We start from the raw sequence: 57671 nt of genomic DNA, 5'->3' as shown, positions 1-57671 counted from the left end.
ACATTCAATGAATTCTTCGTACGTGAATTGAAAGAGGGCATGCGCCCTATCGCTGAAGGTGACTCTGTTATCGTTCACCCAGCCGACGCTCGCGTAAGCCAATTTGGCCCAATCACTGACGGTCAACTGATTCAAGCGAAAGGCCACGACTACTCTGCACGTGAACTGCTAGGTGGTGATGCTGGTCTTGCTGAAGAGTTTAAAGACGGTGAATTCGCAACGCTTTACCTATCTCCAAGCGATTACCACCGCGTACACATGCCATGTGACGGTACACTGCGTCAGATGATCTACGTTCCAGGTGATCTTTTCTCTGTAAACCCGCTAACGGCAGAGAACGTTCCAAACCTGTTCGCACGTAACGAGCGCGTAGTGTGTATCTTCGATACGGAATTTGGCCCAATGGCACAAGTGCTGGTTGGCGCAACTATCGTAGGTAGCATCGAGCAAGTATGGGCTGGCACGATTACTCCACCTCGTGGCAACTCGGTTTACAAGTGGGATTACCCAGCACAAGGTGATAAAGCAATCATCTTGAAGAAAGGCGAAGAAATGGGTCGCTTTAAACTTGGCTCTACCGTGATCAACCTATTTGCGAAAGATGCGATCAAGTTCGACGACACGATGCAAAATGGCGAAAAAACAGTTCTTGGTACGCCTTACGCGCACATCGCTGGTAAACAAGTTGAGACTGAAGCTGTTGATTCAGTCGAGAACACAGACCAAGCGTAATAATTTGAGCGAACTCATGTAGCTTCCAAGGCGCGTTATTTGAATGAATAACGCGCCTTTTTATTAACCAGCTCTCTAACCTTCCAATCCCCCTAAGCCCTGACCTAAAAGAGCAATGCATAAATCAGCGCTATAAAAGATTGACCAAAAACAAAACAGTTGCCGAAACCTTAAACAACTTTTTGATTTTCCAACCCGTCTCCAAGTACCAAGAATCCAGATAACTTACTCTATTTGAAGATATTTTATTCATAGGGTCTTTGTACATGCCTAAACTCAATGTTGGCGTTCTGGTCAAGCTGTTGATTTGTTTTGCGATTCCCTTGGGCGTGTTATTCATGCCAATAGATTCAATACCTATCGATGACCTGACGCTGATTCAACACCGCCTGCTAGCGATATTTCTACTTGCTGCCCTGCTTTGGGTACTTGAACCCGTTCCAGTTTTCGCCACCTCGATATTGATCATTGCACTTGAACTGGTGATGATTTCCGACAAAGGTCTGCACTTATTTAAAAACCCACCAGCGGGACACGATCTCGGTGAGTTGATTAAATATACCGACATATTCGGTGCATTTTCATCACCAATCATCATTCTATTCATGGGTGGCTTTGCGCTCGCAATCTCGGCATCTAAGTACGAACTCGATAACAACCTAGCTCGAGTGCTACTGAAGCCATTCGGTACAGAACCGCGCTTCATCATGCTTGGCTTAATGCTGATCACCGCCGTGTTCTCAATGTTTATGTCAAATACCGCAACCACGGTCATGATGTTAGCTCTGCTCGGTCCTATTGTAGCTTCGGCACCCAAAGGCGATATGGGGATCAAAGCACTCGTATTGTGTATTCCGATTGCCGCTAATACTGGTGGTATCGCAACACCAATCGGTACGCCTCCCAATGCCATCGCACTGCAATACCTAACTGGTGAAAACACCATAGATTTTCTCAGTTGGATGATGATGGGCTTACCCTTTGTGATCATCCAGCTCACCATTGCTTGGTTCCTTCTTCAGAAAATCTTCCCTTCCACGCAGAAAAATATGGTGCTTAAACTCGAGGGACAATTCAGAAAGAGCTGGCGAGCGATTGTGGTTTACGTCACCTTTGCCGCCACCATCTTGTTGTGGATGACCACCAAGCTGCATGGCATGAACACCTATGTAGTCTCTATCATTCCACTGGCGGTCTTCACCTTGACGGGCATCATGGGCAAAGAAGAGCTGAAACTGATCAACTGGGATGTGTTGTGGCTAGTCGCCGGTGGTATTGCGATTGGTATCGGCTTAGATAAAACAGGCTTAGCGTCTGCATTGGCACATGCGATTGACTATGAGTCGCTGTCCCCTGCAGCTGTAGTCATCACGCTATCTATCGTGTGTTGGTTAATGGCGAACTTCATGTCGAACACCGCGACGGCCAACTTGCTGATGCCAATAGCCGCGGCAATTGGCGCTTCTATGGAGAGCTTAGCAACAATTGGTGGCTTACAAGGCTTGCTGGTTGTGGTCGCCTTCTCTGCATCACTCGGCATGATTCTTCCCGTATCAACGCCACCTAATTCACTGGCTTACTCAACCGGGCTTATCGAAAGCAAAGACATGGCGAAAATGGGGATCATCCTGGGTATTGTCGGCTTGCTCTTGGTCTACCTCGCCCTGTTTATCATCACCTAGTAAACGTTCAACGATCACTTCTATTACGGACTAAGGCGCTAAATGTAAATTTAGCGCCTATTCGCTCTGTATCATGAAAACAAGCAGTTGATTTTTAAATCAATAAGTAACTGTGACTTTACTTCACTGTTTTGCAAAAAGCAGAGTAAATATATTTATAATTTATGATTTTAAACACATTCATTCTGCCTAAGACAACGGCACTATACGCTTATTAAAGACACATCAATTCATTATTAAGTACGTCAACGTCATTAGGGCGTATTGACCTTTCGAGCTGATTTTTGCAGCGAATTGCTGGGTGTTTCTACAAGGCAGAGGCTTTGATGTGTAGCTAGCCTACATGAGAAGCCGATAACACAGTAGAAATGACCAGCAAACGCTGCCCGGAGGGTTCGGCTAAAAGCGTTTTACTCGTTGTTGAGGGAGATTTGCTTAGGGTGCTAGGCTACTTCTCCCTCGCCGCGATTAAAACGCTTTTATCTCGAACAAAATTTAATCACGCAAGGTCAACACGCCCTAGTTTTGTCTGATCAGAGAGGAATGGACCTTGAGACATACTATTAAATTTAAAATTCAGGTCGCCATTGCGATCATTATCGCTGTCGTGAGTGGCACCCAAGCCTGGATATCGGTTACCCAGCTCACCCAAGAGACTGAAGTCGCGATCAACCAAGAAATGAAGAATGTAAGTGTAGGAACAACCAACTACATTGCCGATTGGCTTTCGACTCGCAGTGACATGATGCTGGCCAATGAGCCAACCATTTCAAGCAACAGTAATTCAGACCGTGAGTTATTGATCACCAAACAAGCCGGACAATTCCTATCGGTTTATGCGGGTTTTAGTGACGGTACGATCGCTTATGGTGATAAAACGGAAAGTTGGCCAGCAGACTACGACCCTCGTACCCGCCCTTGGTACAAGGATGCCAACGCCGCATCCGATCTGATCATTACTGAACCGTATCAAGATTTCGATGGCAGTATCGTCATCAGCTTTGCGAAAGCCTTTAGCGGCCAAAAGCAGGGCGTACTGGCTGCGGACTTAACCGTGACGAGCATTATCGATACGGTTCTTAACGTAAAACTGGATAACGATGGCTTCGCCCTCTTAGTAGATGGTAACAACAATATCGTTGCGTACAGCGATGAAGCATTAAGTCAAAAACCACTCACAAGCTTAAACCCAGAGTTGACCGCAAACCGAGTGTCACAACTGATTCAGAACCAAACCATCACCACATTAGCTTGGCCTGGTCAGAGAGATAAGTTGGTTTACATTGCTAACGTGCCGAATACCGATTGGTCTCTGGGTATTATTATCGATAAAGAGCTAGCGTTCTCGGCAGTCACTGATGCGATTCAATTCATCGCACTAACCTCACTTGTTCTGTACATCGTGATTTCAATCGCTAGCACCATGGTCATCAACCGACTGCTTTACCCACTACAAACCTTGTCAGAAGCACTAACCCAACTTGCTCAAGGTCGAGGTGATCTTACTCAACGAATCGATATCACCCGCATGGATGAGATAGGTAAGCTTGCTGAGCTAGTGAACCAATTCTTAAGTCAAATGCAGAGCATGCTGAAAGGCGTCGTTGAGCATAGCCACGATTTAAACAACCACGCTGAAAAAGCCAATCAACTGGCAACGCAATCCTCAATTCGAGTAGAGAATCAACAAAACGATATCAACCAGATTGCGACTGCAATTCATGAGATGTCAGCAACTGCCGCCGAAGTGGCAAGCCATGCAGAATTGACCGCATCCGCTTCTCAAGCCTCTGCAACCGCTTGTAATGACGGCCAAGAAGTAATTCAACAAAACCGCGATGCCATCACTCGCCTTGCGATCCAAGTGGAAGACGCGGCCAATGTAATCCGAGAGCTGGAAAACAACGCGCAAAGCATCAACCAGATCTTATCCACCATTCAAGGCATTGCAGAGCAAACCAACCTCTTGGCATTGAATGCTGCCATTGAAGCGGCACGTGCTGGAGAGCAAGGCCGTGGGTTTGCGGTTGTCGCCGATGAAGTTCGAGTGCTAAGTCAAAGAACACATGGCTCAACGGAAGAAATCCGTGTAATGATTGATACCCTACAAAAGAACACTGAACATGCGGTTGATAGCATGACCACCAGCACTCAACTGGCAGAAAACAGTGTTGGCTTTGCAGAACAAGCGCACGACAGCTTGTCTAAAATCACGCAAGCCATCAGTGAAATCAACGATATGGCACTACAGATAGCCAGCGCAGCCGAAGAGCAACGAGCAGTAAGCGAAGACATCAGCCGCAATACACAAGGGATCAAAGATGCCTCTGACGATCTAGCTCAACAAGCTGAAAGCAGCCGAAATAGCTCAAATGAGATGAGTAGCGCAGCAGAGTCGATGCGTCGAGATGTGGAGCGCTTTAAGGTATAAAGCCTCGCGACTCAAGCAAGCGAAATGGATAACTGGAGCAAACCTATCACTGAAGGGCAAAGCGGTGCATTTATTAAGAATCGCTTTGTTCTCAGTTCGGTTTGATGCATATTGATGAGCTAATTTATCCCAGACACAAGGACTGTTAATCGATGGGGTTCGAATGGTTGGCTCTCGCCGCTGCTTTTCTTTGGGCTATCGCAAGCCTAATGTCCGTAAAGCCTGCTCAACACTTAGGTTCTTTTGCCTATAGCCGCTGGCGCATGGGTTGTACTGCGGTCATCTTATCAAGCATGGCTTGGTTTACTGGTGGCTGGTCAACTGTCGAAACAGACCTAGTCACGCCGATGATGCTGTCTGGTCTAATTGGTATCTTCATTGGTGATACCGCCTTATTTGCTTGTTTAAACCGAATGGGCCCACGTCAAGCTGGCTTGCTGTTCTCTTGTCACGCCGTATTCTCTGCTATTCTCGGTTACTTCCTGTTTAGCGAAAGCATGACCTCTAGCGAGCTTATTGGCTCGGCATTGGTGTTTAGTGGTGTATTAACTGCGATCTTCTTTGGGCGTCGAGGCCAAGCAAACAACCAGCTTGAAGCCATCAAGGGCACCGTTTGGATTGGTGTCGCTCTCGGAATCACAGCGGCCATCTGCCAAGCATTAGGTGGAATCATCGCTAAACCTGTGATGCAAACTAGCATCGACCCAGTAGCCGCTTCTGCTATTCGAATGATCACCGCCTTTGTCGCCCATTCCGCATTTCGTTTAACGGGCGCCAAGCTTTCACGCGCACTGAATCCGATGAATGGTCAAATATTCGCGATTACCGCAGTGAATGGCTTTTTAGCGATGGCCGTAGGAATGACGCTGATCTTGTATGCACTACAGGAAGGGAATGTCGGTATGATTGCTCTACTCTCTTCAACCACACCTATCATGTTGCTGCCCATTCTATGGTTCTACACCAAGCAGAGACCAAACGCCTATGCTTGGATCGGTGCCATTGTTGCTGTAGTCGGCACTGGTATTCTGGTCAGCTAGTCGATCTGCTCGCTAACTTCTACTAGCTAACTAACATTAAGAACGTGGGAATGGAAAAGCGGTCACGTCGTCGATATGGTCGTAACCTAAAGCCAGCATGATTAGCCTATCGATACCCAATGCAACACCCGCACAGTCTGGTAGGCCCGCTTTTAGCGCCTCAATCAAATGATGGTCAATCGGCTGAGGCGACAAGCCCATCTCGATACGCTTGGCATTATCATCTTCAAAGCGTTTAAGCTGTTCTTGTGGCTTATCTAACTCATGGAAACCGTTGGCTAGCTCAATGCCTTTGAAGTACACCTCAAAACGGTCAGCCACTCGCGGATCGTTCGGGTTAATCTTGGCTAGTGCCGCCTGTGAAGCTGGGAAATCATAAACAAATGCGGGCACTGTCTGGCCAATCTTTTCTTCGACACCCACGCTGAATAGCAATTGCAGTAAAGTATCGCGGTCCTCTTCCGGATCGGCAATATCACTTAATCCAAGCTTGGCTGCCGCTTGTTTTAGGGTATCCATCGAATCCTCAAGCGGGCACACGCCCAGCACGTCGATGAAGGCTTGTTGATAAGTCATGCGCTCAGCTTCGCCTGATTTTAGGATTTGCTGTAATAGCAGGTCCATTTCATCCATCAGGTTATGATGATCAAAACCGACACGGTACCACTCCAGCATGGTGAATTCAGGGTTGTGGTAACGGCCGTTCTCTTCATTACGAAACGACTTACAAATTTGGTAAATACAGCCACTTCCAGCTGCCAGCAAACGTTTCATATGAAATTCAGGGCTTGTCATAAAGAACAGAGGCTGGCCTTGCGCGTAACCTGGGCCAACGAATTCGGTTTTGAAGGTATGTAAATGCACATCAGTCGCCGTAGCGTGACTCATAGCTGGCGTATCGACCTCCATCACGTCTCGCTCTGCAAAAAACTGGCGGATTTGACTAAGGATATCAGCACGTTGCTTTAACTGCTTAATGGTTGCGGCAGGTTGCCATGAAGAGTGCATTACTAAGTTCCATATCACTGTATTCTAGGCGACGAAAATTATCACTTTTCGCTGCTTTTGTAAGCTTCTATCTTTGCTTTAATTAAACCGTCGTGTTGTTTAGATGAAGCCATAAAATCACGTTCTACAATACAATTATTAATATTCAACCCCACCCAACATTGATAACAAAAATCATACTCAACAAGCCGTTAACACAAGCCCTGTGGACGAATCGTTATCAATAATTGATTGCCGTGATTGCAGTCACATAACCTATAATTTTTATGCCTCCATATGCATTACCGGAGCAAAAACCTAAATACATCAATTTTTCAAACACCCTCCTCTCTTACACTGAACCTACCACTTAAGGCTTAGAGGTGATAATCGGTTGATGCCGTTTACTGCGCTCTAAATAGGCTTTTTATAATAACAAGCGGAATACTCCGCATCACATTGGAGAATAACTGTGAAGACAATTACCACAGATATCGCAGTCATCGGCGCAGGCGGCGCTGGTCTTCGTACAGCTATTGCAGCAGCTGAAGCTAATCCTGATTTGGAAGTAGCACTGATTTCTAAAGTTTACCCAATGCGTTCGCACACGGTAGCAGCAGAAGGCGGTTCAGCAGCGGTAATTAAAGACGAAGATAGCCTAGACAACCACTTCAACGATACTGTTGGCGGTGGCGACTGGCTATGTGAACAGGATGTTGTTGAATACTTTGTTGAAAACGCGACTCGCGAAATGATCCAAATGGAACAATGGGGCTGCCCATGGAGTCGCAAAGAAAACGGTGAAGTAAACGTACGCCGATTCGGCGGTATGAAGGTAGAAAGAACGTGGTTCGCAGCCGATAAAACTGGCTTCCACATGCTTCATACTCTGTTCCAGACTTCGATGAAGTACGACCAAATCAAACGATTTGATGAGTACTTTGTGGTGGATTTGATCGTTGAAGAAGGTGAAGTACAAGGCCTTATCGCGATTCATATGTCTGAAGGTGAGCTTGTTACCATCAAAGCAAAATCGGTTGTTCTAGCAACAGGTGGCGCAGGTCGTGTTTACCACTGTAATACTAACGGCGGCATCGTAACTGGCGACGGCATGGCAATGGCTTATCGCCACGGTGTGCCACTGCGTGACATGGAGTTCGTTCAATACCACCCAACCGGCCTACCGGGCACGGGCATCTTGATGACCGAAGGTTGTCGTGGTGAAGGCGGTATCATCGTCAACAAAAACGGCTACCGTTACCTACAAGATTACGGCATGGGCCCTGAAACACCAGTGGGCGAGCCGAAAAACAAATACATGGAACTGGGTCCTCGTGACAAAGTTTCTCAAGCATTCTGGCACGAGCAGCAGAAAGGCAACACCATCAAGCACCCTCTTGGCGATGTAGTACACCTTGACCTTCGCCACCTTGGTGAAGAGTATCTGCAAGAGCGTCTACCGTTCATCTGTGAGCTAGCAAAAGCGTACGTGAACGTTGACCCAGCAAAAGAGCCAATCCCAATTCGTCCTACCGTTCACTACACCATGGGTGGTATCGAAACTAACGGTACTTGTGAAACTCGCATCAAAGGCCTATTCGCGGTGGGCGAATGTGCGTCGGTTGGCCTACACGGTGCAAACCGCCTAGGTTCTAACTCTCTGGCTGAGTTCGTAGTATTTGGCCGCGTTGCCGGTGAACACGCTGTGAAACGCGCAGCAGAGTTCAAAGGCTGGAATGAAGAGTCGATCGCTAAGCAAGTAAAAGCGGTTGAAGATCGCATCGCAACGCTGATGAACCAAGAAGGTGACGAAAACTGGGCTGATATCCGTACCGAAATGGGTCACACCATGGAAGCGGGTTGTGGTATCTACCGTCAAGAAGACTTGATGCAAGAGACCATCAACAAGATCACTGAACTGAAAGCGCGCTACAAGAAGATCAGCATCAAAGACAAAGGCAAGGTGTTCAACACTGACCTACTTTACGCTATCGAAGTGGGCTACGGCCTAGAAGTCGCAGAAGCGATGGTTCACTCAGCAATCCTGCGTAAAGAGTCTCGCGGTGCACACCAACGTCTAGACGACAACTGCACAGAGCGTGATGACGTGAACTTCCTAAAACACTCTCTATCTTTCTTCAATGAAGATGCAGCACCAACCATCGATTACAGCGACGTTAAGATCACCAAGTCCCAGCCAAAAGCACGTCTGTACGGTGAAGCAGCAGAGAAAGCCGCGGCCGCTGAAAAAGCTGCAGCAGCGAATGTCGCTCAAGATGAGAACCGTGAAGAGGAGAAAGCGTAATGTCAGCGAATCGTATCCAAAAAGTAGACATTCTGCGCTACGACCCAGAGAAAGATGCAGAACCTTACATGCAGACTTTCGAAGTCCCATTCGATGAAACCATGTCGGTACTCGACGCGATTGGCTACATCAAAGACCACCAAGACAAAGACCTTTCATACCGTTGGTCTTGTCGTATGGCGATCTGTGGTTCTTGCGGCATCATGGTTGATGGCGTGCCTAAGCTAGCGTGTAAGAGCTTCTTACGTGACTACCCGAACGGCCTGACTATCGAGCCATTAGCTAACTTCCCAATCGAAAAAGATTTGATTGTCGACATGACGCCGTTCATCGAGCGCCTTGAAGCTATCAAGCCTTACATCATTGGTAACGACCGTAAGCCGGAAGACGGTACTAACCTACAAACACCAGAGCAAATGGCGAAATACAAACAGTTCGCTGGTTGTATCAACTGTGGGCTTTGCTATGCAGCGTGTCCTCAATTCGGTCTAAACCCAGAGTTCATTGGCCCTGCGGCACTGACTCTTGCTCACCGTTACAACCTAGATAGCCGTGACAACGGTAAAGATGAGCGCATGAAGCTTATCAACGGTGAAAACGGCGCTTGGGGCTGTACGTTTGTTGGTTACTGTTCAGAAGTATGTCCAAAGAAAGTAGACCCAGCAGCGGCGGTTAACCAAGGTAAAGTTGAGTCTTCAATGGACTTCGTTATCTCGATGTTCAAACCTGACGGCTCTCAACTCAAAACTGCAGAGGAGGCATAAGATGAGCAATCGTAAGCCTTATGTTCGTGAGATGAAGAGAACGTGGTGGAGCAACCATCCGTTCTACCGCTTCTACATGCTACGTGAAGCAACCGTACTGCCTTTGATTCTGTTCACTGTATTCCTAACCTTTGGTTTGGGTGCACTAGTGAAAGGCCCTGAGGCATGGGCTAGTTGGTTGAGCTTTATGGCTAACCCTATCATTGTCGGTATTAATATCGTGGCTCTGTTAGGCAGCTTAATGCACGCTCAAACCTTCTTCAGCATGATGCCTCAAGTGATGCCAATCCGCCTGAAAGGTAAATTGGTTGATAAAAGAATCATCGTACTGACTCAGTGGGCAGCGGTAGCTTTTATTTCTTTAATCGTTCTTGTTGTGGTGTAAGGAGCTTTCGTTATGAACACAAACTACAAAGTTAAGCCTGTGAACCACAACCCTCAACGCTCTGATGAGCCAATCTGGTGGGGTCTATTCGGCGCTGGCGGTACTTGGTTTGCGATGATCACGCCAATCACGATTCTAGTGTTAGGTATCTTAGTGCCAATGGGCATCATCGATGCAGAAGCAATGAGCTACGAGCGTGTCTCTGAATTTGCCACCAGCATTATCGGGGCACTATTCATCATCGGTACGCTAGCACTACCAATGTGGCACGCTATGCACCGTCTTCACCACGGCATGCACGACCTGAAATTCCACGTCGGCGTTGCTGGCAAAGTGGGCTGCTACTTCTTTGCAGGCCTCATCAGCGCGCTATCTGTTATCTTCATCTTTATGATTTAAGAGTTAAGAGCAGATTCGGGATTCGAGTAATCGAGATGCGAAAAGCTTAAGAGCAGAAAAGCGAAAGCAGAGCTAGGTTATCCAGCTCTGCTTTTTTTGTTTTTCGTATCTCGCACCTCGTTTACGCGCACCTGCCCTTTCCGCTCTTCGTATCTCGCATCTCGTATACGCGCATCTACCCTTACAATTTCACCGATAGCGATGAATAGAAGTGCGCGAACCCACTCCTTACATAGGCTTACTCTGACTTACATTTCTTCATTTCACTAAATGATACCGTTGCGACAAATAATAAAAACAAATCACTTAACACCCATTTGATTAAATTAGTGAATATTATGAAACCTATCTTTTTAGCATTACTTACCCTGGCCGTGGCGGGTTGTAATGGCTCATCTAGCGGCAACTCTTCGACTTCTACATCATCAGCGAAACCGAAGTCACTAGTCACCGTTTATTCATCTGTAGATAACTGCTCAACAGCAGCAGATGTACCAAACTGTAGCTTCGAGAAAGGCATTTACGTATTAAAAGCGAATTCAACCGTAACGGATGAACAGCACCAGCGTGTAATAAGCCAAGTAAAGAACTTCACGACATGGGCAAGTGAAGACGTTCAAAAGCAGTTGAACAAGAAAAGCCTGATCATTGGGGTCATGGAGACAGAACCTGATGGATCTACAGCTGCTGACCAGTTTGTTATTGCACTGAGCCAAGCGAAACAAATCGTAGATGGTGTTGAGTTGGTGTATACCGCTCTTGGCGGAAAAGATGAGACAAAAAAGTCGACGACATACCAAAAGCTGATGCAGCTTTTCGATTACTACGTTGATGATAACCAAAACAACCTGTTAGGTTCTGACTTGAGTGACGCATACGACACATTCAGAGTGGTACTTACTGTTCAAGATGGTCTGGCAACTGTCGCTGGTATGGAATCGCTGCACTTTAACGAATGTAACTACGGAAATGGCCAACTGACAGCTCAGCGAGCACTGGGGACACCAATCCCGTGTACTGAGGGTGGTAAAACAACCGATGATGACGGAAATGACATTTCCAATGGTAAGATTGACCCTATACATGAAGATACCAATGTAAACCTGAACCCAGGTTCACTGCTTGGTTTGATTTACGAGTACAAAGTATCTCCAAAGCTGAGTGAAGGTGGCGGTGAACTGATCGGTTCAAAAGGCACTAAGTTCAAAATCGCTGGCGAGATCGGTTCTGGTAATTTAGATAGTGACCCGGCCTCTGTATTTGTCTCTTGGGCGAACCCTGCATTCATGCCGTTGAACAACTACCTAGAGACACACTTCTTTGCCAATAAGTAATTGGCTGATTGGTTGACTGTCGTTCAACAGATACAAAAAAGGTCGCTCATAAGCGACCTTTTTCATTTCATTGAACCACCTTAAATCAAGGTGAGCACAATCAAATTACTTTACACGACCAACGTATTCGCCAGTACGAGTATCTACTCTTACAACTTCACCGATAGCGATGAATAGAGGTACGCGAACTACCGCGCCAGTTGCTAGAGTTGCAGGCTTACCACCAGTACCCTGTGTGTCGCCTTTTAGGCCAGGATCTGTATCAGTTACTTCGATCTCAACAAAGTTTGGTGGAGTTACTGTGATAGGGTTATCATTCCACAACGTTAGAGTACATACGTCGTTTTCAACTAGCCATTTAGCTGTATCGCCAACTGCTTTTACTTCAGCTGCGATTTGCTCGAATGTCTCGTTGTTCATGAAGTGGTAGAATTCGCCATCGCTGTATAGGTAGCCTAGTTCAACGTCTACAACGTCAGCTAGTTCTACTGTATCGCCAGACTTAAATGTCTTCTCTAACACTTTGCCTGACAGCAGTTTACGAAGTTTTACACGGTTAAACGCTTGGCCTTTACCCGGCTTAACGTATTCATTTTCGATAATTGAGCAAGGCTCGTTATCCATCATGAATTTTAAACCGCCTTTGAATTCATTGGTGCTTACTGACGCCATGATTTCCTCTTACACATCTTTGAGTTGATTTCAATGCCGCATATCATAACCCGAAAAGTCGAATCTGTTGAGCAAAACTGGCTCAAACAACTATCGAATGCGATCTCAGACCCGACAAAACTCCTTGAAGCATTGGAAATAGACCCAACACCATGGCAAGCAGGCTTTGCCGCACGCAACCTATTTGCGTTGCGAGTACCGTTAAGCTTTGTCGAGCGAATGGCAAAAGGCAACCCACATGACCCGCTATTACGTCAGGTTTTGCCATTGAGCGAAGAGTTCGAAGTTCATGAGGGCTACTCGGCCGATCCATTAGAGGAGCAAGACAACGCGATCCCGGGGCTACTACACAAATACAAAAATCGTGCATTGATGATTGTGAAAGGTGGCTGTGCGGTTAACTGCCGTTACTGCTTTCGACGCCACTTCCCTTATCAAGACAACAAGGGCTCAAAGTCAGTGTGGCAAACCTGCCTCGACTATATAACTCAACACTCTGAGATTAACGAGGTTATCCTTTCGGGTGGCGACCCACTGATGGCCAAAGACAGCGAAATCGAGTGGCTGATTCACGCTATCGAACAAATTCCACATGTAAAAACCGTTCGTATACATAGCCGTTTGCCAGTTGTTATCCCAGCTCGTATTACTGACGAACTGTGCCAAATCTTATCTAAGACTCGTCTAAATGTAGTGATGGTGAGCCATATTAATCACGCCAATGAAATCAATGCAGAGCTCAAACAAGCCTTCCTTAAATTAAAGCTTATTGGCGCGACTCTGCTTAACCAGGGCGTGATGCTAAAAGGCGTGAACGACAGCGCAGACGCATTAAAAGTACTCAGTGAAAAGCTCTTCAACGCTGGCATTCTACCGTATTATATGCACGTACTAGATAAGGTTCAGGGCGCTGCTCACTTCTATATCTCGGATGAAGAGGCGAAGCAGCACTTTAAGGGATTAATATCTGAGGTTTCGGGCTACCTAGTACCCAAGTTAACCCGCGAGATCGGTGGCCGCAGCAGCAAGACACCACTCGACCTACACATTGAATAGAGAAGTCGTATCAATGAAACACAATGCTTCTGTTATGCCACCAGCTTTAGCTAGCCGCGCAAAAGGCTTTACTATCATTGAACTGGTTGTGGTGATCGTGATTCTGGGCATTGTTTCTGTAACGGCGGCTTCCAAGTTTCTCAACCTTCAAACCGATGCACGTATCTCGACATTAAATGGCCTCAAGGGCGGAATGGAAGGCGCAAGTGCTATGCTTTATGGTAAGACATCAGCATTAGGCTTAGATAAAGCAGCGAGTGCGTCAGTGAATGTTGAGGGCGACGATATATTAGTAGCGTATGGCTACCCTGCAGCGATGAATGATCAAACTTGGTCACTGCTTATCGAATCCACATTTTTAGATGCAGTTTGGGACACTGGTAGGGCTGACTGGTTCTTTACCAATACAGATGCGGATGATGGCATCATTTTGTACGCACCTTCTAGCCGAAAAAATCAGTCTGATAACTGCTACCTTGAGTATCAAGAAGCGACTGAGACCACAACACCTGTCTTCACCTTAACAACAGACGGCTGCTAGACTTTAAGTCATCTTTATCAATCGTTAAGACAAAAAGTTTTTGTTCGATCGTCCGGTCTATTATTAGCATACTCGGCTCTATTCTAAATTTTTAGGAGGGGTGATATGTCACAATTTATAGAACAAACTTTAAACCTTGCCCCCTTTAGCTGGGCAGGATTAGCAGTGTGTATGCTATGTGGCTCGTTAATCGGTATCGAGCGACAAACGCGCGGCAAACCAGTAGGTATCAGAACCTCGATTCTGATCATCAGCGGTACCTATTTCTTCCTTACCATGGCAATTAGCCTATCTCCAAACACACTCGATCAGGCTCGTGTCCTTGGTCAAATCATTACTGGTGTTGGCTTTCTGGGTGCGGGTGTGATGATGACACTCGACGGCAAAATTCATGGTGTGACTTCAGCTGCGATTATTTGGGTATTGGCGGCACTTGGGATGATGATAGCGCTCGGTCATCTTTCACAATCGGTTATTATCACGCTATTAGCGTTAGCGATCTTGCTTGGTGTCGATAAGGTAGAAAACAGCTTCCAGAGCCTACGTCGTGGTGTTCACCAAAAGTGGATGAGAAAAGGCCGCGTGAAGAAATAGCACAGCACTTGATAACCTTAGCAGTCGTACTATAGATACAAAGAAGCCTAGTCAACCGACTAGGCTTCGCATTATTTATTGGCTCATCAATACGTCTGTATACACACTCGGTTTTTACCCGCGGCTTTGGCCTTATAAAGCTGTTCATCAGAGGAACGAATGCTCTGGTTTTTCCACAAGTGCCCTACACTGTCGAACTTATACAGAGAGTACAGTGTGGCTCCGCCAGATACAGAAATATTAATCTTGTCGCCAGCTTGAGAGCGGTAACACTGTAGGCTTATGTCATTCTGAATTCGCTCAAAGATGGATGACAGCAGCTCAGAAGACTCGCCCGTAATAGCGACTACAAACTCTTCACCGCCAAATCTAGCGACGATATCTTGCTGCCGAACGCTATTTGTCATCAGCTGAGCTACATGACAGATCACTTCATCCCCTATCTTATGACCGTAGTGATCATTAACCACTTTAAAGTCATCGATATCAAACACGCCAACACCAATAATTGGTTCTTCATCTTGTGCCAACAGTCGCGCCTCAAAGCCACGGCGATTCAATAAGCCAGTTAATGGATCTTGCATCGCCAAGCTATTCAAACGTTCATGTTCTTGCTTGGTATAGAAGCGCCATAACCACAATGCCGAGACGATATACAGCGCTAACAATATCGATAATTGAGCACGCTCCATCTCCAACACATGCAAGAAGTGTTCGCTCTTATCTTCTTCAATGCTCAGATAGAGCTGGGTGTTGTTACCATCAATGTACAGGGGGCGAGAGTGAGTAAAGTCCATCAGACCATACTTGTTTACTCCTCTAACGCTGGTTATCTCATACCCGTGCGTTGGATTTGACACTAGGCTAGAAACGTAACCATCAACACCTAGTATCCCTTTGAACTCACCGTCAACGTAGATTCCCTTGGTCAAGGTCACCACCTTCTCACCGGTTAGATAATCATCGTACTGACCGGTATACACAACCTGATGTTTGTCCTGCGATAAACCAAAGCGAACCGTATTAATCCAATAAGGCCGGCTATTTACAACAGAGTCGAACGTATCACCTTTCATATATTGGGCAATATCAGAGGGGGAAGAGATAACAAACTTCTCTTTCGAGATAAAATAAATCGCTGAGATGGTATCAATTGTATTGGCGAAATAAGCCATGGTAGGTGCGATAAACAAACGCTTACCCGCCTCCGAATATAGCTCGGAGTTAGGGTCACACATCTCGATAGGGCCTGAAAACATAAAATCAAAGCGAGGGGCTTGCTGATCCTCACTAATGAAATAACACGTCTCGTCCTCTACCTTTTTATCGTGCGGAAAAGCATAGGTGTCACCATGCAACGGATAGAGCGCCGTGATGTTGTACTCAAGCGCATTAATAATTTGTGTGAGCTCCGCTAAAGAGCGTGTCACGCCTTGCTTTTCAACTCCATACTGTTTACCTGATTCTTCCGCTGAATCAACGAGCAACAAGCTCAAAACTACTAAAAAACTGGCGGTCAGGCCTAAGAAAGCCTTCTTAAAATCGATAGTATGGGGATTAATCAAAGCATATAAATCATCGTTAAAAATTTAGCGCACATTGTACTTATAAATAAACTCACTGCAACAACAAATATAAAACAATATGCTTATCTTATTTAGGAAGAGGAGTTTGGAAATCTACAAGCAAATGCAGAGTTGCAATAACGCCTAAGTACTAAGCACTTAGGCGTTACGAATCACAATAGTAACACTAAGCCTTACTTAGCAAAGTTTACAATTGGGAAGCACGGGAAGAAACCGTTATCCGCACAGTTGATCAGACCAACCTGTACGCCTTCGATTTTGTTGGTTTTGTTGAAGATACCAACCTGTACCGTCGACACCTCTGAAAGGTTCGCCGCACCAACATCAACCATAGTGTCGCCTTCAGAGTAGTTTACGAAACTTACGTTTGCGCCTTTTACATCGTTAGTGATGTTCACAGCGCCTAAGTTAAGACCCGTTGTTTTACCTGTATTCCAGTTAAAGAAGCCAAGTGATGCACCAGTCATTTCTTGGTTCACTTTAGATGCACCAAAAATACCAAGGTTCACACCCGTTGTTGTTTGAGTCTCAGACATACCCACAACCGCAAGGTCGACACCTTTAAGGTCGTTTACTTGTCCGTGAAGCAGAGCCAAACGCACACCGCCAACTGCATCTGAATCAGGTGCGTTGAAGCCATTGATCGTTGAAAACATAACAGGCGAAGAAGCGAATGCCGCTGGTGCCATTACTGCTGCCGACACAGCAAGTACTGAAAGTAGTTTTTTCATTGGGGAGTCTCCACTGACTTATTGTTAACTTGATTTATACACTATCAATCAAGCGTTTATTGTCCTTTATTCAACAGCTATCCATGTTATATCAATGTCATAACTGTACTGTTGAATATAAGACGGTAAATCAGAAAGAGCAATGGAAAACTGATACGGGATGCGAGTGAACGAGATACGAAAGACAAAGAGCAAAGAGCAAAGAGCAGATGCGGGATACGGGTGACGAGATGAGAAAAGAATAAAAAGCGGATACGAGATGCAAAGAGCAAAAAGGTTTACTGTTCTAGTGATTTGATTAAGGCGCCTAACATGCGAGATATCTGAAGTGCCTCCGATTGCCACCTAACAGCAACGTCTTTAGCTACAAATCCAACTTCAGAGCCGATATCGGCTTGAGTAGCAAACTCACCAATGGATCCTTTGGCGATTGCAAAGAAATGCTTACGCTCTTTAAGAGACCTTCGCTCACAGCCTTCAGCGATATTACTAGGGACAGACAGCGCACTACGAGTAATCTGATCTTTAAAACCATAGTCACGACAAGTAGCCATTTCCCTATAAACAGATATAGACAAAAGACGGCTGCGCTGCCAAACATCTAGTTTTCTATAAAGCACAATTTCTACCTAAAGACCGAAAACCTAATCATCTCAAAAATACCCCATCGAAAAGCGCCAAAAAAGAACCAAAGTTCGAGACTTCTGTTCCGTGGTGTCTTGTAATTTCGAACTTGCTCTCAATCTTTTCGAATCTCGTTTACTCGCATCCCGCATCTGCTCTTAAGTATTTGCCCCTCAAAAACCAAAAAACGGAGACCGAAGTCTCCGTTTTCAATTTCACTATGAATAGCGAGGGATGATTACATCATGCCGCCCATTAACTCTTAAGTGGTTGTTTAAAAGGAAATTATAAAACCGCCACCACAAGGATACCCTTCATTATACCCTAGTTTATCATAAAACGATAAACCTATAGGTAAGATGTGACTTCCTATAAACAAACAGAAAAGTAATACAAAGTTAACGTCATCTACACTATCAGAAGCAGGCTAACTAAAATATTAATTCGGTAACTTAGGAAGATTTAGTTCTTCCAAGAAGCTGTTATGCTCCTTTAGCGCAGCATTAATTTCCTTTTCGATATCAACTAGTTTCTGATGCTCAACTACTAAATCAACCTTAGCCTCTGCAACGGCTGTGCTAACGTAGCGTGAGATATTAAGGTTGAAATCATTCTTTTCAATCTCCTCCATTGATACTCGACGAGCATAACGGTCTTCTTCTTTTCTATATTGATAAGTATCGACAATCTTATCAATATCCTCCTCACGTAGTTTGTTCTGACGTTTCCCTGTTCCGAAGTGCTCACTAGCATTAATAAACAACACATCATCATATTTTTTACACTTTTTAAGTACCAAAATACACACAGGAATACCAGTAGAAAAAAACATATTTGCTGGCAAGCCAATGACAGTATCGATATGGCCATCCTGTAAAAGTTTTGTACGAATGCGACTTTCTGCACTCCCCCTAAATAGCACCCCATGTGGCAGGATAATTGCCATAGTTCCTTCATCACTTAAAAAGTGAAAGCCATGAAGTAAAAAAGCAAAATCAGCTGCCGACTTTGGTGCAAGACCATGACTTTTAAATCGAAAGTCCTCGCCTTGAGCTTCTGATGGCTCCCAACGGTAACTAAATGGTGGATTAGCAACTACAGCATCACACTTCAACTTTTTAGCTGGGTTCATTTCACTAAGCATATCCCAGTCATTAGTTAACGTATCTCCATGATGTATTTCGAACTCAGTATCCTTAACTCCATGCAGCAACATATTCATACGAGCAAGGTTATAAGTTGTAATATTTTTTTCTTGTCCGTAGATTTTACCAATACCATTAGGCCCTAAACGTTTACGTACGTTCAATAGCAATGAACCTGAACCACAAGCAAAATCCATCACCTTATTTAATTTTTTCTTTAAACCTGAGGCAGGATCTTGACTATCGAGTACAACAATACGAGATAAAATATCTGAGATTGGTTGAGGCGTATAAAACTCACCTGCCTTCTTACCAGATCCAGCTGCAAACTCTCCAATTAGATATTCGTAAGCATCACCAAGTATATCGGTATCAGTAGAAAACTGAGCTATACCATCTGATACCTTCGTGATAATTGTGCATAATTTAGCATTCCGATCAGAAGACTTCTTACCCAATTTTTCTGAGTTCAGATTAATTTCCGAAAATAACCCTTGAAAGCTACTATCAAAGCTATGGTTTTCGATGTATTTAAAGCCATCCTCTAATGTTTTCAACAAGTCGCTATCGTGCTTACGAGCCATTTCCGCGATACTTGTCCAAAGGTGATTAGGTTCAATCACATAATGAAGTTTTCGGCGCATCTGTTTTTCAAAAAAAGTGATATCTTGATCTGATAATTGTTGATAAAACACAGCCAACGGTGTGCGCTTGTCATCTACATCAAGTTTAGGGTAGTCACGCCCCAACTCCTTCTTGGCTGCAACTTCATAATTGTCTGACAAATAACGTAAAAATAAGAATGACAGCATATAATCACGAAAATCATCAGCATTCATCGCACCGCGTAAGCTATTTGCAATATCCCAAAGGGTTTTACCCAAGTTATTCAATTGTTCTTGTGTCATACTAATCAGTCTCTGTTAGCTATTCCATTTACTCTGGGAATAGCTCTGGGTTAAATCGGTAGTTAGCTAAAAAATCAGTTAAAATGCGACGAAAATGTACTTTATTTTCATCAGTCATCTCCATTGGTTCAAATAATGAATAATTGCCATGGCTTAAGATATTAATAATTCGAGCATGTAAAACTCCTTCTGAATCATCTTCACTTTGCTTGATACATGCAGAAAAATTTTTAAACCCATGAAAAGTAGCTGTTTTTTCAAGAATACTTCTTAAAATATTAAAATGATATGTAAACAACTCACCAGTTTCAGATGCTTGATAGAGTTGCTCGAGCAAAGCTACATGATGAAAAAAAGGAGTGCTATTGGTATAACGCATCTTGTAATGCTGAGCTACTTTGTCATAACTCAAAAAGTAAGGCTGAAGCTTTTTCTTTTCGTTTAGCTCATTCCACATAACGTTAAAAAATAAGGTGTGATGTGAAGATATAACTGTTTTAATCCTACCGCTTGCATTTTTAAGTAATTGAGCAAGGTGACTAGCCACTGCTATAGCATTGTTATCATCTAGTGACGATATGGGATCATCAATATAAAGATACTTAACCCATGCATATGCTTCTTGCTGATCCACCGCTAATTGGGCAACGGCCAGAAAAAAACACCATACAAAAATATTCTCTTCTCCGCGAGACACTTTTATATACTCATCCGTACTTATACCTGATTCAGTAGTAACTTCACGAGTAAAATTTACCGTCCAAGTTTCATAATCAATGACAAAGTCAAAGTCTGAATAACGCTGTAGTAATGGACGTATACGATTCTCCATTTCAAGTTCTTGTAAACCATTAAAGAACCTTGAATCTTGATTCATCTTTAATATTCTTCGAGAATCATTCTCCAAATCATTATCCCAACGAAATAAATCTTCAGTGAATGCATTGAAATATAGCGTATCTCGACTACCAGCTAACTTACCTAGATTTTTGAATTCCATAGACAAACGGGTTTTACCAGTTCCGTTATAAGCAAATAGTAAAACTTGATTCATTGTAAGCGTTCTAGCTCCCCGTTGTACTCCATTATCTAATATCTCCCGCAACTGAGAAGCAACACCATCAAGATCTGTATAAGTTAATTCGGTCATATTACGACACCATTAATAAAAGGAAACACCCCTTCCACTAAGCCTTTCTTAAAAACCTTAAGTGACTCTAATTTTCGATTCTGAGTTGTAATTACCTCATCAATGGAAGATAAACAATTTGCAATCTTTTGCTGTTCTCTCAATTCCGGTAGATATAACTCGAGTACTTTTAGCTGATTTGCATACAAATGAACCACCGCATTACCTTGTGCCATTCTTGCTATCTCGGATTTTTTAGCTCCATTTAAATAATACGATAGAAAAACACCATCAATACTTGAACGAATAATATTAAGATCCCCACCAAGAGCAATACCACTATTTTTTACACAACTAGCTGTAGCTATATCTTCCTGTGTCTCTCCTGACGCTGGTATTATCACATCATTAGATTGACTCAATACTAATTCATCCGAAGGTACATTTGTGCAAGAAATAACCCTAGTGATAGTTTCTCCGTAATGTGTATAAAGTTGACCATATCGAATACAAGGTAATCGACCATCAATAGCTATGTCCGACTTCGAAATACCTTTGCCTTTCGAAAATGATGCAACATCGCCTAAAGACTTTTTTTTCCAGTGCCCCTTAAATTCAAGGAAGCGAAGTTCCGGCAGATCATGATCACCATCCGGGAAGAGTTGTTGCTGTAACCCTTTCTTATGAGCAAGAAGAGATTCAAGCTTTTGCTCTTGGAGAGTAACTAGCTTATCAATGGATATTAAAAAATCAGCAATTTTTTGTTTCTCTTTCTCAGCTAGAGTTGGTAACGGCATCGCTACAAAATCACTAGTTGAAATACTCATTCTATCGTGGCGAGCTCCAACATTTGAAACCGCTTTCAAATAGCTGTGCCACCTTGACGATTTAAAAAACTGCTCGTAAAAATCATTATTCTCACTATTAAAACGAAACACCGTATAAAGAGGCGACATGACGCCCTTACCAACTTTGTTCTTAGAAATTGGCCCTACTGGTGCAGTTGATGAAACTCTAGGGTTATAAACATAATCTCCTTTATCAAGAATATAATACCCCTGCAAATTACCTTTCGTTGCGATATCCTTATCGAAATAATCTCTTTGATCTAATACCCCTCCAACCGCAGAATTGGTTAATACACGAGTTACTTTTTCATCCTTATTTTTGGTTGTTATACGCTTAGCAACACACTCTAATTTTGTAAGTTCCCAATCAGGAAATGAGGTACCATCATCGTTTTTGAAACGGAGTTCATGTACTAGCCTATTTTTATTCAACTTATTCATAAGCCGCTAACCCTGAAATCTCTCGCCCTTGGGCTAATTTATGTAAATGTGGAATCAAATCTTCCATTAGTGCTCGCTCTACACCACCACGCTCTCGCCAGCTTAATTCCAGTGGTTCAAGTAAATCAGTCAATTGCTCACCATCAAAAATCATACGGTGCATAATCGTATCAACAAAGTCTCTTAGTCTTTGAGATTCAAGGCCAAATTTAGCAGCCATTTCATTTAATTCGTTTGCCGACTTTTGTGCTTTGAACTTTTGATAACCGTCACGGATTTGTTTTTCATCCAGTGCCTCGCCTACCGTTAAGCTATTGATATAATCTATGATATCGTCACGCTCTTCCATTAAGTTGGAATTAGCGCAGATCATATCGATGAGCTCTTTCCTTGTCATATTTTGCTGGCTAGTCCCTTGAGTAGACTTAGCTATCAAACCTACAATGTAGTCGTAATCAATTACAGCTGAAGCAAATAGAACAAATTCAAAATCTAATTGCTGAACTTCATCTTCGGTGTCTTTGCTATTTTTATCTTGCTTACGTTTAAGGTCTTGGGCCGTTTCTAGATACTGTCCTTTAAAACCGCGATACTCATCGATTGGCAGCGCTTTTTCAACAGTGCTCTGCTGATCTTCATCAAGTTCAGTATACTGCTCAATTTGGGTTTTGAGCTTTTGTACTTCTTTGAAATGATTAATAAACTCGGCTTTTGCACTATCGCCCTGTAGGTTAGCTACGTCAGACGGAGTGCACTCCAAACCTCTGTTTTGCATAAAGGTAGTCAGCTTTTCTACTGCCTGTTGGTACTTTTCAACAACAATAGGAGCAGGGTCAACCAACCAAATTTCTTTAGCTCGATCTTTTGCTGCACCAGAAAACAGTTCAATTGCTTCATTCACCTCTTTCTCTTGACCCCGAAAATCAAGAATGTTGCCCCACGGCTTACTATCATTTAATACACGGTTGGTACGTGAGAAAGCCTGAATCAACCCATGAAACTTAAGGTTCTTATCCACATAGAGTGTATTCAAGTATTTTGAATCAAAACCTGTTAGTAGCATATCAACCACTATGACAATATCGATTTTGTTCTTATGAGCATAATCGGCATTACTATACTTCTGATCTTTAATTCGCTGCTGCACATCTTGGTAGTACAGATCAAATTCGTTGATACTGTGGTTTGTCCCATATTGCTTGTTATAAGCATCTATAATCGCAATAAGGGCTGCTTTTTTCTTTTCTGGTTCTACTTGGTTATCCGCTTTTTCTTGAGGCAAGTCTTCTTGCAGTTGCTTAATATCTTTAACATTTTTTTCAGCACTAGAGATAGTTGCACTGTCTTTGGGTAGTTGTGCTGGAGGCGAGAACACACATGCAACATTTAATGGCTTAAACGTATCATCTTCAAGCTGTCTTTGAGCTTGTTGTGCTTTAAAGTGCTCTACATACTCTATTGCATGATTAATCGAAGATGTGGCTAAAATTGCATTAAAACGACGATGGTTCGTTGCTGCGTCATGCTTGTTAAGAATTTCAGTAACCACGGCCTCTGGCGGTGGTGTTACTTTTTTTACTTTAGCCTTACCTACCGCAGCTTTATCCCCCAGCGATTTTTTATCTCCTTTACCAAAATAATCAATATGAAAACTCAATACGTTTTTATCATCGATAGCATTAGTAATGGTGTAAGTAGGGAGCTCGTTTTCAAAGATATCTTTCGTCGTTTTGAAAGCTCCAATGTTGCCGTCGATTTGAGTGTAATTTGAGTTTGCATCAAAAATAGGTGTACCAGTAAAACCAAACAATTGAGACTTAGGAAAAAAGCTCTTTATCGACTTGTGATTTTCACCAAACTGGGAACGGTGACATTCATCAAAGATGAACACAACACGCTTGTCACGTAGTGGTTCTAGACGCTCTTTAAATGTTTGTTTACCTTCCTTAACTTTACTCTGGTTACGCTTACTATTTTCATCTAATGCTAACCCAAGCTTTTGGATAGTTGTCACAATGACTTTATCTGCATAATCTTCAGAAAGCATGCGACGCACTAATGCTTCAGTATTAGTATTTTCCTCAACACAACCGTCTTGAAACTTATTAAACTCTTCGCGGGTTTGACGATCTAAGTCTTTTCTATCAACAACAAATAAACACTTTTCAATGTCTGGGTTGTCTTTCAATAGCGTAGAAGCTTTAAATGACGTTAAGGTTTTACCAGAGCCTGTTGTATGCCAAATATAACCATTCCCTCGGTTATCATGAATACTATCGACTATCGCTTGTACTGCAAACACTTGGTAAGGACGCATCATAAGCAGCTTTTGCTCAGACTGGACTAATACCATATAACGGCTGATCATTTGCCCTAACGTACACTTAGCCAGAAACTCTTTCGCAAAGTCATGTAGATGAGCAATTTTTTTGTTTTTGTCATCGGCTAACTGATAGATAGGCAAGAAGCGCTCATCAGCATTAAAGCTAAAGTGCTCATTGCGATTATTGGCAAAGTAATAAGTGCTGTATTCGTTACTGACAATGAATAGTTGCATAAAACACATAAGTGTATTGCCATAACCGTTACCGGGATCGTTTTTATAATCAACTATTTGTTCCATAGCACGACGGGTCACTATCTGGTGACTTTTCAGCTCTATTTGTACAACTGGAACACCATTTATCAACAGAATTACGTCATAACGATGATGGCTATCATCTGTGTTAATTCGAAGCTGGTTTATTACTTCAAATTCATTTTTACACCAGTCTCTAATATTCACCAATGTGTAGTGTAAAGGAGTCCCATCTTCACGCTGAAAGTACCCTTGCTCACGTAATGTTTGCGCTGCGGTAAATACATCAGATGTAACGATTTCATCACGCAAACGTGCAAACTCTGCATCGGTCAGCTTTACGTAATTTAGCTTTTCGAACTTCTCACGAAAGTTCTTTTCAAGATCTGCTTTATTGCGAATATCTTTACGATATGTGTACTTAAGATCTGTTAGCTTTTCAATCAAGCTATCTTCGATTTGTTGTTCTTTTTTCATGTCATTGCCCTAATGGCTATTAACTTAATGTTCTGTGCAAGTTGAGAAGAATATGATTAATCGTTGTTCTTTTGTTCTTCTATCCACGCCTCTAAATCTTTTAGTTTGAAGCGCCATGAGCCACCAACTTTGAAGCCCGGAAGCTTTCCTTCACTGGCAAGCCGATATGCTGTTTTCTCTGCCACCTTTAGATAAGCAGCCACATCTTTAATTGTTAGTATTTGATCAACCATCAGGTTGTACTCTCACTAGATCTTTTCAATACTGAGCAGAGAGAATACGGGAAAATTGAGGAAGCAACAATGTTCGAAAACAAACTTATCGAGGTCAAGTTTCATATGTGTATATTTTTTGTTTAAGTAAGCTTGCATTCCCTTAGAGCACTAATAACCCCTCAATATCCGACTTCGATTCGAATCGAAATTTTTTCAAATATATTTCATCACTATGCATAACCCCATTAGTCAAAAAGGAGCCGATTATGCATAGAAACCCCTTACCCGCAACTTCATTCAACAAGACAGCTTTGCCTATCTCTCTGGCTCTTCTGGATACATTAAACAACGTTCTAAACAAACACACAGGACTCGTAGAGGGTCATCACACCATCCATTTCAGTAACAAGCACTACTCCGCTGAACATGGAGGCTACCACCCTGTTGAGATTGCACTGAAGAAAGACATTAACAACAAGTACACAATCCTTTGCATCACAGATTTTAGCTTCAATGGATACCCTTACCCGATACTTGAACGAGACATTGAGTTCGATTTCACTCATACCACGGTCTTCACTCGATACTCCGGCCTAAAGAGTATGACTGCACCCAATATCGACAAGCTATATACGCTATGGGAATCCAAATTTATCGCTAACTTGGCTAAGGGAGTCTACAACCAAGTCGAGCTGCGTAGCCGCTAATACCTGAGAATAGTTGATAACCACCACCTCGCTACCTCCCCCCTAGCTTCTAGTATCACCATGATTTTACTACCTTACTCTTTCACAGGAGCACCCTTTATGTCCTATGACATTGTCTATGAACAACTGGCACTGCGTGTACCAAAAGAAGACGTTATTCAGCAAGCCTGTACCTTCTTTAGAGAACGCCTAAACCATACCGACATCCAATGTATCAAAGAACTCAAACAAGCTCTGTATGAACGTTACAGACTTAGACTGCGTGAAGATGACCTACTTATGCTCCACATGCTCATTGGCTCTAGCAATCTCTTTGACACGGAGACAAACAAACGAGCACGTAGCTGGCAGTTCTGTGGTGTAAACACATTCAACCAACTACTCGTGAAATACGGTTGTGACTGGTCATCAGCCGCTGAATCAGGAGATATTAAACTCAATGGTCGAGACACCAAAGCAGAAGGTTGGATACGTGCATTACGTAACACACTGAATCACGCTAAAGACTATGGAGTGATGCCGTATTGTCACACCCTAGAGGTATGGCTTAAAGCACCATTAGATAACTCGAAACAAACCCAACTAGATGAGTTAAAAACGCAGCTAAGTGATTTAGATGCAACTTGGAAAGAACGGCAACGATTTGATGACGATGGCTTTGATGTCGCAATAAAACCCAAATCTGCTTTTGAGATGTGGCTATTTCAGCAGCTCATCAATGGCTACCAAGGCAAGTGCTGGATAAATGGCTCAGAGCCGCCCTATCACGCTGTAAAGAAGCATTCTATCTAATACGTTAAACACAACCCACCAGCTTAACGACCCACAAACACGTTCACCCACCATCTGGAGGCCACCTTGTTATCAAGGTGGTCTTTTTTATTTTATTTGTAAAAAGGAAGCACTCATGCAAACAACACAACCAAACAGCTCATCCAAAGAACAACATGATTCTTTACCTACGTTAGAGGCAAAAAAAATTAAACCGATCACGGTACTTGTCCAATGGTCGGAATCTCGCGAGTTCACTGAAGAGACACTCTATGACTTTAGTGAGTTCGAAAAGAAAGCTCTGGAGGTTGCTAAACGCAATCCATTAGGCGGGTACGATAAGACAAAAGTAACCGTGACCTTTGACAATGAACATCAGCACGAATGCCGCTTAGATTTAGGATGTGGTGGTAATGATCAAGGCTTTGCTGAGCACTGCTTAAGTATGGCTCGTTATTACCGTCAGCATAAAGGGGATGTCGATAAGCCTTGGCTTTATGACAAACACCACCAGCAGTTAATCGAACTAATAAACACTTATGAATTGGACCACTCATTCGTAGACGTAGGACGTATGCAGGTTAAACAGGTCGAGGAGCAAGCTAAAGCCGAAGAAGCTGCAAAAGAAGAAGCCAAACAACAGGAGCGGGAAAGAACGTGGCGTAAACACCAGCAAGCGGAGGAGGCGTTTCAAGAAGCCTTAGAAGTACCACAATGGGCAAAAGGCGTGGTTGTTGCCACACTCACGGACTATGACGCTGAAATCAGTGAGCCGTATACAGGAGAGTTTCATACCAAAACGTTGAAGACTATTATTCTCGCTTGGTCGAAACACTCTCGCAACCTATTTCCAGAGCTGCGCAAAGCATGTCTGAATCACCCTGAAACGGCTTTTCTTAACGATCCAGAGAAAAGCGTTGAACACCGTGAGCGCTTTGCCATGGGGGAAGGCTATTACCTAACCGACACCAAATACATTCGTTACGGATGGCAAGTCAAAAAGCGAAACTTTTATAGAGATGAGAATAAAGCACGTTATGTGCCTTTAGGTGAGATCGCGATACGCGAGTAAAAGAGAGAGGCGAATTGATCGCCTCTCAATCTAGATGGTATTCTTTTTTTGCCGTAATCGACTACGTAGTTAATAAACGTCGTCAAAAACAAGAGCTGTAACAAGCCTTTGTACGGAGCGTAGTATGAGCTCATACATTAAAAGTTAAAATGCAGTAAAATACTCCCGACATCTAATTCACAAGATATAAGCTGATAAATAAGGTAGAGAAAGTTGCAAGTAAGTTTACCTAAGCACCTACAAATTAAAAAAGAACATCACTATGTATGGGCTCACTACCTTAGGAATTGGTCAAACTCCAAAAAAGTATGGTTTGTTACTGCAAAAGGCAAAGTTATACATGAAAGCACCAAAATGGTCGCTAAAGAGAAATTCTTTTACAAAGTCCAGCATTTGACCAACGACCATATAGCTTGTCTTAAAGCTGTAGCGGCTCTTAGCTCACCAGAAACAGAACAAGAACACCTGCGATTGCTGGATGAGCTCCTAACTCTTCAGCGTCTTGAACAACTTGCCGATAAGTACGGTAAAGCTTCAATTGAAATTCAACATGAGATAAAGGCTGCCAAAGAAAATTGGCTAGAAAATAAGTATACCGCACACGAGGAAAGAGCTAAGCCTGTCATCTCAAAACTAGCGAAAGGTCGATTATCAGTATTAGACAATGAAAATCACTTTATCCATTTTTGTCATTTTCTTGGACATCAATTCGCTAGAACCAAGTCACTCAGATCCACCGCTGATGTAATAACCAACCGTCTGCCAGAGAAGCACGACAACCAACAATATTTAGCAACAATATCAATGGAATGTAGATGGTTCAGTAACTACCTAATTGGTGAGAATTTTGGTGCATCCCTTTACCAAACCAATCATTTTGACAACTACTGCATGTTAGTTAACCATACAGAAGAACCATTTATCACCAGTGATCAACCAGTTATAAATGTACATGAATCACTTACTGATGAAATAAAACAAGTTTCTGTTAATGAGTGTGACCTTTATTACCCATTATCACCCAAATATGCATTGATAATCAGCAGTTCGAACAAATACCCAAAAGGATCACTTAAAGTAAACTTAGCAATGGTACAAAAACTAAATACTAAATTAGCTAAGAATGCACATATCCATATTTTCAGTTCTCAAGAGTCCATTGTTAAGAGATACACTAAATTTGTTGGGGTAAGAGACCAACAGTTACAAAATCAAGAACTTCCTAACTTTGGCTAATAAAGACAAACAAAATTTCGGGCTGTAGTTATGCCAGAAATAGGTGTTTCAGAGTTGCAAGAAGTGTGCACATTTAATCACCAAACGACTCTGTAATATCGCCTACCCACCCTAACGTCATCAGCTTTCCTCTCAGGCCAAATGCCCACTCACGTGCTCCGTCGGCGTTCACTCCTATTCCCTTTATATCTTACTCTAAAACAAAAAACATTCAGGCATATGTCATCAATGTGAATACCCACCATTGAATCCGACAGGAGCCCGTAATGGCAACTACCCAAAATTCTGATTACAACAAACAACAGCGCTATCAGGAGAATGAAATCCTAGAGCATGCCGCTGAGATACTCGCAACGCGCTACGTGCGTGGTGATGCCTTAATTAGCCCAGATGCCACCAAAGAGTATGTACGCTGCAAGCTAGGCAGCTATGAACGTGAAGTGTTTGCTTTACTGCTATTGGATAACCAAAACCGATTGATTGAGTTTAAAGAGCTCTTTCATGGCACCGTCGATGCCGCCAGTGTCTACCCAAGAGAAGTAGTAAAAGCTGTGTTGGAAGTGAATGCCGCTGCGGTGATTATGGCTCACAACCACCCTTCAGGCGACTCTACCCCCTCACAAGCGGATAGACGTATCACCGAAAGACTCAAAGACGCTTTAGCGCTGGTGGATGTGCGCGTATTGGACCATATCGTAACAGGCGAAACCTGCACCTCATTTGCTGAGCGAGGCTGGTTATGATTGAACAACACTATGGTGATATCAGTATCAATGATGCACTGCTCTCGTCACTAGAAAGTCTTCTTACTGGTCATACACTGCCTGAACAGGCTGAAAGACTGGTATTGAACTGCCGTCAAATGAGTTACTACCGCCATCGCCAAGGATTGCACCCTATAGAGATACAGCTCAAACGAGATTCACGCTCAGGTCCTTGGCTTATCGTGTTCTTTGCGAGCTTTTCTTACCCCAATGACAACAGTACTTCAGTAGAGCCAGAGTTGTACTTTCACCTTGCTAATCGTTGGTTCTATCAACCCGATACAGGAACAACGGATTTATCTCACCCAGAAGTGCAAGAGGTGCTCACTGCTTGGATGAACGCATTAACTCGCCACCTAAGCCGAAACGTCTTTGATAGCGTGCAACTCTCGTTGGTCAGCTCGTTTAACTAACTCCCTGCCTACTTTCTGATTTACCCCTAAACAAGGAGGACTGTCGATGTCCCAATTAGCCTTTACGTCATTACCCCTGCCTGTTTCTAAGAAGCTGTATGCGTTGCTTAATGAGCGGTACTCAGCTCATTTGCTTAACAATGAAACGCTCTCCACCAGCCGTCATGTGGTCTTTAACTTTCGTGACAAAACTTACAGTGCTGATGCTGGTGGCTTTCACCCTGTCGAAATTTCTATTTGCCAGTCTTCAACAGGAGAATGGTGTGTTGAGTACATCACAGACTTTGCTTATATGGGGAACTACTACCCTGAGCTTGAGCGGAATTTGGATTTTGACTTTCGTGCTCGTCAATGTTTCGCCAGCTACCACGGCTGGTTTTCAATGAAAGATAACCGTGAGGCTATCGAGCTGTATAAATTGTGGGAGAGTAATTTTCTCGCATACGTTGAGATGGAGGCATTCGACGATATTACTTTTACCCCGCAATAACTCATGACTTCCCTTCTTCTACAAACCATCAAACTTATCTCTGCCCTCATCACGTTACTTTCTCTTTCCCCTTTCTTTGGTGCCATTGGAACCCTAACGACCTTAGGCTTTCTGGTGGTACTGCTGATTGGGTTACTGGTAGCCATCTCAGAGCTGAGAGATAAAAACAACCATCGATAATGTTAATCGACTCACGCTTTCGCTAAGCCGATTGATGACGCTTTAACCGTTGGACATTATGTGTCGAACCCACCTCTATTCTCCCGACATTAAATGTCCGACTCCGGTGTGGAGTGCTATGTATTGAGAGAGCAGCTATGAGCAATAAAACCAGCATTGAAGGCTTATCTGCTTTGCTGCACACGCTGATGCTTATTCCTCAACATCGATGGATTACCGTTAGGGAGTTGCAGCAGCAGTTAGCCCTAATCGATATCCACCGCACCACGCGCAGTATTAAACGCTACCTCGATGAAGTCATTGTGGAGGTGTTTAACGTGGAGTGTGATTCGATGAGCATACCCCATGTTTACCGAAAAACATCCGAGCAATTACTGAAGCTAAATAAGCAAGAAATGCTCTATTGGCAACTGACCAACAAGTACTTACAACCGCTGATTCCTGATGCGCTGAATTATGGGCAAGGTCGGCCCTCGGAGAGAGACAAACCCTTACTGGATAAGGCTTCAGCCATTTCAAAAGAACGACTTTGGCTAAGCAAAGTACATCTCAACCTACCTAATACGAGAAGCTGGAGTAACAAGCAGCAACAAGTCTTAGGGTCAGTCCATGAAGCATTACTTAACAACCGAATGCTAAAGGTCTCTAGCCAAGCTTTGCAGCAAGAGCAAACGTTCATTGAACCACTGGGACTCTCGGTTCAGTGTGACGCGCTCTTGCTGCTCTTTCGGTTATCCGACCAACATCCAATACACACCGTTGCCTTACCACTTATTGATGAGGCCAGTGTATCGACATTTTCATTTACCTATCCCTCTGACTTCAATGTTGAGCAGTTCATGCTGACTCACGAAGGAACAGGCTACCCAGAATTTCACTCACCAATGAGGAGAGTAAACCCATGACCAAACTAAAACATCGACTAAACCAATCGGTTCGATACGCAGTCACGATAGCCCTGTTTATTGGAGCAACAGGATGCACTGAGCAGGAAGAATCTCCTGAAGCCGTTGCGGATATAGAAGTATCGATATCCACCAACTCACATTGGGGAAGTTTAGTCTTTGACCTACAAGCGATTACCGATAACACCGTCATCACCGACGTTGTAATTAACCGAGGTAATTGTCGTATTCCAGCTGGTACGGCCTCAGAGCTGTCTAGAAACGTTTCATTGAAGTTCGGTGAAACCTACACGGGATACAGCAACAACTGCACCGTAGACAACGTGAAAGAAATTGAAGTGACGTCAACGGCTGGCACCTTTGTTTACACCTTCTAAACCGAAAGTAAAACAACTCATCTATTTATAACTACCAATAAGGATCGACAATGAAAAACATCACAACAAACACACTTGTTCTACTGACTACCCTAGCATCACCTTTTGTTTTGGCTCAAGGTGGTGGTTCGCTTGGAGGTAATCCATCGGTAGAAACGGGAGCGGTTAATGTCAGTGTAGGCAAATGCACTCAATACAAGCTGGATGTGAAAGCAGCCCTAAACACAGGAAAACAGGTATCGTCAGTTACGGTTCCTAAAGGTTGTGAAGCCATCAAAGAGAAGTAGTGCCACCAGCAAAGGCTAAAAATGACAATGGGGAGCGTAATTGCTCCCCATTCTTTTTTTGCTTCTTTATACAAGCTTCCCATCTAAAACACTTTTGGTCAAAGTTTGCGAAGCAGTAAGAGCGACCACCAGATCTCCCCCTACATCGCATCTACTCACAGGTATATGTTATCTATAAAAACGCTTAACGCTACCCTAAAGACGAATCACCGTTCCTAGGGATAAAGCAAAAACACGACCGCACAGCTTGCTAGCGGTCTGCCAACAAACTGTGCATCATCGTCTTAATCGGCTTCTGCCGCTTCAACGGCTAACAAATCTGCCATGTCATTACCCTTATTACCTGAATGAGCTTTGACCTTAAACACCTCTACGTATTTCTTAGAACGCAGTTCATCGATTTGTTGCCATAGATGGCGGTTCTTTACTGGCTTCTTGTCTGACTTACGCCAACCTCTCTCTTTCCAGTTATCTAACCAATCGTTGTAGCCTTTTACACAGAAGTCACTGTCAGAGTAGATAACGTCGCCATCTTGGGCATACTCTAGACCTTCGATTAATGCCATGAGCTCTAATTCGGCATTGGTGGTATTACGCTTAATGGTGATGCTATCTTGATGCTCTAGTTCACCCTGCTCATTAAAAGCTGCGATACCAATGCCACCTTGTGTGCATCCGTGTTGATTGTTTGGGGCTGCGCCGTCTACGTAAATTGAATAACTCATTTTTTATCTCTCTCTAATTGAAAAGGGAGCCTTCGTGGGCTCCCTGTTGATGTGGTAGGTGTGTGTTCTGCTACTTGGATTAGTCTTGGCTATCTCGTAGTGCTAGACGTTGCTCCATCCATTCTTCGATTTCACTTTCTACCCAAGCCACTGCCCTTCCTCCCAATGGAATGGTTTTAGGAAAAGCTTCTTCATCCATAAACTTGTAGATGGTTGAACGACTTAACCCTGTCGCTGCGATTACATCATTTAATCTTAAGAACCTCATTATCATTGGGAATTATCTCCTGCTTTGTATATACCCATGAGATAAGCCGCCAATGTAAAAAAGTGCAGTCGGTCTACTCTGAACTAGAGCCAAAGAAGTAACGCTGCTCTTTCCATGCTTCAGCAAGACTGCTCATGCGATGAAAAACCGTGCGTTTGATGTTCGTGTCCTGCTCCCTACAGCGTGTCCCCAAGCCATAGTTGCCTCGGTCATTGAGAAATACCAATGAACGCGATTTGCCGCTGTAGTGCTTCTCTATCGCTTCTTGCCAAGCCTCTTTAAGGTGCTCAACCAATTCGTTGCGTTTTTCCCAGCAAATAGCGGGGCCAAAATGCTGGCTATAGTCAGTAAACAGCATCACGCGATAGTTGTGGGACGGCACCTTGTCCTCTCGCTTACGCCATACATAGAACACAGAGTCCGTCTCAAGCTTTTCTTTAAGCAGCGTAAAGTAATCGTTAATGATGCTGAGGTCGGTATCTTGATGGTCTTCTGGTAGAAACAAATCTAGACGTGTGGCCAAAGCCGCGTCAAACTCATCCATTGCTTGTTCAAAGACTTCCGTCATTCGGGTTAAGGCCGATTCGTATAACCCCTTGTCACTGAAAAATACGGGGTAGTCGTTGAACGTTTTTGAATGGGTAATGTTGGGAAGGTTAGTGTTGTTTGACATAAGTAATTCCTCTGAGTCTGTTAATGGCATAGGTATTACTCGCGCTGTATTTTTTTAAGGTGAGTCGTGACTGCAACCAAAGCTCTTGTTGCGGTGATCGTTCTGGTTGGCAATGGGCTTCGCGAGACGACTGATTCGATAGAAGAACTCGTTTAACTGTAACGGGAACACTTCAGCGTCTGACAACAGCTCAAAACCTTCATTCGTAGGAGAGTAGGCTAATCCAGAGCATGATTGGCTGTAATTAGCTTCAACCACCCTATCCCATGTTTTCCTCACTTTTTTGTAGAGAAAACGCCCCCAACCCTCTCGACCAGTGCCTAAGTTTTGAAAGAGCTCCCTATCAAATAGCAAGATAAGATAATGGTGCTGGCTGGTGGAATCACTCGCCTTCCTCCAGATATAGCGAATGACCGTTTGTGGGTTTTGATAAGTTCTACCTGTGTATTTGTCCTTACAGAGTTCGTTAGTCTCCGATTCTAAAATACGAAAGAAATGGGCAAACACTGCTAGGTAATCTCCCTCGAAGTCACTCGGTAGGTTTAGGTTGATGTGAACAGCATAGATTCTTGGGTATTGGTTTAGTGTTTCAGTCAGCACTCGGTCTATCTCCTTCAGGTATTCGAGGACAAGACCACCCTCAAAATAGTAGAGTGGTTTCCCATTGAAAGTTCGGTCATGAGTGATAGTGAGGTGGTTAGGCGTAAGAGCTACATTGAGTTGATTAAGCATTCTAGTTCCTGTGGTTTGTTGTTAATCCCACAGGAACTGTAACTACCGTTATTTTTTAGCTACTTGTGGCTATGACCGAAATTGCGTCTACCGTTACCAAAGTGCTTCGTGCTCTCTTTCGCTAGATAGCTAATGTGCTTAAAGAACTCGTCAAACGCATCGTCAAAGTCTTCTGAGTTACTATTCAAGCGGTGAATGACCACGCTGTCGCTATTCCTTCTCTTTGAAAAATGAACCAACCCATTGGCTTCTTCGTAGTCAACACCAGCCACCCTAGCCCATGCCTCTACGATAAAGGAACCCAAGTTCTCCTGTTGCGCTTGGGTTTTCCCTAACCAGTTAAATCTATCTTTGTTGAACATGAGTACTAGGTGATAGTGGTCGTTTATCGAGCTAGAACGTTCTCTAACCCAAACATTCCTAACCTTGCAGGGATGCACTCTACTCCCTTCTCTTTTCTTTCGTTTCCCCGAGTGATCAATTTGTGACTGTAATGAGCGTAGAAAGTCAGTCATGACATTACCGCTCTTTTCGTTTTTCCTTAGCTTGGGAAACCTCAAATCCACACGAATAGCCATTAGCCTAGGATACTCGTCTAATGCGAGATCAACCGTATCGTACATTTTTTCTAAGTAGTCGATGTAGAGTGGACCGTGCTCGGTCTGGATAGGTCTACCCAAAAAGGTTGGCTTGGTGGTGAGTCTGAGGTTTTTGTTTTTTCGAGAACGTACATTCATTCCTATCTACTCCTGTGTTGAGGTTCATAGATAGGCCTGTGTCGTTATTTTTAATTGTGTACTGCGAGTCACTAGGGGTGACTCAGGGATATGTGATGATGTAGTCGCGTACTAGGTATGGTAGATGTTTAGTTATTAACGTAATAATACTAACCAGACAGACAAAGCAGAAAACCACTAAATGTAGACTTCCAGCTCGCCTGCAAGAGCAAATGCTAGTTAACCACCAACGCCTAAGCACTGAACTATAGAAAATCGATATTCGCTTCCCACTCTCGAACCCAAGTAAGTTACAAGTTAGATGACAATCCGCTGATCTAATTAATGAAGATAGAGCGTGATAGTAAATACGACTTCAACAACAATCCATTATATCGAAACGCCCCAACGTATCCTCACTCATTACCAAAAACCACGCTTTATACGTATTTAACCCTAGAACTTGCTCACATAAAAAGTGACAACATTATTTGCTTTTATTATATTAATCATCGGATTACATTAACTTTAGAGTTTAAGAAAGTAAAAACATGACACATACTGACAAAGATGAAATCAATTCATCAGAAGCACCAACCTTGAAAGAAACACCAACACTCGATCCGAAAGCTAACATGGAAATCATCAATTTTATTAACTCTTACGATGTTAAAGGGAACTGTTACCTTTACCATGAAGGAGAAGAAAAACTGGTTCCGACACTTCTTCGGTCAGATGATAGAAAGAGGATTAGCTTAATGAAAGAGCTAGAAGAAGCTCGAACCATAAGGCAACTCCATAAGACTCGCCTATTCAAAGATCACCCATTTCTAAAAAAACAAAGGCGGATTATTCTGCTACCGTATTCTTCCATTTCAAAAAGCTATATGCCGACGAGCCACTATTCCGAGAGAGATATTAATCGAACAAACATCATCAACACCTTTTGGAAAAGCAAACTCGAACTGCATTATGATGCTGCGGAAGCATCGATTCTGGTTTGCTCGTTTTTAGCCAAAAATATTGATCGCAATACCCACGGTTTAGGGATAAGCCAAAGCAAGATTGCGATCATATTAGGAATGAGTGTTCGACGAGTATCAGATACTTTAAAACGACTTGAGCAATTCGGTTATGTGATACGACACAAAGAAAAAGCCACACGAGGGAAGTTAAGTCTTGGTACTTTTATACAGGTAACAGAGGCTTTTTCGTCACAATTTTTTGCCCCCCAAAAGCCCACGGGAGAATCAAAGGAAAAGCAAAAACAAAGTTCTGAGCACCAATCGCAGGAGCTCCCTGAGAAACGTTATTTTCGATTTTTGAAAAGTTTGAGCGATCTACGGCTTGATCTAAAGAATTTCATCGTGAATAGCGAGGAACCAATACCTCCTGTCGTTTTACAGCAGATTTTTAAGGTTTTAGAATAATACTCATCTCTGAAAATTTAACATAAAGATAACCGTCATAAGTAGGGGCAAACTCGATAGTATTGCCCTCCTGCACTGACTCAATCACAGCTAGTGCTCATCTGACAAAATATCTAAATAATCAGCCCATTCCTGCATTAGTTTGGTTCTTTCTGCCAAGTAAAGCGAGCGATTATATGCTCTTGACGTTGCCGTTCCCGTCAAATGAGCAAGTTGTGTTTCGATCACCTCTGAGTTCCAACCTTTCTCATGTAAAAGAGTTGAGGCTGTACTTCTAAAACCATGTGCTGACATTACGTCTGCAGGATACCCTAACTCTCGTAGACGGTTCGTTAATATATTCTTACTCATCGGTTTATTACTATCTCTTTGATTAGGAAAAACAAGAGGTGAATAACCCGTCACTAATTTAACATTTCTCAACTGCTCTACCACTTGTCGTGACATAGGCACTAGATGCTCACGATTACGCTTCATTTCTTCCGCAGGGATCCTGATGAGACTATCCTCAAAATCGATATATTCCCACTTTAGGTTTCTTATTTCCGTTGGTCTTAAAAAGACTCTAGGTATGAGTCTAAGAGCTTCTACCGTACAGTAGTTCCCTGATTGATTCGTATCAATATCTTTAATCAACTGTCCTAGTTCGCTGGGTTTAACAATTGCAGCTCTATGCTGAACTTTCGGTAACGGCTTCAATATATCACCAAGCGGCAGACCTTGAGCAGGGTTACTTCGTATCAATCGATGACCTAATGCGTATCCAAATACCCTATTAATAACAGCTAGTATATTCGGAGCTTTTTTGGGGGTACCAGCCGCCTCAATTGCCAACATAAGATCAGTAATATGTCTTGTATCAATTTCATCTATATGTAGTTGACAGATACTTTTTGAGTCAATAACTATCCATCGCCTAACTCGGGCAGCATGATCTTCTGACCAAGAGTCCTTTTGTTGCTCCCACCACTTCAGAGCAATTGTAGAAAACAGCTTATTTTTATCTTCCCCTTTACTACGCTTCCTCTCTCTGCGTTCATCCATAGGATTGATACCATGAACCAAAGATGCCCTTGCTTCTTCTGCTAATTTTCGGGCTTGTTTTAAGGGTACCGAGGGGTATTTACCAAGAGCCATCTCTTGGTACTTCGATGAGTACCTAAAACGGAATCTCCATAGTTTAGAACCGTTATTTTTTATCAATAAAAACAATCCATTACCATCAGACTTTTTTATTTGAGATTTATCTTCAGGACATGATAAATGCTTAATTTCCTGTACTGTCAATGGCATTTTTGCTCCAATTAGGGGTATCAAATGAGGGGTACCACTAAAACATACCACTATTTTGGGGAGATGGAAAACACGTGGTACCCCTCATCAGTCCCATTATTTTTAAAGAACCAGTCATATCTCAATGGACTTTAATAGACAACAAAACACCAAAAAGCCCCGTAAGTACTGGGCTTACGGGGCTTTACTGGACTTTACTGGATTAAGTCTGGACGTTTACATCATACCGCCCATGCCACCCATACCGCCCATGCCACCCATATCAGGCATAGCAGGAGCTGCTTCTTGAGGCTTGTCTGTCACCATCGCTTCTGTTGTGATCATAAGACCAGCAACTGATGCCGCGAATTGTAGTGCAGAGCGAGTCACCTTAGTTGGATCTAGGATACCCATAGCGATCATATCGCCGTATTCGCCTGTCGCAGCGTTATAACCGTAGTTACCTTCGCCAGCGCGAACATTATTAGCAACAACAGACTCTTCGTCACCTGCGTTCTTAGTAATTTGACGGATAGGCGCTTCCATTGCACGTAATGCAACACGGATACCAACGTTTTGCTCTTCGTTGTCGCCTTCAATGTTAGCCACTTTAGATGCAGCACGGATAAGTGCAACACCACCACCAGCAACCACACCTTCTTCAACTGCAGCGCGAGTTGCGTGAAGTGCATCTTCTACGCGGTCTTTCTTCTCTTTCATCTCAACTTCAGTCGCAGCACCAACTTTGATTACTGCAACACCGCCAGCTAGCTTAGCTACGCGCTCTTGAAGTTTTTCTTTGTCGTAGTCAGACGTTGCATCTTCGATCTGTTGACGGATTTGAGAAACGCGACCTTGGATCATCGCTTCTTCACCCGCGCCATCGATGATGGTTGAGTTTTCTTTAGTGATAGTCACGCGTTTAGCTTGACCTAGGTCTTCTAGTGTTACTTTCTCTAGGTCTAGACCGACCTCTTCAGAGATAACTGTACCGCCAGTTAGGATAGCGATGTCTTGTAGCATTGCTTTACGACGGTCGCCGAAACCAGGTGCTTTAACAGCAGCAACTTTCACGATACCACGCATGTTGTTCACAACTAGAGTTGCAAGCGCTTCGCCTTCTACATCTTCAGCGATGATTAGAAGTGGACGAGATGCCTTAGCAACCGCTTCTAGAGTCGGAAGAAGTTCACGGATGTTTGAAACTTTCTTGTCGATAAGAAGGATGAATGGGCTTTCTAGATCAACTGAACCCGCTTCTTGATTGTTGATGAAGTAAGGAGATAGGTAACCGCGGTCAAACTGCATACCTTCAACTACGTCTAGCTCATCTTGTAGAGCCTGACCCTCTTCAACTGTGATAACGCCATCACGACCTACTTTTTCCATCGCTTCAGCAATGATGTTACCTACTGTCGCGTCAGAGTTTGCAGAGATAGTACCTACTTGTGCGATAGCTTTAGTATCTGCACATGGAACAGAAAGGCCTTTTAGCTCTTCAACAGCAGCCGTTACTGCTTTGTCGATACCGCGCTTAAGATCCATAGGGTTCATGCCAGCTGCAACCGCTTTTAGGCCTTCAGTGATGATAGCTTGAGCTAGAACTGTAGCTGTAGTCGTACCGTCGCCCGCTGCGTCGTTCGCTTGCGAAGCCACTTCTTTAACCATTTGCGCGCCCATGTTTTGGAACTTGTCTTCAAGTTCGATTTCACGTGCAACAGAAACACCATCTTTAGTGATCGTTGGTGCGCCAAATGATTTGTCTAGAACAACGTTACGGCCTTTAGGACCTAGCGTTACTTTTACTGCGTCAGCCAGAACGTTTACACCTTCTAGCATTTTAATACGTGCGTCGTTACCAAATTTAACGTCTTTAGCAGCCATCTTTATTTCCTTTAAATTCTTTACTCAGTCAGTTCAGTTTGTATAGCGCGGATTACTCAACGATCGCCATAATGTCGTTTTCAGACATGATCAGAACTTCTTTACCGTCGATCTTTTCTGACTTAGTGCCGTAGCCTTCAGCAAAGATAACAGTGTCGCCAACTTTAACGTCCAATGGTTGTACTGAACCGTTTTCTAGAATGCGGCCTTTGCCCACAGCTAGAATTACGCCGCGAGTTGACTTTTCAGCGGCAGAACCAGTTAGAACGATGCCACCAGCAGATTTAGATTCAACTTCTTGGCGCTCAACGATAACTCGGTCGTGTAGAGGACGGATATTCATCGGTCGTATCTCCTGATAATTTCCATTTAATTTGATAGTTGCCACGATTGGCATGGGGTTAAAGAGTATGTTGGGGCGAAGTGAAAGATCCCAAGGGGTTAAAGGGAAAAATTGTGATCTTGGTAGAGCAGATACGAGTAAACGGGATACGAGATGCGAAAAGCAAAAACACACCTGCGAATGGTCCTGTGTAACTGTCAGGGATAAAACAAAAGAAGGCTGCATATCTTTTCTCCGCTTTTAGCTCCTCGATACTCGTTACCCGCATCTGCTCTTGAAACTTATCCCGTCATTCCAGAACTGAGGAACGAAGTGTCTGGAATCTCAAACAACGCGTGGATAACTAGATAGTCGCCAGAGATTCCCTACTGCGCTCGTGCCTCGCTATAGGGAATGACGAAGATTAACCTCATTACTCATAAACCTCAGATATATTTTCTTAAAGCTCTTCGCATCTCGTTCACTCGAATCTCTCATCTGCTTTTAGCTTTTCTTCCCTTCCCGCCCGCATCTGTTTATCCTACGCTTTTAGATTCTATCGGCGTTTTGCATGCAAGATAAGCACGGGCTATTAACCGCTCCTATTGAGAGTACATTGCGTACCATGACCATACCGACCATATTCGGTATGGTGGCGATCTTGATGTTTAACCTCGTCGATACCTTCTTTATCTCATTACTGGGCACACAAGCCCTTGCAGCGGTGAGCTTCACCTTCCCTATCACCTTTGCCACCAACTGCATCACCATGGGCATCGGTGTCGGGCTTTCCACCTGTATTGGGCGCTTACTAGGCCAAGGTTGCGCCCAAAATGCGGCTCGCTTTACTTGCCACGGTTTACTGCTTGCTGTGCTGCTTGTTGGTTTTGCATCAACACTGGGGCTTATAACGCTAGAGCCTATGTTTACTCTGTTAGGTGCTGAACCTGAGTTACTGCCACTGATATCTGAATACATGTCAGTCTGGTACTTAGCGATACCTCTGCTTGTGATACCTATGGCAGGCAACAGCGCGATACGTGCGAGTGGCGATACCAAAACACCCGCCAAAATCATGATGCTGGCCGGCCTTATTAACGGCATTCTCGACCCACTGCTGATCTTCGGTTATGGGCCTTTCCCTGAGCTAGGGATTCAAGGCGCAGCCATTGCTAGCGGATTCAGTTGGTTTGGTGCCTTGTGTGGCTCACTGTATGTATTAACCATACGAGAAAAACTGCTTGCTCCGCCCAAACTAAAAAACCTCATCGATGACTGGAAACAGATCTTAACCATTGGCACACCCGCAGCCCTTTCCAATGCCCTCAATCCACTTGCTGGCGCCATTATCATGATGATGTTAGCCAAACAAGGAACCGAAGCCGTGGCGGCTTACGGAGCTGCCCAGCGTATTGAATCGATTCTTATCATTGTGTTGATGTCTCTGACCTCTGCCCTTACGCCTTTCATGGCGCAGAACTTTGGCGCAAACAACCCACAACGCAGCTTTAAGGCACTGTTTCTCAGTATGCGTTTTGCCGTGATGTTCCAAGGTTTGATTTTCTTAATGATGGTGCCATTGAGCATCCCATTAGCCGCCCTATTTTCTCAAGAAGAGTCAGTACGAGGCATCTTGTGGCATTACCTGTTAGTTGTCCCATTTAGCTATGGCTTCCAAGGTATTGTAATGATGCTGATTAGTGCGATGAATGCGATGCATCAACCACTCAAAGCCTTTCAGTGGAGCTTCATGCGCCTGTTTGTATTTACTCTTCCATTCGCTTGGATAGGTAGCCAGATTGATGGCGTCGAAGGGTTGTTTATCGGCTTAGCCTTAGGGAACATCATGGGCGGTATTTCAGGGTATTGCTTTGCGCTTCGTGTAAGGGCTAAAGCAGATGAGAAATACGAGTAGCGGGATGCGAAGAGCCTAAAAAAGCAGAGGCGGGATGCGGGTATCGAGATACGAAGAGCCTAAAAAGCAGATGCGAGATTCGGGTATCGAGATGCGAAGAGCTTGAAAAGCAGGTACGAGATACTAAAGACTAGAAAGAAGGAAGATGACATGGAAGACAGTACTTACAAAATGTTCTATGACGCACCGATTGGCAAGATGATCATTGTGAGTAATGGTGTGTCGCTTATTGAAATTGACCATGTAAATCATGAAGAGCTAATGACTAGCAATCCAGATGAGCTTTGCCAACTGGCGACGAAACAGTTAGATGAATACTTCGCAGGCAAACGTACAAGCTTTGATTTGCCTTTAAAGCCACAAGGTACTGATTTTCAGCTCAAAGCATGGACGGCTTTAACAACCATTCCTTATGGCGAAACCATCAGCTACGGCGAACAAGCAAAGAGAATGGAAAACCCAAAAGCCGTAAGAGCGGTGGGTGGTGCGAACGGCAAGAACCCATTTAGTATTGTTGTACCCTGCCATAGAGTCATCGGCGCAAATGGAACATTAACTGGCTACACCGGCGGCATGAACCGCAAAGAGTGGTTGTTGGATTTTGAGCGTTCGGTTGTAGATAGAACACAATAAACCTTAACTCGCTAGATCAACAATATAAAGCCTCGCCATCAGGAAGCACCATTATCATCAGACAACATATTAGTAGTGGTAACGACACGAAATTATAGTTATCGCTTGATCATCGACTGCATAGACAAGCCTATTGGTATCGTCAATGCGACGAGACCAAAACCCAGACAAGTTCTCTTTTAACGGTTCTGGCTTACCAATGCCATCAAATGAAGAACGCTTCACATCATTAATAAGTTTGTTGACACGCTTTAACGTCTTCTTGTCTTGAGTCTGCCAATACAGGTAGTCGTCCCAAGCGTCATCTGTCCACGATAGTAAACGTTGACGACTACTCATCAATCAGCTCTCGGGCTGTTGTTTTTCCAGCACGATACTGTGCTATGGAGCGATTTAAATGCTCAACGTTTTGAGGTGAACGAAGTAAGTGAACGGTCTCCATAAGGCTGTTGTAGTAGTCTAAAGACATAACTACAGCATCTTCAGAATCACGACGTGTAATGACTGTTGTATCAGCATCATTAACAACACCGTCCAAAACAGCTTTGAGACCATTTCTAGCTTCAGTAAAAGATACGATTCTCATAAGAAACCCCATATGTACAGTTCATGGAACAAGTATAGTCCCCTTGCGCCCACTTGTACAATTAAACGAACATGTAGTACTAACTAGGGCAACGAAAAAATACATAGTTGACTTGTATTTTTCTCCTCGGTTACTTTAGTTTAATTCCATAGGTGTCAATATGTGCAAGTAGCTCACTTGATGTAATTCTATGCTTAATGAGCAAGTCAACCTTGAAGGGAAGTGACGATTGTTCTAAACGATCTTGCAAGCCTGCGACGACACTTAACGAAATACCGTGCCCCTCGATAACAATATCGATGTCGGAGTTATCTTTATAAGTTCCAAGGGCTCTAGAACCGAATACCCAGGCATGAATGACTGCGGCATTATTCAAAACAATATCCTCAATCAACTGATACTGATGAGGCTTAAGGCCGACAGAGTCTGGGTTAACCAAATAACTATCGATCACATTTAACCTCTTGTTCGCATTTACTCTCTTGATCACATTTAAGCCTTAAATAGAGTGTGACTTGCCCTATCACTGGTGAAAATGACTCTACGATCAGTGACTGAGCTTCAAGGACATTTTCCTCATCATAGGTGTGAGACAATAACTTTCGTTTTATTAGTGCTTCAAGCATGATCTCACACTGCTCCAAAGATAGGTGCTTAGCTTCTAAGGCTGTACGAAAAACGCTCCTCGGCGAAGCCACATCAAACCCTGATCTGCTCCAGCCAGACTGGACACTTCATTAAGCGACATTTTGTTGTTCAAAGTTAACTGGGCTTAGATACCCAAGAGCACTGTGCCTTCTCGTTCGATTATAATCAACCTCTATGTACTCGAAGATCGTTTGGCGCATCTGCTCTCTCGTCATAATCGGCTCATATTGGATCGCTTCCACTTTCATAGAATGGAAGAAACTCTCAACACAAGCATTGTCCCAGCAGTTTCCTTTCCTACTCANCGAAGATCGTTTGGCGCATCTGCTCTCTCGTCATAATCGGCTCATATTGGATCGCTTCCACTTTCATAGAATGGAAGAAACTCTCAACACAAGCATTGTCCCAGCAGTTTCCTTTCCTACTCATACTTTGCTTGAGATTATAAGCAGTTATGAGATCTCGATAATCCTTTGAGCAGTACTGACTACCTCGATCACTATGAACGATAACCTGCTCGGGGAATCCGCGACGGAACAACGCCATTGATAGCGYATCACAGACCAGCGTAGCCGTCATTCTGGTATCCATAGACCATCCAATTACTTGTCTTGAGTAAACCGCCAAGTACAGCCAGCCTTCGCTTGTGGCTATATAGGTGATGTCTCCAGCCCATTTTTCATTCGGAGCCGATGCGCTAAAGTTCTGAGCCAACAGGTTTGGAGCAACAGGCATTTGATGCTTGCTGTCCGTAGTGCACTTAAACTTGCGTGCAGCTTTCGGCGTTAAATCTTGACGCTTCATACTGGCAGCAATGGTTTTAACATTGTAGTTATCACCGCTCTCAGACAGTTCTTTTTGGATACGCNGAGATTATAAGCAGTTATGAGATCTCGATAATCCTTTGAGCAGTACTGACTACCTCGATCACTATGAACGATAACCTGCTCGGGGAATCCGCGACGGAACAACGCCATTGATAGCGCATCACAGACCAGCGTAGCCGTCATTCTGGTATCCATAGACCATCCAATTACTTGTCTTGAGTAAAGGTCAATAATTACCGCCAAGTACAGCCAGCCTTCGCTTGTGGCTATATAGGTGATGTCTCCAGCCCATTTTTCATTCGGAGCCGATGCGCTAAAGTTCTGARCCAACAGGTTTGGAGCAACAGGCATTTGATGCTTGCTGTCCGTAGTGCACTTAAACTTGCGTGCAGCTTTCGGCGTTAAATCTTGACGCTTCATACTGGCAGCAATGGTTTTAACATTGTAGTTATCACCGCTCTCAGACAGTTCTTTTTGGATACGCCTTGAGCCATCTCGACCTTTGCTGTTGTCGAAAGCTTCTTTGACCTTTGTATCAAGTTTTTGGCGAATTGCCTCGTGTTGGATGGCCTTATGGCGATGTTTAACCCAGTAATAAAACCCACTTCGGGATACCCCGAACACCTTAGCCATACGCACAATACTGAAGCTCAGCAGGTGTTCGAGCATAAATTCATAGAAATTTACTTTAGATTTTTCGCGAAGTAGGTAGCGGCCTTTTTTACAATTTCTAGCTCTTCNGGCTAGTTCTTGCTCTCGCTGACTAGTACTGGTGTCTTTCTTCGAGTTCTTTCGCCACCCGTAGATTTGAGATTCATGTAAAGAAAGCTGTCTTGCTGTCGCAGCTACTCCCACTTTATCTGCTAACTTCAGGGCTTCTGCTTTAAATTCAGGGGAATGTTTAATTCTAGTTTTCTTAGTTGTCATTGTTCACCTCGTTAGTGATTGTACTCACTTAACTCAGTGTCCAAAACTGCTGGGGCGGATCATCCATCTTTTATCATTTCACTTATCACTTGGTCATATTTTAAGGCATGACTTTTGTTCACTGAGTTGAAGGCCAGATAAAGATTTGTTGAGTCAACTAATGGATCCAACATTTTTATCTGTACACCTATTTTTTCTGACAAAGAGCTGGCACTGTATACATCAAGAAGCACATAGTCATATCGTCAATAGCATAAGCTCATCAGTGGTTGTGGGTTCTTTTATCCAGCCATCAAAATCCCGAATTGATTTCGTATAGTCATACCCCCTAACTACACCGATAACCTTACCGCGAAGCATTTCCCAGGAAAAATCATTTTGAGGGAAGTCACTCCTGACATAAATGGCTAAGGCATAATGTGCGGTTGGATTTTTTCCAGTAATAAAAGGTTGTAGAGAGGCATTATCAATGACTGCGTCATACCTACCCATTTTCACGTACATAAGACAACGAGCCCATGGGACTTCGTCTGCGGTCCAACTGATGTCTAGTCGCTAAAAAGCTTCGGTATACACCTCATAGGATAAACCACCCACAATTTTTCCGTTATCTGCCAGGGTATAGGGAGGCCAGGCAACACCACAAAACTTGAGTTCTTTTGCATTAAGGTATAACGGAAGCAAGAATATCAAGAAGGTGAAAGCACGCATAAATAGGAGCATGGTACGCTGTTTTATATGGGGAACCGTAATTGGTATAGCTCTGTTTCGGAAGTAGTGCTTATACAACCCTCGCGTGAGGGTTGTATACTGTGAGATCGAGTTAGGATAACTAAAACTTAATCGTAGACCCTACACCTGCTATCGCTTCTGTTACCTCGTAAAACTCAATGTTAGAGGTGGTTTGGTCGTAGCCCAGGATTGCGTTAAAAGCTAAATTGTCCAAGCCAGCTAATCCGTGAGACTCGTAGGCTACAAATAGCCCCATTTGTTTATCTTCTTGTGTTTTATTAAAGATTGGATTTTCTGAATCGTACTCAAATGAACTGTATGTTGCAGATAGCGCTAAAGCGTGTCTGGCGAAAGCAACCTTATAAGCTAATTCCACACCTAATTGGCGATTTGACATTGCATCACCGTCTGCAGAGAAATCTTTATAGACGATTGAAGGTTCGAATATCGATGTTGGTGATAAATGTCCTGCAAAACTGAGTTTAGAATAGAGCCCATTCCCTTTTCGGTCGAGTAGTTGAGCGGCTGAACTACCATAAGTGCTTCCTGACAACTCCTCATCTAAATCGACAGTATAGTAGGCTACATCTAGTGAAAAAGGGGTACTAAAGACATTGTTATACTTAATCCTATAAGCGTCGCTGGATACATCAATAACTTTACGATCTTGATTTAATAGGTAGGGATCGGCAAACGTCTCTCCGGCTAACGACGGAAGATAGGAAAATGCCATACTAGATTGACTTCCGACTTCTACTTTATAGCCAAGCTCAAGAGCGAAGTCGCCTACAGCGATATCTTCTCGTGAAGTACCTACAAAGATTTGATGATATTGGCCACGACCGAAGGTAAATCGAAGTTGACCTAATGGTGCGGCAAGAAATTCGGTTTCAGACTGCCCCACCGTGTTTGCAGACCCCGTTTTCCTTTGATTGTTTGTATTAAAGTTTGATTTTTCGTAGGTTGCCCCTAGTAGTGCGGTCAACTCACCGCTTAATCCCGGAGACTCATCAATACGAGCTACGGCTGAAAATGAAACGGACAATACAATAGCTGAGTAAGCAAGTGTTTTCATAGACTTCCTTTATGGTTACATGTTATTTACCTGCATACTGTAATTTGATGTTATCGGCACAAGCGATAACATATGTTAATGCTTTGTCAGTCTGTTATCCTAGCCATGTACATTTCTCGATGAGCTAAATTGATAACATATGTTATCGTTTTAAATACGATCCCCATAATAAGCTAGAGTTCTTTCCTGACCAGACCCAGAGAGAACTATGCAACCTTTCAAATTATCATCTGCTGCTCTATTAACGGCTGTACTCTTATCAGCTTGTACTGATTCATCAGCAAATAAGTACCAGCCCCCGGAGCCTCTAGCTGTCGAAGTGAAACAAGCTTCAATGAGCGACAGCTACAACGTAGTAAGAGAGTACGTAGGTACAGTTCAGGCAAACCAGAAAGCAAATCTCGGGTTTGAGCTATCCGGAAAAGTTTCTCAAATCATGGTAGACATTGGTGAAGAAGTTCAGGCTGGGCAGGCTCTGATCACTCTTGATACCCAGTTATTGAAAACTGAGCAGAAGCAGTTGGAAGCTCAATTACACGAAATAAAGGCTCAACTGAAACTCACTGACGCCAACCTTGCCAGACAACGTTCACTGCGAAAAAAGGGATTCAGTTCGGAGGCTGACATCGATGCTTTAAGCAGCCAAAAAGAATCCCATGAGGCCAATATAGAGCGTATACACTCTTCGATTAACGCAAATCGATTAAAGCAGGAAAAATCTGTCATAAAAGCACCATACTCAGGAATTATTAACGACAGGTTCGTCTCTTTAGGGGATGTTGTGTCAGTAGGTGCGCCTACATTAGCGCTATTGTCTTCTGGGAACAAAGAAGCGGTGATTGGTGTTTATAAAGGTGATGCAAAAGACATCATCAAGAAAGGCAATTTTTCCATTAGTGTGGATGATGACACTTTCTCAGCAGCACTTATTTCTCATCCATCAAACATTGACTTGAACTCAAGAAACGTAAGGTTACGTTTTTCTCTTGAAGGTGGAGCTGAAGTGCTGGATGGAGAACTTGCCCGTTTGTCCTATCAAAAAACATTCTCTGAAACGGGTTACTGGCTACCAAATACAGCACTGATCGATGGCATAAGAGGTACATGGAATATCTATGTTATCTCTGAAAGTGAAGGCCATAAAGTAGTCGAAAGCCGTTCAGTTCAAGTGATTTACTCAGACAGCCACCGTGTCTATGTGCAGGGTGCCTTAGCGAGCGGTGACGAAGTCATCGTAACTGGATTACACAAAGTGGTACCAGGGCAGTCTGTCAAAGTGATACAGGAGAGATAATTATGGGTTACGCAAGCATTATCTCTAACTCTCGACTGATGGTTCTGGCCGTTGCATTTTTAATAGTCAGTGGTTTCTCAGCGTATTCATCGTTGCCTAGAGCCGAAGATCCATCGATCGTTAACCGCAGTGCCACAATTAAAACCATCTACCCAGGTGCCAGCGCAAATCGTGTTGAAGCTTTGGTCACTGAGATTATTGAAAATAAGCTCAGAGAAATTAATGAAATAATAGAAATAACCTCCACTTCAAGGCTCGGCGTGTCGGTTGTTGTTATTGAGGTAGACGAGAACATCACCGATACGGCGCCCGTATGGACTGAAGTCAGGGATAAGTTATCCGATGTAGAGGTTGATCTTCCGAAAGAAGCACTTTCACCTGATCTGGACAGCGATGGTGGAGATTCGTTTACAACTATCTTTTCATTATCCTGGCAGGGGCAAGGTGAACCTGATTTACTTGTGCTAGGACGATATTCGAATGAACTTGCTAAACGTCTTAGAATTCTGCCGGGTACTGCATTAGTGGAAGAATTTGGACTTCTGGACGAAGAAATCGTTGTTAGTATGAACACTAACGATGCAGTGGCAGCTGGTTTATCTGCAAGTAAACTTGCATCTGCGATTGAAGGTGCTGACGTGAAGGGCTCAGCAGGAGAGCTCGTAAACAACAGTACTCGTTTTGGTCTGGAGCTCTCTTCTGGGTTAGATTCAATTGAGCGTATTAAGCAGGTTCCTATCGCAGTAGATGAATCTGGTAGCACTATAAGAGTCAGTGATGTTGCTACCGTTTCTCGCGCAGCGAAAACTCCCTATTCAGAGCTTGCTCTGGTCGATGGTAAACCCGGTGTCATGGTTGCGGCAAGAATGCAGTCTGAGCTGCGAGTCGATCAATGGTCTCCTGAAGCCTTGAGAGTTCTGGAAGAACTAAAGCATGAGCTACCCGCGAATATTGATGCACACATAATCTTTACCCAGCAACCTTATACTGAAGCCAGACTATTCGATCTGGGTAATAGTTTGCTTATAGGCTTAAGCTTAGTGTTGATCGTGCTTTTGTTTACATTGGGTATTCGTGCGGCCTGCATTATCGCCTTGGCATTGCCTCTGACAATGCTATTCACTTTGACTCTAATGAAGTATCTTGGGATAGCCATCGATCAGATGTCAGTCACTGGTTTTATTGTCGCGCTAGGTATTATGGTCGATAACGCCGTGGTCATGGTAGATACCATACAGACTAACCGACTTAACGGTAAAGGAAGAATTGAGTCTGCAATACTCGCTATCAAGCACCTATGGGTACCTCTACTAGGTTCGACATTAACGACAGTATTAGCGTTTGCGCCTATATTTCTGATGCCAGGTTCAATTGGTGAGTTTGTAGGATCGATAGCACTAACAGTATCTTTCTCGCTGGTAGGCTCGTACATCATTTCGCACAGTATCATTGCCTCGCTATCGAGTGTTTTTCTTCCAGACAGTCAAACCTCTTCTGCCTGGTATCACTCTGGGATCACTATTCCGGTGCTGAGTAAATGGTTTTCTCGTTCGGTTGCACTTGCTATTCGCTATCCTTATTTAGCGATAACACTTGTCGTATCAGTGCCCCTGTTTGGGTACTGGAGCAGTACACAGTTGACAGAACAGTTTTTCCCGCCTGCCGACAGAGATATGTTCGAGGTGCACGTTTATTTGCCGTCACAGGCAAGCATCTATGCAACGAAAGACACCACAGAAATTATTCACAAACTTATTGCAGAAGAATCAAACGTTGAACAAGTGAACTGGTTAATTGGATCGGCTTTCCCTTCCTTTTATTACAACATGGTGCCGCCTGCACATAACGCCCCGTTTTTCTCGCATGCGATGGTAAAAACAACAGACTTTAAATCCGCAAACGAACTAATACCAAGACTTCAGGTTAAGCTGAATGATATGGTGCCTGAGGCTCAAATACTGGTGCGTAAACTTGAACAAGGTCCTCCATTTGGTGCACCTGTTGAGTTAAGAGTTTATGGCCGAAATGTAGAAACATTAAAAAGTATCGGAAAAGACATCAGATTGATGCTGTCGAAGATCCCTCATGTCACTCATACGCGAGAGAGCCTGACTCTAGGTGTACCTCAATTTATGGTGAATGTAGATGAAGAAGCGATACAGATGAATGCGTTGAATCTGACTGATTTTGCGGGACTACTGCAATCTTCTCTGGTTGGACGTGAAAGTGGTAGCATTATCGAAGATACAGAATCTATCCCTGTGCGCGTGAAAGTGTTGGATGAAGACCGTGAAAACTACAACGACTTAAATAAGCTTAGGTTCCCGACAACGTCCAAGAACTCAAATCTTGGCATGTCGGTCATGGATTTATCTCAGTTGGAACTTGTTCCGGGAAGTGGGGGTATCACTCGAAGAGACGGATTGAGAGTGAATACGATTGAAGGCTATATCGAAGCAGGCATACTGCCACAAGTTGTGTTAGATGAGTTTAAACTGGCACTTGAGCAATATCAGTTTCCAGCTGGCTATAAAGTAGAATTTGGTGGTGAAGCAGCGGAAAGGGACGACTCTGTAAACCAGCTGGTTAGCAATGTTTCCGTAGTTTTGGTGCTGATGATATTAGTGGTTGTACTGTCATTTAACTCATTCCGCCTCAGCTCAGTTATTTTTATTGTTGCAGGTTTAGCGGCTGGGTTAGGTATTTTGTCGGTTTGGTTCTTTGGCTATCCATTTGGCTTTACGGTCATCATAGCATTGCTTGGTGTGGTCGGCTTAGCAATCAACGCGGCTATCGTAATTATCAGTGAATTGAGCGCATGTCCGGCAGCAAGCAGAGGTGAGCCAGACGCCATTCTAGCGGCGGTTATGAGCTGTACCCGACACATCACATCTACAACGATAACAACAATCGGTGGCTTTATACCTTTGATATTAGCTGGCGGAGGGTTCTGGCCTCCATTTGCGATTGCTATTGCAGGCGGTACAGCATTAACAACGTTATTATCGTTTTACTTTGTTCCACCAGTGTTTAAGTTGCTGACTAAGATGCCTATTAAGATCAAAGCTCTTAGTTGTGAGTAATTGGTGTGTAAAGTACTTCCCGAAGCTTAAATGCTTCGGGAGCCTATTCTTGAATAAAGTTTGAATCTGCGATAATTGTCTAGCTGAGTTTGAACAGCCTAGATTATTTTCTCAAGGGGCACATTCAATTTGTTAATAACCTAAAACTCACTAGAAGAAGCTTTGCTTTGTATCTATAAATTTTGCATGAAATAAATCTGATCAAAGTCCCTAGATATGGAAGGTTATGTCCATTTCGTTCATGGGTGGTACTTTTACAAAGGGCCTCGTTCTGAGTTTTTCAGTACTAAAACTTATCCGGTGGGTAGATGTAGGCGGGAGCGCCCAACTCGGTTTTGTCCAATTTCGTGTTACAAGCTTGAAATATCAAATTTGTATGAAAAATTTCTAATTTATTCGAGTGATAAAGGTTTGATTGTCATCTAAAAAAGCCACATAACAATTAGAATAGATAAATATTCTACCACGCCCTTCAACTAGGCAAGCAAGTTGAGGGTTTAGGTCTTCTTCGTTATTCGGTCTTTTGAATGTGCCAGTATCGGTGATTACGCCATCGAGTGTAGGTAAATATCCATAGGCACGTTTAGCTTGGTCAATCAGACTTAACTTACAGCTAACAGAGAAGCAAGAGGGAATCGTCCCCGCCTCTTCGATAAATAGAGGTTTTAGTTCCTCGAAGGCGGTGATCACCAACCAGTCAATACCGTTTACATAATGGATAAACATAAATTTTCTCGATAAGTCTTAAATAAAGATTGTATCACTCTACGACCAAAAAGGAATGTAATAGAAATTAGCTTAAGTGAATAAATAATCATTTTATGAGTTGAAGCATTAAATGATTATTACTCTGTGAATAAGGTAGTTAAGTTTTCAGGTGTCATTTTATTCTAATCGAACATGTTTAATGTAATTTAGGTAAGGGCCACTTCTGGTTTCAAAACAAAAGGTGAAATTGACAAGATTTACATGTGATAGGTCACATTCGCAGAATAGATAAACACTCGACCACGCCCTTCAACTAAGCAGGCAAGCTGTGGATTCAAGTCTTCTTCATTATCCGGGCTTTGAAAAGTGCCGGTATCGGTGATAACACCGCGAAGTGGAGGTAAGTATCCATAAGCGCGCTTGGCTTGATCAATCAGGCTCCATTCGCTAGCGACAGAGAAGCAGCGAGGAATCCTGCCTGCATCTTCGATAAACATAGTTTTCAGTTCTTCAAAAGCGGTAATAACCAGCCAGTCGATGTCATTAACTTGATGGATAAACATAGAGTTTCTCGGTAATTCTGATGCGGGGATTCTATCACTATCTGAGGCTGAGCGGAGTAGAAATTGAGTTCTCACAGGGGCACTCGGTGCCTTTCCATCGTTCTATTATAAATACGCTCTTTTCGCGGCTAAATTGGAGCCCTGAAACGAAGGGGTTGGTATCTCTACCAACCCCACTAAGCTGTGACTTAATAAAAGAACGAACCTTACTCTCTACAAGCTCTCAATTGCCTTTTGCACCGCAGGACCAATCTGGCGTTTACGAGAAGTAACACCTTCCAAAGTTAGCATGTCGCTAGTTGGTTTAGCATTGAAAGCCGATTTAATGACTTGATAATCGCTTTCATCTACCCACAGTAGATTTGCTTCTTTGTTCTTAGTGTCTGTGATTGAGAAAAACAAATGGTCTAAACCGTTCTCTTCTTTGTATGACTTCATCGCTGCCAAAAGCTCGTCTTTACGGTCAATCAATTGTTGAGCCGTTAGCGTTTCAGCAACGCCAATACCCACCTGCTTGCCACCGTAGTTAAAGTTCTTGTAGTCCAAAGTCAGAATGGTTTCCGACGAAAGGTGGCTAAGGTCAGATTTAGCAATCAGCATCTGTTGACCGAAATCTTCGATATCTGAAATACCAGCAATTTTCGCCAACTTGCCTGCATATTCACGATCATGTTCAGTCGTGGTTGCAGATTGGAAGACCACAGTGTCAGAAAGAATCGCACCCAAGCCAACACAAGCAAGGTGTTTAGGTAAGCTCACATCAAGCTTTTCAGCGTTGTCAGCCAGTACCGTTGCTGCAGAGCCCCAACCTCGAATATCCATCTCAACAATTTGCGGGGTATTGATTGGAGAGCCGCCAATCGCATGGTGATCGACCACAGCCACAATGGATGCTTGGTCGATGGTTGGCGCTAGCTGAGTCACTTGGTTGAAGTCCACCAGCCCTACTCGATACGAAGAGTAATCTGTCTCTACGCGAGGTGACTCCGCATTACAGTAGTTCAAGATAAACGTAGATTCAGGGTTGATAGGCTCAGGCACTGTCGCCGTACCACCATAAATATGAGCCGCGAGCATTGCAGACATCACTGTGTCGCTGTCTGGACTAAGGTGCCCTGTCCATACGAGATCTTCACTGTTTTCATTGGCAGATTGTTGCAGGCTAAAAGCAAAACTTGCTGAACTGAAAGACATGATTACGGCAGCAACGACAGGTGTTAGCTTCACGGTTATTTCCTTATTTAGGTTCGTTTTAGAACCCCATACGCTAGCCCTCAAAAATTTCAGAACCGTGTCAGCTATGTTTCAGATTTACTTCAAGGAGTAACGAAATGTAATGCTCGCTGGGCTTTCACTGTTAATCCATCATAAATCAATTTGGATTAGGTCAGCTTTTCATTATTTCATGATGAATTTGAATGAAAACTAGTGAAGTAATATTTAACCTACTAATTCTATGAGGCATTGAGCTCTCAATTCAAACACTAATAATTAGATAATCTTATTAAAAACCGATAATAGAAGGCATCAAAAAAGGCTGCAAAAGCAGCCTTTAGTTATTGAATAGCAATGTGCCTCTAAACCTTTAATCGTCAGTGTTTACCCCACCCCTTTCTGTAATCGATAAGGAAGCAAAGATGCAGACTAAAGGGATATTCGGAGGGGATTAATGTTTGTACCTAAAGGTATTACTGTCATCAACAATCTCGATTCTGACAGGAACTGTGCCTTGCTTAACGTTGCCGATTTTTGCAAATGCTTTGTGTGAAAGGTCGATCACTCGGCCTTTTACGTATGGGCCTCGGTCGTTAATTTTAACTTCGACAGACTTATTATTGGTAGTGTTAGTCACTCTCACGATCGTGCCAAAGGCTAAGGTTTTATGCGCTGCCGTGTAAGCATTCATATTATACGTCTCACCACTTGCAGTGAGCTTTCCATGGAACTTGTCACCATACCAAGAAGCTTTACCAGTCAAAGCATGTGACTTGGCATATTCCTTTGTTTTAGAACTGCCGACCGCCGACGTTGAGGTGCATCCGGCTAATATCATGAGAATAAGAGCGGTAAAGATGATATGTAGTTTTTTCATGTAACTTGGGTGCGCTAATTTGTGCATTTTTCTCTGTTTTCGTTGTGTTTTGGTTCGCCATACAATGCTGAGTATAGTCACTGCTCAGCAAAGGCTACCATCCGGTATGAACTCACAATGTTTTCATGAAGTACACTTTCTTCCGTCATATCCATGAAAGGTTTTATCTTCAAAACGTCAACTTTAACAAAGCGTTAAATCTGCTGATTTATTAATCATTCAACGCAGACAAACCACGATTCAAAGACACTTGAAGGCAGATTAATTTACACCCTATTCTGATGTGAAGTTACTCTTCCTTCACTCTCCAAAAGCGGTTTGGCTATCAATCAACTCGGTTCAATTTATTAATAAACCCAGCTAACGTTATTAAAAATCACCCCAAATGGTTAGACGAAATATTAATGAAAATTAACTCATATCAAAGATAGATAAGTTAGCTCATTAATCGTCAGACATGCTCTTATATGCGATTTATAGTACCACTCTGTAATTAATCGGTGGCTATATGACTTTTATTGAATCCTTTACCTTAATGCTTGCATTGATTTATAGCATTTGTGTTCTCTACACTAGTGGTAAAAAGCTCGGTAGCATAATAACGTCCTGCATTCTCATCACAGCGGTACTTAGTGCAGCCTATTGGCCTTTGCTCATCGCTCTTTCATTAGCGGTGGTTGTCATCTCTTCGATTTTTTACTTTAGACCGACCATAATTACAGCTTCATCCAAGACAAATGTATTGCGTCAAGCTAGCCAACATGCGATGGCACTTTCATTATTTCTAGTAGCTATCCAGTACACCCTTCACACATGGCTGCTCGTTCATCAAGTATCTCCAAGCTTCATGCGACCTGATGTTACGGATGCTTTCTTACCTATTGCTGCGGCCATTCAACTTAAGGCTATCTTCTCTATTGGGTTTTGGGATCAAACTCATCCGGCAGGCGCTGTCATGCTCGTGACTGTGTTAGTGACAGGGATTGTTTGTAAGCGTGCCTTTTGTGGTTGGATTTGTCCGCTCGGCCTCGCTGGGGAATATCTGTATAAATTACGCTTAAAGTTCGTGAAGAAAGCATACCTACCACCGGCTTGGCTCGACTGGCCATTACGTATGATGAAGTACTTACTGTTGGCTTTCTTCACCTTTATTTCAGTAGGAATGCCTGTCGCGAGCCTGACTTATTACCTCAATGGCAATTACCATAAAATCGCAGATGTAAAAACCGCTTGGGTATTCGTTGAGCCTGGAATGATTACTCTTGGGGTTTTAGCCGTCATTCTATTGATGTCAGCATGGCGACAACGTGCTTTTTGCCGATACTTTTGCCCTTATGGCGCGCTACTTGGGATAGCAAGTCTGCTTAGCCCATTTAAGATTCGCCGAGACACCAAGCATTGTTTAAATGAGAAAGATAATCTGAATTGCAGTAAATGCACTCGCGCATGTCCTTCTAATATTATTATTCATACCGCTAAACAGATTCGAACGGATGAATGCCAAGCTTGTTTACGCTGTGTTGCTGCATGTCCAAATAAGCAAGCGCTTGGACTAAAGACACGCAATGGTTGGCAATTATCATCGAAGTATCTTCTCGTTTTAGTGCTAATGATAATGTTCGGTATTCCTCTGATGTCTTTTGCATTGGGTTATTGGCACAGTCAGACCACCAATGAGATACGCATACAGTTAATTCAAGTGATGGACTATCTCAGCTATTGATCTTGGCTCTTAAATCTAAGATCTAGGAGTGGAGCTA

At 43.3% G+C, this 57671-nt stretch carries 56 protein-coding genes and 3 pseudogenes (1 of these 59 only partly in view); 29 read left to right on the top strand and 30 right to left on the bottom strand.

From position 1 onward, the window contains the following. From asd to L1D55_RS11550, 4 genes are all read left to right on the top strand, one after another. Nucleotides 1-732: the 3' portion of an archaetidylserine decarboxylase gene (asd, locus tag L1D55_RS11565; protein WP_239917530.1), read on the top strand. It extends 180 nt beyond the left edge of the window; the window shows 732 of its 912 coding nt (coding positions 181-912); its start codon lies off the left edge, out of view; it ends in the stop codon at nucleotides 730-732. Nucleotides 733-998: 266 nt separating this feature from the next. Continuing rightward, a complete protein-coding gene (locus L1D55_RS11560) occupies nucleotides 999-2414 on the top strand; it encodes an SLC13 family permease (protein WP_239917529.1) in 1416 nt (471 codons plus the stop codon). Between the two features lie 550 nt (nucleotides 2415-2964). Then, nucleotides 2965-4845 carry a methyl-accepting chemotaxis protein gene (locus tag L1D55_RS11555; protein WP_239917528.1) on the top strand — a complete coding sequence of 627 codons (1881 nt, stop codon included), beginning with the start codon at nucleotides 2965-2967 and terminating at the stop codon, nucleotides 4843-4845. A gap of 152 nt (nucleotides 4846-4997) precedes the next feature. Further along, nucleotides 4998-5885: a DMT family transporter gene (locus L1D55_RS11550; protein WP_239917527.1), complete on the top strand. Its 888-nt coding sequence runs from the start codon at nucleotides 4998-5000 to the stop codon at nucleotides 5883-5885. Nucleotides 5886-5921: 36 nt separating this feature from the next. On the opposite strand, the gene epmA is transcribed toward L1D55_RS11550, so the two are convergent. Then, complete coding sequence (gene epmA / locus L1D55_RS11545) at nucleotides 5922-6893, bottom strand: elongation factor P--(R)-beta-lysine ligase (protein WP_239917526.1); 972 nt, start codon at nucleotides 6891-6893, stop codon at nucleotides 5922-5924. Nucleotides 6894-7344: 451 nt separating this feature from the next. On the opposite strand from epmA, the gene frdA reads away from it, so the two are divergent. The 5 genes from frdA to L1D55_RS11520 all read left to right on the top strand — a co-directional run bounded on the left by frdA (nucleotide 7345) and on the right by L1D55_RS11520 (nucleotide 12059). Continuing rightward, nucleotides 7345-9177, top strand: coding sequence for a fumarate reductase (quinol) flavoprotein subunit (gene frdA / locus L1D55_RS11540; RefSeq protein ID WP_239917525.1), 1833 nt, complete (start codon nucleotides 7345-7347; stop codon nucleotides 9175-9177). Next, nucleotides 9177-9941: a succinate dehydrogenase/fumarate reductase iron-sulfur subunit gene (locus L1D55_RS11535; protein ID WP_239917524.1), complete on the top strand. Its 765-nt coding sequence runs from the start codon at nucleotides 9177-9179 to the stop codon at nucleotides 9939-9941. Before frdA ends, L1D55_RS11535 begins: the two co-directional genes overlap by 1 nt. A 1-nt stretch (nucleotide 9942) precedes the next feature. After that, complete coding sequence (gene frdC, locus L1D55_RS11530; RefSeq protein WP_128162225.1) at nucleotides 9943-10326, top strand: fumarate reductase subunit FrdC; 384 nt, start codon at nucleotides 9943-9945, stop codon at nucleotides 10324-10326. Between the two features lie 12 nt (nucleotides 10327-10338). Beyond that, the gene (frdD, locus tag L1D55_RS11525) at nucleotides 10339-10725 is read left to right on the top strand and encodes a fumarate reductase subunit FrdD (protein ID WP_004741337.1); all 387 of its coding nucleotides are present in this window, start codon (nucleotides 10339-10341) and stop codon (nucleotides 10723-10725) included. 338 nt (nucleotides 10726-11063) lie between these two features. After that, nucleotides 11064-12059, top strand: a complete 996-nt coding sequence (locus L1D55_RS11520; RefSeq protein ID WP_239917523.1) for a histidine ammonia-lyase — start codon at nucleotides 11064-11066, stop codon at nucleotides 12057-12059. Between the two features lie 105 nt (nucleotides 12060-12164). On the opposite strand, the gene efp is transcribed toward L1D55_RS11520, so the two are convergent. Further along, the gene (gene efp / locus L1D55_RS11515; RefSeq protein ID WP_004741343.1) at nucleotides 12165-12731 is read right to left on the bottom strand and encodes an elongation factor P; all 567 of its coding nucleotides are present in this window, start codon (nucleotides 12729-12731) and stop codon (nucleotides 12165-12167) included. Between the two features lie 33 nt (nucleotides 12732-12764). Here efp and epmB point away from each other — a divergent pair, with 33 nt between their 5' ends. The 3 genes from epmB to L1D55_RS11500 all read left to right on the top strand — a co-directional run bounded on the left by epmB (nucleotide 12765) and on the right by L1D55_RS11500 (nucleotide 14922). Beyond that, nucleotides 12765-13787, top strand: coding sequence for an EF-P beta-lysylation protein EpmB (epmB, locus tag L1D55_RS11510; protein WP_239917522.1), 1023 nt, complete (start codon nucleotides 12765-12767; stop codon nucleotides 13785-13787). A 13-nt stretch (nucleotides 13788-13800) separates the two neighbouring features. Further along, complete coding sequence (locus tag L1D55_RS11505; RefSeq protein ID WP_239917521.1) at nucleotides 13801-14328, top strand: prepilin-type N-terminal cleavage/methylation domain-containing protein; 528 nt, start codon at nucleotides 13801-13803, stop codon at nucleotides 14326-14328. 105 nt (nucleotides 14329-14433) lie between these two features. Continuing rightward, a complete protein-coding gene (locus L1D55_RS11500) occupies nucleotides 14434-14922 on the top strand; it encodes an MgtC/SapB family protein (protein WP_004741346.1) in 489 nt (162 codons plus the stop codon). A gap of 86 nt (nucleotides 14923-15008) precedes the next feature. Here the strand turns inward: L1D55_RS11500 and L1D55_RS11495 are convergent, their stop codons facing one another. The 8 genes from L1D55_RS11495 to L1D55_RS11460 form a co-directional block, all read right to left on the bottom strand. After that, a complete protein-coding gene (locus L1D55_RS11495; protein WP_239917520.1) occupies nucleotides 15009-16487 on the bottom strand; it encodes a diguanylate cyclase in 1479 nt (492 codons plus the stop codon). A gap of 194 nt (nucleotides 16488-16681) precedes the next feature. Further along, a complete protein-coding gene (locus L1D55_RS11490; protein ID WP_061033192.1) occupies nucleotides 16682-17239 on the bottom strand; it encodes a hypothetical protein in 558 nt (185 codons plus the stop codon). Between the two features lie 278 nt (nucleotides 17240-17517). Next, on the bottom strand, nucleotides 17518-17859 hold the full coding sequence (locus tag L1D55_RS11485) for a four helix bundle protein (protein WP_171750818.1): 342 nt from the start codon (nucleotides 17857-17859) through the stop codon (nucleotides 17518-17520). A gap of 443 nt (nucleotides 17860-18302) precedes the next feature. Beyond that, nucleotides 18303-19916 (bottom strand): type I restriction-modification system subunit M, encoded by a 1614-nt coding sequence (locus L1D55_RS11480; protein ID WP_239917518.1) that lies wholly within the window; start codon nucleotides 19914-19916, stop codon nucleotides 18303-18305. Between the two features lie 28 nt (nucleotides 19917-19944). Continuing rightward, the gene (locus L1D55_RS11475; protein ID WP_239917517.1) at nucleotides 19945-21066 is read right to left on the bottom strand and encodes an AAA family ATPase; all 1122 of its coding nucleotides are present in this window, start codon (nucleotides 21064-21066) and stop codon (nucleotides 19945-19947) included. Next, nucleotides 21063-22334 (bottom strand): restriction endonuclease subunit S, encoded by a 1272-nt coding sequence (locus L1D55_RS11470; RefSeq protein ID WP_239917516.1) that lies wholly within the window; start codon nucleotides 22332-22334, stop codon nucleotides 21063-21065. The genes L1D55_RS11475 and L1D55_RS11470 overlap by 4 nt, the downstream gene beginning before the upstream one ends. Then, a complete protein-coding gene (locus tag L1D55_RS11465) occupies nucleotides 22327-25389 on the bottom strand; it encodes a type I restriction endonuclease subunit R (RefSeq protein ID WP_239917515.1) in 3063 nt (1020 codons plus the stop codon). The genes L1D55_RS11470 and L1D55_RS11465 overlap by 8 nt, the downstream gene beginning before the upstream one ends. Nucleotides 25390-25445: 56 nt before the next feature. Beyond that, nucleotides 25446-25622 (bottom strand): helix-turn-helix domain-containing protein, encoded by a 177-nt coding sequence (locus L1D55_RS11460; protein ID WP_239917514.1) that lies wholly within the window; start codon nucleotides 25620-25622, stop codon nucleotides 25446-25448. Nucleotides 25623-25870: 248 nt separating this feature from the next. Here L1D55_RS11460 and L1D55_RS11455 point away from each other — a divergent pair, with 248 nt between their 5' ends. The 11 genes from L1D55_RS11455 to L1D55_RS11405 all read left to right on the top strand — a co-directional run bounded on the left by L1D55_RS11455 (nucleotide 25871) and on the right by L1D55_RS11405 (nucleotide 32806). Further along, nucleotides 25871-26311 (top strand): DUF2787 family protein, encoded by a 441-nt coding sequence (locus L1D55_RS11455; RefSeq protein WP_239917513.1) that lies wholly within the window; start codon nucleotides 25871-25873, stop codon nucleotides 26309-26311. A 99-nt stretch (nucleotides 26312-26410) separates the two neighbouring features. Beyond that, the gene (locus tag L1D55_RS11450; RefSeq protein ID WP_239917512.1) at nucleotides 26411-27103 is read left to right on the top strand and encodes a hypothetical protein; all 693 of its coding nucleotides are present in this window, start codon (nucleotides 26411-26413) and stop codon (nucleotides 27101-27103) included. A gap of 115 nt (nucleotides 27104-27218) precedes the next feature. Beyond that, nucleotides 27219-28154 (top strand): LPD25 domain-containing protein, encoded by a 936-nt coding sequence (locus L1D55_RS11445; protein ID WP_239917511.1) that lies wholly within the window; start codon nucleotides 27219-27221, stop codon nucleotides 28152-28154. Nucleotides 28155-28367: 213 nt separating this feature from the next. Next, on the top strand, nucleotides 28368-29390 hold the full coding sequence (locus tag L1D55_RS11440; protein ID WP_239917510.1) for a DUF4238 domain-containing protein: 1023 nt from the start codon (nucleotides 28368-28370) through the stop codon (nucleotides 29388-29390). A gap of 266 nt (nucleotides 29391-29656) precedes the next feature. Next, nucleotides 29657-30133 (top strand): DNA repair protein RadC, encoded by a 477-nt coding sequence (gene radC, locus L1D55_RS11435; RefSeq protein ID WP_102437954.1) that lies wholly within the window; start codon nucleotides 29657-29659, stop codon nucleotides 30131-30133. After that, on the top strand, nucleotides 30130-30567 hold the full coding sequence (locus tag L1D55_RS11430; protein WP_239917509.1) for a DUF2787 domain-containing protein: 438 nt from the start codon (nucleotides 30130-30132) through the stop codon (nucleotides 30565-30567). The genes radC and L1D55_RS11430 overlap by 4 nt, the downstream gene beginning before the upstream one ends. A gap of 46 nt (nucleotides 30568-30613) precedes the next feature. Further along, the gene (locus tag L1D55_RS11425; RefSeq protein ID WP_239917508.1) at nucleotides 30614-31057 is read left to right on the top strand and encodes a DUF2787 domain-containing protein; all 444 of its coding nucleotides are present in this window, start codon (nucleotides 30614-30616) and stop codon (nucleotides 31055-31057) included. A gap of 3 nt (nucleotides 31058-31060) precedes the next feature. Next, complete coding sequence (locus L1D55_RS11420) at nucleotides 31061-31237, top strand: hypothetical protein (RefSeq protein WP_004735711.1); 177 nt, start codon at nucleotides 31061-31063, stop codon at nucleotides 31235-31237. A gap of 137 nt (nucleotides 31238-31374) precedes the next feature. After that, nucleotides 31375-32142 (top strand): transcriptional regulator, encoded by a 768-nt coding sequence (locus L1D55_RS11415; RefSeq protein ID WP_239917507.1) that lies wholly within the window; start codon nucleotides 31375-31377, stop codon nucleotides 32140-32142. Further along, nucleotides 32139-32519, top strand: a complete 381-nt coding sequence (locus tag L1D55_RS11410) for a hypothetical protein (protein ID WP_130242122.1) — start codon at nucleotides 32139-32141, stop codon at nucleotides 32517-32519. Before L1D55_RS11415 ends, L1D55_RS11410 begins: the two co-directional genes overlap by 4 nt. A 50-nt stretch (nucleotides 32520-32569) precedes the next feature. Then, a complete protein-coding gene (locus tag L1D55_RS11405; RefSeq protein WP_171981486.1) occupies nucleotides 32570-32806 on the top strand; it encodes a hypothetical protein in 237 nt (78 codons plus the stop codon). Nucleotides 32807-33090: 284 nt separating this feature from the next. Here the strand turns inward: L1D55_RS11405 and L1D55_RS11400 are convergent, their stop codons facing one another. The 5 genes from L1D55_RS11400 to L1D55_RS11380 all read right to left on the bottom strand — a co-directional run bounded on the left by L1D55_RS11400 (nucleotide 33091) and on the right by L1D55_RS11380 (nucleotide 35941). Next, nucleotides 33091-33531 carry a ribonuclease HI gene (locus L1D55_RS11400; RefSeq protein ID WP_132743379.1) on the bottom strand — a complete coding sequence of 147 codons (441 nt, stop codon included), beginning with the start codon at nucleotides 33529-33531 and terminating at the stop codon, nucleotides 33091-33093. A gap of 79 nt (nucleotides 33532-33610) precedes the next feature. Continuing rightward, the gene (locus L1D55_RS11395; protein WP_239917561.1) at nucleotides 33611-33799 is read right to left on the bottom strand and encodes an AlpA family transcriptional regulator; all 189 of its coding nucleotides are present in this window, start codon (nucleotides 33797-33799) and stop codon (nucleotides 33611-33613) included. 73 nt (nucleotides 33800-33872) lie between these two features. Continuing rightward, complete coding sequence (locus L1D55_RS11390; protein ID WP_239917506.1) at nucleotides 33873-34472, bottom strand: inovirus Gp2 family protein; 600 nt, start codon at nucleotides 34470-34472, stop codon at nucleotides 33873-33875. Between the two features lie 54 nt (nucleotides 34473-34526). After that, complete coding sequence (locus L1D55_RS11385) at nucleotides 34527-35204, bottom strand: inovirus Gp2 family protein (protein WP_239917505.1); 678 nt, start codon at nucleotides 35202-35204, stop codon at nucleotides 34527-34529. 59 nt (nucleotides 35205-35263) lie between these two features. Continuing rightward, on the bottom strand, nucleotides 35264-35941 hold the full coding sequence (locus L1D55_RS11380) for an inovirus Gp2 family protein (RefSeq protein WP_239917504.1): 678 nt from the start codon (nucleotides 35939-35941) through the stop codon (nucleotides 35264-35266). A 530-nt stretch (nucleotides 35942-36471) separates the two neighbouring features. On the opposite strand from L1D55_RS11380, the gene L1D55_RS11375 reads away from it, so the two are divergent. Next, the gene (locus L1D55_RS11375; RefSeq protein WP_239917503.1) at nucleotides 36472-37350 is read left to right on the top strand and encodes a MarR family transcriptional regulator; all 879 of its coding nucleotides are present in this window, start codon (nucleotides 36472-36474) and stop codon (nucleotides 37348-37350) included. A 90-nt stretch (nucleotides 37351-37440) separates the two neighbouring features. Here the strand turns inward: L1D55_RS11375 and L1D55_RS11370 are convergent, their stop codons facing one another. The 3 genes from L1D55_RS11370 to L1D55_RS11360 form a co-directional block, all read right to left on the bottom strand. Next, complete coding sequence (locus L1D55_RS11370) at nucleotides 37441-38643, bottom strand: integrase arm-type DNA-binding domain-containing protein (protein ID WP_239917502.1); 1203 nt, start codon at nucleotides 38641-38643, stop codon at nucleotides 37441-37443. 216 nt (nucleotides 38644-38859) lie between these two features. Continuing rightward, nucleotides 38860-40506, bottom strand: a complete 1647-nt coding sequence (gene groL, locus L1D55_RS11365) for a chaperonin GroEL (protein ID WP_239917501.1) — start codon at nucleotides 40504-40506, stop codon at nucleotides 38860-38862. Between the two features lie 52 nt (nucleotides 40507-40558). Then, entirely contained in the window at nucleotides 40559-40849 is a 291-nt protein-coding gene (locus L1D55_RS11360) for a co-chaperone GroES (protein ID WP_004741353.1), read from the bottom strand. A 550-nt stretch (nucleotides 40850-41399) separates the two neighbouring features. Here L1D55_RS11360 and L1D55_RS11355 point away from each other — a divergent pair. Together L1D55_RS11355 and L1D55_RS11350 are read left to right on the top strand one after the other, a co-directional pair. Beyond that, nucleotides 41400-42743: an MATE family efflux transporter gene (locus L1D55_RS11355; protein ID WP_239917500.1), complete on the top strand. Its 1344-nt coding sequence runs from the start codon at nucleotides 41400-41402 to the stop codon at nucleotides 42741-42743. A 150-nt stretch (nucleotides 42744-42893) separates the two neighbouring features. Then, nucleotides 42894-43376, top strand: coding sequence for a methylated-DNA--[protein]-cysteine S-methyltransferase (locus L1D55_RS11350; protein WP_239917499.1), 483 nt, complete (start codon nucleotides 42894-42896; stop codon nucleotides 43374-43376). A gap of 69 nt (nucleotides 43377-43445) precedes the next feature. On the opposite strand, the gene L1D55_RS11345 is transcribed toward L1D55_RS11350, so the two are convergent. From L1D55_RS11345 to L1D55_RS11310, 8 genes and pseudogenes are all read right to left on the bottom strand, one after another. Then, the gene (locus tag L1D55_RS11345; protein WP_016768960.1) at nucleotides 43446-43715 is read right to left on the bottom strand and encodes a Txe/YoeB family addiction module toxin; all 270 of its coding nucleotides are present in this window, start codon (nucleotides 43713-43715) and stop codon (nucleotides 43446-43448) included. Further along, nucleotides 43708-43962, bottom strand: a complete 255-nt coding sequence (locus tag L1D55_RS11340) for a type II toxin-antitoxin system prevent-host-death family antitoxin (protein ID WP_005483180.1) — start codon at nucleotides 43960-43962, stop codon at nucleotides 43708-43710. The genes L1D55_RS11345 and L1D55_RS11340 overlap by 8 nt, the downstream gene beginning before the upstream one ends. Nucleotides 43963-44092: 130 nt before the next feature. Next, entirely contained in the window at nucleotides 44093-44416 is a 324-nt protein-coding gene (locus L1D55_RS11335) for a nucleotidyltransferase domain-containing protein (protein WP_239917498.1), read from the bottom strand. Continuing rightward, a pseudogene (locus tag L1D55_RS11330) lies at nucleotides 44406-44669 on the bottom strand (nucleotidyltransferase substrate binding protein); the annotation flags it as partial. The pseudogene L1D55_RS11330 and the gene L1D55_RS11335, both read right to left, overlap by 11 nt. 30 nt (nucleotides 44670-44699) lie before the next feature. Next, a pseudogene (locus L1D55_RS11325) lies at nucleotides 44700-44912 on the bottom strand (IS3 family transposase); the annotation flags it as partial. Then, nucleotides 44908-46364: pseudogene (locus L1D55_RS11320) on the bottom strand (IS3 family transposase). The pseudogenes L1D55_RS11320 and L1D55_RS11325, both read right to left, overlap by 5 nt. Before the next feature lie 237 nt (nucleotides 46365-46601). Next, nucleotides 46602-46868, bottom strand: a complete 267-nt coding sequence (locus tag L1D55_RS11315) for a transporter substrate-binding domain-containing protein (RefSeq protein ID WP_239917497.1) — start codon at nucleotides 46866-46868, stop codon at nucleotides 46602-46604. A 328-nt stretch (nucleotides 46869-47196) separates the two neighbouring features. Then, on the bottom strand, nucleotides 47197-48171 hold the full coding sequence (locus L1D55_RS11310; RefSeq protein WP_239917496.1) for a DUF2860 family protein: 975 nt from the start codon (nucleotides 48169-48171) through the stop codon (nucleotides 47197-47199). Nucleotides 48172-48379: 208 nt separating this feature from the next. Here L1D55_RS11310 and L1D55_RS11305 point away from each other — a divergent pair, with 208 nt between their 5' ends. After that, nucleotides 48380-49465 (top strand): efflux RND transporter periplasmic adaptor subunit, encoded by a 1086-nt coding sequence (locus tag L1D55_RS11305; protein WP_239917495.1) that lies wholly within the window; start codon nucleotides 48380-48382, stop codon nucleotides 49463-49465. Between the two features lie 2 nt (nucleotides 49466-49467). After that, nucleotides 49468-52548 carry an efflux RND transporter permease subunit gene (locus L1D55_RS11300; protein WP_239917494.1) on the top strand — a complete coding sequence of 1027 codons (3081 nt, stop codon included), beginning with the start codon at nucleotides 49468-49470 and terminating at the stop codon, nucleotides 52546-52548. 387 nt (nucleotides 52549-52935) lie between these two features. Here the strand turns inward: L1D55_RS11300 and L1D55_RS11295 are convergent, their stop codons facing one another. The 4 genes from L1D55_RS11295 to L1D55_RS11280 all read right to left on the bottom strand — a co-directional run bounded on the left by L1D55_RS11295 (nucleotide 52936) and on the right by L1D55_RS11280 (nucleotide 55938). Beyond that, nucleotides 52936-53274: a cytosolic protein gene (locus tag L1D55_RS11295; protein ID WP_239917493.1), complete on the bottom strand. Its 339-nt coding sequence runs from the start codon at nucleotides 53272-53274 to the stop codon at nucleotides 52936-52938. A gap of 239 nt (nucleotides 53275-53513) precedes the next feature. After that, the gene (locus tag L1D55_RS11290; protein ID WP_239917492.1) at nucleotides 53514-53819 is read right to left on the bottom strand and encodes a cytosolic protein; all 306 of its coding nucleotides are present in this window, start codon (nucleotides 53817-53819) and stop codon (nucleotides 53514-53516) included. Nucleotides 53820-54032: 213 nt separating this feature from the next. Continuing rightward, nucleotides 54033-55046 (bottom strand): manganese-dependent inorganic pyrophosphatase, encoded by a 1014-nt coding sequence (locus L1D55_RS11285; RefSeq protein WP_239917491.1) that lies wholly within the window; start codon nucleotides 55044-55046, stop codon nucleotides 54033-54035. 439 nt (nucleotides 55047-55485) lie between these two features. Further along, entirely contained in the window at nucleotides 55486-55938 is a 453-nt protein-coding gene (locus L1D55_RS11280) for a septal ring lytic transglycosylase RlpA family protein (RefSeq protein ID WP_239917490.1), read from the bottom strand. Between the two features lie 715 nt (nucleotides 55939-56653). Between L1D55_RS11280 and L1D55_RS11275 the strand changes: the two genes are divergently transcribed. Further along, on the top strand, nucleotides 56654-57634 hold the full coding sequence (locus tag L1D55_RS11275) for a 4Fe-4S binding protein (protein ID WP_239917489.1): 981 nt from the start codon (nucleotides 56654-56656) through the stop codon (nucleotides 57632-57634). Nucleotides 57635-57671 lie beyond the last annotated feature (37 nt).

It is taken from the genome of Vibrio sp. Isolate22, assembly GCF_022398115.1.
Lineage (GTDB): Bacteria > Pseudomonadota > Gammaproteobacteria > Enterobacterales > Vibrionaceae > Vibrio.
The sequence above is the reverse complement of the archived record's forward strand: the minus strand, read 5'-3'. Positions and strand labels throughout refer to the sequence as shown.

What these genes read in the sequence shown, in the direction of transcription:
- L1D55_RS11455 (WP_239917513.1), top strand. Translation starts at nt 25,871, where the DNA reads ATGCATAGAAACCCCTTACCCGCAACTTCATTCAACAAGACAGCTTTG.
- epmB (WP_239917522.1), top strand. Translation starts at nt 12,765, where the DNA reads ATGCCGCATATCATAACCCGAAAAGTCGAATCTGTTGAGCAAAACTGG.
- radC (WP_102437954.1), top strand. Translation starts at nt 29,657, where the DNA reads ATGGCAACTACCCAAAATTCTGATTACAACAAACAACAGCGCTATCAG.
- L1D55_RS11465 (WP_239917515.1), bottom strand. Translation starts at nt 25,389, where the DNA reads ATGAAAAAAGAACAACAAATCGAAGATAGCTTGATTGAAAAGCTAACA.
- L1D55_RS11500 (WP_004741346.1), top strand. Translation starts at nt 14,434, where the DNA reads ATGTCACAATTTATAGAACAAACTTTAAACCTTGCCCCCTTTAGCTGG.
- L1D55_RS11300 (WP_239917494.1), top strand. Translation starts at nt 49,468, where the DNA reads ATGGGTTACGCAAGCATTATCTCTAACTCTCGACTGATGGTTCTGGCC.
- L1D55_RS11450 (WP_239917512.1), top strand. Translation starts at nt 26,411, where the DNA reads ATGTCCTATGACATTGTCTATGAACAACTGGCACTGCGTGTACCAAAA.
- L1D55_RS11400 (WP_132743379.1), bottom strand. Translation starts at nt 33,531, where the DNA reads ATGAGTTATTCAATTTACGTAGACGGCGCAGCCCCAAACAATCAACAC.
- L1D55_RS11425 (WP_239917508.1), top strand. Translation starts at nt 30,614, where the DNA reads ATGTCCCAATTAGCCTTTACGTCATTACCCCTGCCTGTTTCTAAGAAG.
- L1D55_RS11350 (WP_239917499.1), top strand. Translation starts at nt 42,894, where the DNA reads ATGGAAGACAGTACTTACAAAATGTTCTATGACGCACCGATTGGCAAG.
- L1D55_RS11375 (WP_239917503.1), top strand. Translation starts at nt 36,472, where the DNA reads ATGACACATACTGACAAAGATGAAATCAATTCATCAGAAGCACCAACC.
- L1D55_RS11550 (WP_239917527.1), top strand. Translation starts at nt 4,998, where the DNA reads ATGGGGTTCGAATGGTTGGCTCTCGCCGCTGCTTTTCTTTGGGCTATC.
- L1D55_RS11490 (WP_061033192.1), bottom strand. Translation starts at nt 17,239, where the DNA reads ATGAAAAAACTACTTTCAGTACTTGCTGTGTCGGCAGCAGTAATGGCA.
- L1D55_RS11410 (WP_130242122.1), top strand. Translation starts at nt 32,139, where the DNA reads ATGACCAAACTAAAACATCGACTAAACCAATCGGTTCGATACGCAGTC.
- L1D55_RS11295 (WP_239917493.1), bottom strand. Translation starts at nt 53,274, where the DNA reads ATGTTTATCCATTATGTAAACGGTATTGACTGGTTGGTGATCACCGCC.
- L1D55_RS11505 (WP_239917521.1), top strand. Translation starts at nt 13,801, where the DNA reads ATGAAACACAATGCTTCTGTTATGCCACCAGCTTTAGCTAGCCGCGCA.
- L1D55_RS11360 (WP_004741353.1), bottom strand. Translation starts at nt 40,849, where the DNA reads ATGAATATCCGTCCTCTACACGACCGAGTTATCGTTGAGCGCCAAGAA.
- epmA (WP_239917526.1), bottom strand. Translation starts at nt 6,893, where the DNA reads ATGCACTCTTCATGGCAACCTGCCGCAACCATTAAGCAGTTAAAGCAA.
- L1D55_RS11310 (WP_239917496.1), bottom strand. Translation starts at nt 48,171, where the DNA reads ATGAAAACACTTGCTTACTCAGCTATTGTATTGTCCGTTTCATTTTCA.
- L1D55_RS11370 (WP_239917502.1), bottom strand. Translation starts at nt 38,643, where the DNA reads ATGCCATTGACAGTACAGGAAATTAAGCATTTATCATGTCCTGAAGAT.
- L1D55_RS11405 (WP_171981486.1), top strand. Translation starts at nt 32,570, where the DNA reads ATGAAAAACATCACAACAAACACACTTGTTCTACTGACTACCCTAGCA.
- frdC (WP_128162225.1), top strand. Translation starts at nt 9,943, where the DNA reads ATGAGCAATCGTAAGCCTTATGTTCGTGAGATGAAGAGAACGTGGTGG.
- frdD (WP_004741337.1), top strand. Translation starts at nt 10,339, where the DNA reads ATGAACACAAACTACAAAGTTAAGCCTGTGAACCACAACCCTCAACGC.
- L1D55_RS11475 (WP_239917517.1), bottom strand. Translation starts at nt 21,066, where the DNA reads ATGACCGAATTAACTTATACAGATCTTGATGGTGTTGCTTCTCAGTTG.
- L1D55_RS11470 (WP_239917516.1), bottom strand. Translation starts at nt 22,334, where the DNA reads ATGAATAAGTTGAATAAAAATAGGCTAGTACATGAACTCCGTTTCAAA.
- L1D55_RS11420 (WP_004735711.1), top strand. Translation starts at nt 31,061, where the DNA reads ATGACTTCCCTTCTTCTACAAACCATCAAACTTATCTCTGCCCTCATC.
- L1D55_RS11390 (WP_239917506.1), bottom strand. Translation starts at nt 34,472, where the DNA reads ATGTCAAACAACACTAACCTTCCCAACATTACCCATTCAAAAACGTTC.
- L1D55_RS11445 (WP_239917511.1), top strand. Translation starts at nt 27,219, where the DNA reads ATGCAAACAACACAACCAAACAGCTCATCCAAAGAACAACATGATTCT.
- L1D55_RS11280 (WP_239917490.1), bottom strand. Translation starts at nt 55,938, where the DNA reads ATGCACAAATTAGCGCACCCAAGTTACATGAAAAAACTACATATCATC.
- L1D55_RS11460 (WP_239917514.1), bottom strand. Translation starts at nt 25,622, where the DNA reads ATGGTTGATCAAATACTAACAATTAAAGATGTGGCTGCTTATCTAAAG.
- L1D55_RS11560 (WP_239917529.1), top strand. Translation starts at nt 999, where the DNA reads ATGCCTAAACTCAATGTTGGCGTTCTGGTCAAGCTGTTGATTTGTTTT.
- L1D55_RS11415 (WP_239917507.1), top strand. Translation starts at nt 31,375, where the DNA reads ATGAGCAATAAAACCAGCATTGAAGGCTTATCTGCTTTGCTGCACACG.
- L1D55_RS11385 (WP_239917505.1), bottom strand. Translation starts at nt 35,204, where the DNA reads ATGCTTAATCAACTCAATGTAGCTCTTACGCCTAACCACCTCACTATC.
- L1D55_RS11340 (WP_005483180.1), bottom strand. Translation starts at nt 43,962, where the DNA reads ATGAGAATCGTATCTTTTACTGAAGCTAGAAATGGTCTCAAAGCTGTT.
- groL (WP_239917501.1), bottom strand. Translation starts at nt 40,506, where the DNA reads ATGGCTGCTAAAGACGTTAAATTTGGTAACGACGCACGTATTAAAATG.
- L1D55_RS11345 (WP_016768960.1), bottom strand. Translation starts at nt 43,715, where the DNA reads ATGAGTAGTCGTCAACGTTTACTATCGTGGACAGATGACGCTTGGGAC.
- L1D55_RS11520 (WP_239917523.1), top strand. Translation starts at nt 11,064, where the DNA reads ATGAAACCTATCTTTTTAGCATTACTTACCCTGGCCGTGGCGGGTTGT.
- L1D55_RS11305 (WP_239917495.1), top strand. Translation starts at nt 48,380, where the DNA reads ATGCAACCTTTCAAATTATCATCTGCTGCTCTATTAACGGCTGTACTC.
- L1D55_RS11395 (WP_239917561.1), bottom strand. Translation starts at nt 33,799, where the DNA reads ATGAGGTTCTTAAGATTAAATGATGTAATCGCAGCGACAGGGTTAAGT.
- L1D55_RS11355 (WP_239917500.1), top strand. Translation starts at nt 41,400, where the DNA reads ATGCAAGATAAGCACGGGCTATTAACCGCTCCTATTGAGAGTACATTG.
- efp (WP_004741343.1), bottom strand. Translation starts at nt 12,731, where the DNA reads ATGGCGTCAGTAAGCACCAATGAATTCAAAGGCGGTTTAAAATTCATG.
- L1D55_RS11480 (WP_239917518.1), bottom strand. Translation starts at nt 19,916, where the DNA reads ATGACACAAGAACAATTGAATAACTTGGGTAAAACCCTTTGGGATATT.
- L1D55_RS11290 (WP_239917492.1), bottom strand. Translation starts at nt 53,819, where the DNA reads ATGTTTATCCATCAAGTTAATGACATCGACTGGCTGGTTATTACCGCT.
- L1D55_RS11535 (WP_239917524.1), top strand. Translation starts at nt 9,177, where the DNA reads ATGTCAGCGAATCGTATCCAAAAAGTAGACATTCTGCGCTACGACCCA.
- L1D55_RS11380 (WP_239917504.1), bottom strand. Translation starts at nt 35,941, where the DNA reads ATGAATGTACGTTCTCGAAAAAACAAAAACCTCAGACTCACCACCAAG.
- L1D55_RS11315 (WP_239917497.1), bottom strand. Translation starts at nt 46,868, where the DNA reads ATGTACGTGAAAATGGGTAGGTATGACGCAGTCATTGATAATGCCTCT.
- L1D55_RS11430 (WP_239917509.1), top strand. Translation starts at nt 30,130, where the DNA reads ATGATTGAACAACACTATGGTGATATCAGTATCAATGATGCACTGCTC.